We start from the raw sequence: 57,671 nt of genomic DNA on the forward strand, positions 1-57,671 counted from the left end.
TAGAATTCCAAAGAGCGCTCGCCGTTTGTCACTGTTAAGCCAATAGCTCTAATTCTTTGTACTTGTACATCGGTTTGATTAGACATATTCAACAGACTTTGTACTTATTCTGTACTAGCTTCGCAAAAATTCAATATGAGTCTTGTATAAATCAATCAATATAAAAAATATTATAAAATTTATCTCTAGCTTAAGAAAGACATGCAACTGACTTTATCCTTTAAAGATTTCATCCAATCATGAAATCGTGATGAAATTTTTATAGTTCTTTCGGTAGAGATATTTATTATACCAATGGCTAGAAGCGTTCATTCTTGCAAACCTCTAAAGTAATGCCAGAATCACCAAAATAGCTGTCAAAAATTAAACACATAAGCAAAATGTGTAATTGGTATAAAAATTTCAACGTAGGACAGCTTGCTTCAATTTGGATTCAATCATAAGTTTTCAATATCAGCTATCCTCAAACTTTGCAAATGAAAATACATAGCAAAAATTCTGAAAAAGTATTATGAGTTATTCCCCTTATCTGCTTAAAGGTCAAAAAGCACTTGTGACAGGTGGTAGTTCTGGAATTGGTGAAGCGATCGCTCGCTATTTGGCTGCATCAGGTGCAGCAGTTGCGATAAACTATCATTCTGAAGCTGAATCAGCCCAAAAAATTGTTGATGATATCAAAGCTGCTAACGGAGAAGCATTTGCTATTCAAGCCGATGTCAGCAAAGAAGACGAAGTAAAGGCAATGTTCAGCCAAACCCTTAAACAATTTGGCACTATTGATATTTTAGTAAGTAATGCAGGCATTCAAAAAGACTCAGCATTTATAGATATGACCCTCGATCAATGGAATGCAGTGATTGGGATAAATCTAACGGGACAATTCTTATGTGCTAGGGAGGCTGCAAAGGAATTTTTGCGGCGAGGTGTGAAGCCTGATATTTCATCTGCCGCAGGTAAGATTATTTGTATGAGTTCAGTGCATCAGGTAATTCCTTGGGCTGGTCATGTGAATTATGCTACGAGTAAGGGCGGTATTAATATGATGATGCAAAGTATTGCCCAAGAACTTGCTCCTCACAAAATTCGGGTTAATAGTATTGCTCCTGGTGCAATCAAAACTCCAATTAATAAATCAGCTTGGGATACTCCAGAAGCAGAGGCAAATTTACTAAAACTAATTCCAGCGAAACGTGTGGGAGATGTAGAAGACATCGCCAAAGCAGCAGTTTGGTTGGCTTCTGATGACTCTGATTATGTCAACGGTACAACACTATTTGTAGATGGTGGAATGACTTTGTATCCAGGGTTTACGGAGAATGGTTAAGATAATTCGTAATTCGTAATTCGTAATTCGTAATTAAGTTTTGCAAGTGGGATTTCAAAAGAGCCACAAAACTTTCTGCTTGTTGGAAGCGGGGGAATTAAAACCACAGAATTCGTGAATTGAGAATGCCTACAAAAGTTACTGTCAATTCGGGTTTGATAACCATTAACGATGGTTCATCTTTTTTAGTAACGGCTAGTGATGGTTCTATCGACGAGAATTTACCTCAAGGTTTTTTTGTTTGGGACACACGGCTAATTTCTTACTACGAAATTTCTCTCAATCGCTATCGACTTTCGCTGCTAGCTTCTAGTAATATCACTCATCACAATGCACTTTACCAATTTACTAATCCGCAACTTCCTACTATCAACGACTCTTTACCGTCTGGTAGTTTGCTTGTAACAGTTCGGCGCGACATTGCAGAAGGTATGCATGAAGATATTGATATAACCAACTATCACAGTAAAGCTGTTGAGTTTCAATTAATGCTAGCTGTACGCTCTGATTTTGCAGATATTTTTGATGTCAAATCACAGCAAATATTGACGCGAGGTGAGACGCAAACTAAATGGGAAAATGGTGTACTCACTACTGAATATCACAACGGCTCTTTCTTCCGAGGTATTATGATTGAGCCAGTTTGTGGTAATTCTGAGCCACGCTATGCTAATGGTCGTTTAATGTTTGATGTGGTCATTGCTCCTGGGAAAACATGGCACACTTGTGTCAATTTTACAGCTTTAGCAGATGGAAATATCTTCAAACCTCAAAATACCTGCGCTGTGTCTCACAATACGAAAGCTGGGAAGGTTAGAGATGAATTTCTGATGAATGCGACAAAGTTGCGCTCGTCTAATGCTGAAATTGCCGAATACTATCAGCAAGCGATCGCAGATATGGGAGCGCTACGCATTGAAGTGGATGATAATGGACATCAATTTTGGATGCCTGCTGCTGGTATTCCCTGGTTTGTTGCTGTTTTTGGACGTGACTCAATAATTGCTAGCTTGCAAGCGATCGCAGTTTATCATGAATTTGCTCGTGGCACGTTACTCAAACTGGCTCAACTCCAAGCAACTGAGTTGGATGATTGGCACGATGCCCAACCAGGCAAAATGCTCCACGAAATGCGGCGCGATGAGTTAACCACACTAAACCTACTTCCATATCATCCCTACTACGGAACAGTAGATACTACCATTCTGTGGATTGTTACTTTAGCTGAAGCCTATAACTGGAATGCTGATGTCAGTATGCTTGATGAGTGTCGAGCGCCACTTGAAAAGGCACTAAATTGGATTGACAAATACGGCGACTTTGACGGGGATGGCTTTGTTGAGTATTTAACTCGTTCGCCAAAAGGATTACGCAATCAAGGTTGGAAAGATTCGGGTGACGCAATAGTTTACCCCGATGGGCAGTTAGTTGAGCCGCCAATCGCTTTATGTGAAGTGCAAGGCTACGTTTATGATGCGTGGCTAAGGGCAGCTTTAATTTATGAAGTCTGGGGCGAAAAAGACCAAGCCAAAAAGCTGCGTCAAAAAGCCGAAGAACTTTATCACCGATTTAATGAACAATTCTGGATGGATTCAGTTGGCTTTTACTGTTTAGGATTAGACGATAAAAAGCAGCAAATTCAATCAATTACCTCAAATCCTGGTCATCTCCTCTGGTCTGGTATTGTCCCACAAGAACGAGCCAAAAAACTTGTTAACCGACTTTTTAAAGCAGATATGTGGTGTGGTTGGGGTGTGCGGACTCTTTCATCTGAAAATCAGGCATATAACCCAATTAGTTATCAACGAGGTAGTGTATGGCCTCATGATAACTCGATCATCGCGGCGGGATTAAAAAAGTATGGCTATCACCAAGAAGCTAACTGCATTGCTGAGGGTATCTTTGCTGCTGCTAGTTATTTTCAAGCTGGAAGAATGCCAGAATTGTTTGCGGGAATTGAACGCCAAGATGATAACTTTCCCGTACCTTATCCAGATGCCAATATTCCCCAAGCTTGGGCTGCTGGTTCAATTTTCTTACTCATTCGTACTATTTTAGGACTCAAAGCTGATGCCTCAAAACAACAGTTAAAAGTACAACCGAATCTACCAGATTTCTTACCTGATTTAGAACTCACAAATTTGTCCGTGGGAGACGCTACGGTGGGATTACGATTTTGGCGCGATGGCGAACAAACCCAATGGGAAGTTACGCATCTCGATGGTGAATTAGAAGTTTCTACTACTTAGAAATTAGTCTAAAACTATTCTGATAATTGATAAAAATGAATACTATAAACCCTTTCAGCGACCCCATAAATGGAATTTTTCTAGCACTCAGCATGACATTTTCTATGTTCTGGGAAATTCTTTGGGCGCTCATTCTTGGTTTTACACTATCAGGTATTGTTCAAGCAGTAATTTCTAAAGGGGAAATGAGCCGACTACTACCAGATGCGTCACCAAAATCGATTGCAGTAGCCTGTGGTTTAGGTGCAGCTTCATCGTCATGTTCTTATGCTTCTGTCGCCCTTGCCCGTTCCATCTTTCGCAAAGGTGGTAATTTTACAGCAGCGATCGCATTTCAATTTGCCTCAACTAATTTAGTCATTGAACTAGGCATTATCTTGGCAGTATTAATGGGGTGGCAATTTACCCTAGCTGAGTATGTCGGTGGGCTGTTGATGATTGCCATACTGGTATTTCTGTTTAAAGTATTCCTAAAACCCCAGATGGTGAAATCAGCTAAACAGCAAGCCAACCGGGGACTCTCTGGCAAAATGGAAGGACACGCCAATATGGATATGTCAGTAACAGAAGGTTCCATTTGGCAAAGAATTTTTTCTGATAAAGGATTTACATCCATTAGCCACTACTTTGTCATGGACTGGGTTTCGGTGTGGTTAGATATTGCGCTGGGATTAATAATTGCAGGTGCTTTGGCTGCTTGGGTTCCCAATGAATTTTGGCAAGTATTCTTTCTCACAGATCGCCCTATATGGTCGAAATTATGGGGGCCAATTATCGGGCCAATTGTAGCAATATTTTCTTTTGTTTGTTCTGTGGGGAATGTTCCTCTAGCGGCTGTGCTATGGAATGGTGGTATTAGTTTTGGAGGCGTAGTCGCATTTATTTTTGCTGACCTGATTATACTGCCAATTTTGAATATTTACCGCAAATATTACGGTTCAAAAATTAGCATATTTCTAGCGATCGCTTTTTATGCAGCGATGGTAAGTGCGGCATTAATAATTGAAATTCTGTTCCAAATTTTGGGGTTAATACCACAAGAACATAACGCCAAAGTAGTTGAGGCATCTATCCAATTTAACTACACTACAGTCTTGAATATTTTGTTTTTGGCTCTAGCAGCTTTATTGGTTGCGCGGTTCTTTAACACTGGCGGGCCGAATATGCTGAAAATGATGAATAGCGGCAGTGAGCAAGAACATAGCGAACACCATAACATGATGCATTATGCTTTGAGAAAGAGGAGAAAGAAATCTGTGAGAAACTTACCTATTTAGAAGCTAATATTTACAATCATGGCAACTGATTCATCTAAAAAAACAATCTTTGCGGCGATGGGGTCGAATTTAGCGATAGCTATAATAGCAGTAGTACTAGCGAGAGAAAGTAAAGGATTATTAGTTGGTGAAAGTGCTGCTCCTCAAACTATAGCCAATATCCGTTCTTTGTCAAAAACAGAACCAGGAGTGCAAGAAGTCATACGTGTACTCACAATGTAGCTTGCCCCAAAGGAAGTATTACTTAACTTAGAAATTCAATTTTCTAAAAATCTTACAGGTGAAGAAATAGCATCAACCGTGGATAATTTAGAAGTAAAAATTCGTCAAAAGCATCCTGAAATAAAACAAATTTTTATTGAAGCTAAATCATTAGTTGCCATTCGCAAGCCTTATCAATATCCTCAATGATTTTTTATCCAATACAGCATTTCAAAATAGCATTTAAAGCTTATCGGCACAATGAATTATGGTAAAGATTATTGGTCAAGGACAGGCTTTTGGCTCACCGGGTATCGATCCTCGATGGACTCATGCCAATAAAGATGGAGTCGGAACAGCTTACTCTACTTCCAGTCGTGTTTGGTTTACTGTCTGGAACGGTGTTGTTACTGAAATCTACCATCCTACAGTAGACAGACCCCAAGTTCGGGATTTACAGTACCTTATCTCTGATGGAAAAAGCTTTTTCCACGAAGAGAAACGCCATCTCGAATCAAAAGTGGAACCTATGTGGACTCGTCATACATTGCGAATTCAAGCTTTAGCATCTTTTCAGTTGCACTGGTCAGATGATAATTGGCAAACTTTTAAAGATACTCCTTCTACTTCCACAAAATTAGGATTGAGTTTTGTAGATATATCTGTTTCTGATAATCAGCAAAAGTCAATTAGTTTTACTTTTTTCTGGATTAACAGCAGCAAATGGGAACAACGCAATTACACGGTTGCAGTTTCATAATTTGTTGTAAAGAATTCCTGCTCGAAAATACATGAATTAGCAATGCCGTAACATAATCGCACAATCTAAGAGAGCCATTTTTATGCAGAATAACTCATCACATAAGCCAACAATTGAATATTGGCACGTCTGGACTGACCAAGACGGTATAAGTCACCAGTCCCGTTGTCAAATTGCAGACTTCATCGAGAAAGGCATAGCGCCGGATACTTCACCTCAGTGGCTTTCTCATTTGAAGCAGTCTGGTGCCACAATCACCTTTACTGTGCTACCCGTGGGATGGGTTGGCAACTGGCATGAGAACCCGAAACCCCAATGGGTTATCCCTCTGTCGGGACGCTGGTTTGTAGAGACTATGGATGGCCAGCGAGTCGAGATGGGCCCTGGTGAAATTTCATTTGGAGAAGACCAAGGAACGAAAGCGGACGCGCAAGGTCATAAGGGTCACTTATCTGGAACAGTAGGCGATGCGCCAGCTGTTCTGATAATGGTGCAACTCGAAGAGACTCCCACTATAGAGCAATCGTGTCGATTTAGGTAACTAGCAACTTGGGTTAGAAGCGATCGCTATTAACCATCATCCTGTTAAAAAGTTTGCTCTTGCTTCCAGTTTCTTTCCCTGACATTGGTATCTACAATTTTTTATCTCCTTCTAGAGGATGATAAGAAACTATAGCAATATCGATACCATAATTTCTAAGTGCGTATGTCGTGTAGCCCAAAATAAGCTCAATTGTCTGCTGAAGGTATCCATCAAAAAAATAATTTGGATACAAGATTTCTTGATCTATTGCATAAATATTTTCTCATGTTTTGTGGTATCTCAAAACACAAGCTACTCATTTTTGTCTGAAATGTAAACCTCATGAATTAGGAGTATTCACAATGAAAGCGGTTGTTTTTCACGGAATCGGAGATATTCGATTAGATAACGTACCAGAACCAAAAATTAAAGAACCAACCGATGCCATTATTCGGCTGACCTCTAGTGCAATTTGTGGCACAGATTTACACATGATTCGGGGAACATTCACAGGAATGAAACCCGGTACAATTCTGGGACATGAAGGCGTTGGTATTGTTGAAGAAATTGGTTCCAATGTGCGGAATTTGAAAGTGGGCGATCGCGTTGTCGTTCCCTCGACAATTGCCTGCGGCTACTGTTCTTACTGCCGCACAGGTTATCATGCCCAATGTGATAACGCCAATCCTCACGGACATAACGCCGGGACAGCTTTTTTCGGAGGCCCAGAAGCAGCAGGCCCCTTTGATGGATTGCAGGCGGAATATGCTCGAATTCCTTATGCCAATGCAGGGTTAGTAAAATTACCAAAAGAGGTTACAGACGACCAAGCAATTCTGTTGTCTGACATCTTCCCTACGGCATACTTTGGAGCCGATATTGCAGAGATCACACCAGGAGATACAGTTGCCATCTTCGGTTGTGGCCCCGTTGGGCAGTTTGCGATCGTTAGCGCCAGACTGTTCGGTGCAGGACGCATCATTGCAGTAGATACAATTCCCTCACGTTTAGAAATGGCGCGTGATTTGGGTGCAGAAATCATTGATTACAATGCCGAAGATCCAATTGAAGCAATCCGCGAACTAACCGGGGGAGTTGGTGTGGATAGAGCTATTGATGCAGTTGGCGTAGATGCGAATGCTCCTGACAGTGGCCCAGCAGCCGAAAAAGCACGACAAGAAGCACAACAATTCCAACAGCAGTTACAACAAATTGCCCCTAAAACCAATCCTCAAAACGGAAATTGGCATCCGGGTAATGCTCCGTCTCAAGTATTAGAGTGGGCAGTTCAAGCATTAGCCAAAGCTGGTACGCTCTCAATCATTGGAGTTTATCCACCAACTCACAATTTCTTCCCCATCGGCACGGCAATGAACAAAAATCTTACAATCAACATGGGTAATTGTAACCACCGCAAATATATTCCTACGTTGGTGGATTTGGTTCGTAATGGCACAGTAGACCCCACAAAAGTTTTAACCCAAGTCGAACCACTAATGTCAGTTATTGATGCATATAAGGCATTTGACCGACGACAACCAGGTTGGGTGAAGGTAGAATTAGTGCCAGGAGCAGCTTTAGCTAATGTTTAGAGTCTTTGCCAAGGTTGTATTGTGAACTAAAAACTTTTTGACATCAGCAAGTTACTCTACTTGCTGATAATTTTTGATTTTAATTATAGGAGGTTGTACAGCACGACTGAAATTTTTTATGGAAGAATCCTTGCCGATTACTATTTTGATAAGTGTAACGGTTGTGGCTGGTATTGCTGCTCAAGTTTTAGCTGGTTATTTTCACATTCCTAGTATCGTCTTGCTACTTCTGTTCGGGATTCTTCTAGGGCGAGATGGTTTTGATTTTTTAAATCCATCATTATTGGGTGTTGGTTTAGAAGTTCTGGTTTCGCTGTTAGTAGCGGTGATTTTATTCGAGGGTGGTTTAAATCTACAGTTAGGAGAGTTAAAAGAAGTTTCTACTAGCCTTCGCAATCTTGTCACTTTGGGAGTACTAATTACCTTAATAGGTGCTGCAATAGCTGCACACTGGCTAAGTGAATTTCCTTGGTCAATTGCTTTTCTTTATGCTTCTTTAGTAGTTGTGACAGGCCCAACAGTTATTAATCCGCTCCTCAAACAAATTGGTGTAGAAAAAGAAGTCTCAACACTTTTAGAAGGAGAGGGGGTTTTTATCGATCCAATTGGTGCAATTTTGGCTGTAATCGTACTTCATTTTGTGTTAAGTGGAAATGTGGAACCTCTCATTTTAATTAAGGGTCTAGTTTTACGTTTGGGTCTAGGCATAATTATTGGTGTAGGCGGAGGCTGGTTGCTATCCCAACTTCTCAAACAGGATCAATTCTTGTCCCAAGAGTTAAAAAATCTAGTTGTTTTAGCTAGTGTCTGGGGTTTATTTAGTTTGGCACAGGCGCTACGTGGTGAGTCTGGTCTAGTGGTTGCTGTAGTTATGGGGATAGTTTTAAGAGCTACTAACCTGCCTTCGGAGCTTTTATTGCGTGGATTTAATGAACAGTTGAGCATTTTAGCAAATTCGGTTTTGTTCATTCTATTAGCAGCAGACTTATCAATTGCAAGTATTTTCGCTTTGGGTTGGGGTAGTGTTCTGGCAGTTCTAGTGCTGATGCTGATAATACGTCCTATTAACATTTTAATATCTACCTGGAATCAAGATTTAAACTGGCAACAGCAGTTATTTTTATCTTGGGTTGCTCCCCGTGGAATTGTAGCTGCTTCTTTAGCTTCATTATTTGCAGTTTCACTTACAAAACAGGGTATTAATGGCGGTGATTCAATTAAAGCCTTGGTATTTTTAACAATAATGATGACAGTTTTGCTCCAGGGATTGACGGCTGGGTGGGTTGCTAGTTTACTCAATTTACGTTTAACCAGTCAAACTGAACAAGAGTGTTTGCAAGCAGCTAATGATATTAATACACAAGAAATTGGAAAAATAAGTAGGATTGATTCAGAGTTAGTTTAATCGTATTCACATTAGTTGATGACTTTCTATAGGTATAGCTTCCATTATCAATATTAGTTTAATCATGCCATCTAAAATTTGTAGTCAGCCTTATTTTTTAACTACCCATTTCTCTAACCCTAATTATCCACTTTTAGTATTTCTACCTGGAATGGATGAGACTGGAAAGGAATTGATGTATATTCAAACAGCAGGTTTAGAAGCTGCGTTTGATGTACGTTGCTTTGTAATTCCTCCTGATGAGCTAACAAGTTGGGATCAAATGACAGAAGAAGTAGTATCTTTAACCAAGATAGAACTAGAAAAAGTACCGCGTAGACACGAAGTGGCTTGTCGTGAGACATCGCCTGTTTATCTTTGTGGGGAATCATTCGGTGGTTGTTTGGCGCTCAAAATCTTAGAAAAATTTCCTCAACTATTTAGCAAGATTATTTTAATTAATTCTGCTTCTTCATTTCATCGAGTACCTTGGCTAAATTTAGGTTCACTTTTGTTTCCTTACACACCTCAATTCTTTTATAAGATTTCTTCACTTTTATCTTTGCCTTTTCTAGCTAATTTAAGTCGAATTTCGCCTGCTGCAAGCCTTGCTCTTTCAAAATCGACTAGTTCCGCACCACAAAAAACTGCTAATCAGCGATTATCCTTGATGAGAGAATTTGATGTTGATGAGAATAAATTATCTCAAATTACTCAACCTGTCTTACTAATTGCTAGTAGAGATGATCGACTTTTGCCTTCAGAAGCAGAGGCTAAACATTTAAATAATATTTTTCCTAATTCTCAAACAATAACTTTACCTCATAGTGGTCATGCCTGCTTAGTTGAAAGAGATATGAATCTCTATGAAATTTTATTATCTGCTAATTTTCTCGTTGCCTAATATAGTATTTCAAGTGATATATAATGACTCAAACTATAAATAAACAAACTGTTTGGCTGAAATTGGCTTTGAGAATTTTTAGTATAGGGTTGCTGCCTACATTAACTGCTTATCCCGCTTTAGGTGCAGAGAGGATAAGATTCAATTACGGTGTTTTAGAAAGGTCTATCCCAATTAGTTCACTCGAAACCTATGCTAAAACAGGCAAAGTGGACGATAATTTAGCTGCATATAGAAAGTATGTAGACAAAAAGCAACTAGCTCAACTGCGAAAAGTTTTACTAACTCCCATTCCCTTAAATCAAGTAGAAGTTTCGCAGTTTCTTTATACACCCATTGGCGAACGATTATTAGAAAAGTTAGGGAAAGTTATTCAGACAGAATCTAACTTGTCAGGATTTTATGCAATTCGTGCAGCACTGATTTTGTCAGCCGCAGATCAAAAAGAGTTTACGCTTTTAAATGTATTAAACAAGTTTCCGGCAAGTACAATTTCAATTAACTTGAATCAGAGTTTGGCAATTGCAGAGTCATTACAGAATTTAGTCAATCAAACTCAAAATGCAGTAGCATTTATTAACCAACAATCCCAACAAAAAGTAACTACAGCTTCTACACTTAAGACCGTTCCATTAATGGACTTGGGTAAAACCGGAAGTTTTAATTTCTCAAAACAAACAATTACACTTAATGACCTCTCACGTCAGAGGAGATTTCCTGCTGATATTTACCTACCAACTGCTCAAACTCCTCGTCCAATAATTGTAATTTCGCACGGACTTGGTTCCGACAGAACAAGTTTTGCGTATTTAGCCGAACATCTGGCTTCTTATGGTTTTGTGGTTGCTGTTCCAGAACATCCTGGCAGTAATTCACAACAAATACAAGCATTATTAGCAGGTATAGCAGATAGAGTTACTAATCCTAGAGAACTAATTGACAGACCTTTAGATATTAAATTTTTGCTAGATGAACTCACTCGTTTATCAAAGTCTAATTCAATATTTAGGGGACGTTTAAATTTGGAACAAGTTGGTGTAGTAGGGCAATCATTTGGTGGATATACAGCATTAGCATTGGCGGGTGCAAAGATTAATTTTGAGCAGCTGAAAGCTGACTGTCCAGCTTTGGAAAATACGTTAAATGTTTCGCTTCTACTTCAATGTTTGGCGGTCAATTTACCAAACGCTCAATACAACTTATCTGACCCCAGGATAAAAGCAGCAATTGCTATTGATCCAGTCGTTAGCAGTATTTTTGGTCAAGCTAGTCTCAGTCAAATCAAAATTCCGGTGATGATTGTATCTGGTAGCTCTGATACTGTTGCTCCGGCTTTAACAGAGCAAATTGAACCTTTTACTTGGCTAACAACTCAAAATAAATATTTAGCACTTATCAATGGCGGCACACACTTTTCTACTATTGCAGAATCACCAAATGCCACCGTACCTGTTCCTACACAGGTAATCGGTTCAAGTCCAGCCTTGGCACGTCGTTATGTTAAAGCTTTGAGTGTTCCATTTTTTGAAATGTATGTTGCCGAACAATCAAGTTACCTTCCTTATTTGAGTACAGATTACGTTAATACAATTAGTCAGCAACCACTACCGTTAAGTTTAATAAAATCTTTGACATCTGAACAACTACAAGAAGCGTTCAAATAAGGATTTTGGAGCTAAATAAACCTACATAATGATGAAAAAAACACTAAATATTATTAATCTGAAAAACAATTATCTGTTATAAACGACGATGCACGGGACGCACGGGTGTGCGTAAAGCTTGCCAGGTCAGCGCTCCTACCCTACCATCACCAACTATTCTTTACGATCGCTGAAAGGTAGCTACTGCTGTAGCAGTTCTAGGGCCATAGATACCATCAATAGCTCCGTTGTAAAATCCTAGCGATCGCAGTACAACTTGCACATCTCTCACAGGCTGTCCACGAGATCCAGGTTTAAGGAAGGGAGCTTTCACAGGAGAGTATTTTGAAAGCCTACCTGTAATTTGAGCATTATTACTTTGCGCCTTAGCAGCTGTAAAGGGTAACATTCCCAAAAACAATGCAGAGATCAAGCCTAATGGTAAAATTTTTGAGCGCATAAATCGAGTATTCATGAACTTATATTTCTCCGAAATTAAACAAATTAAACTTTTTTAGAAATGTCGGAAACGATCGCTCATTTTTAAGAAGGATGATATATAGTTTCAGCAACTAAAATAGGTCTGTTGCCGTACTCAGCCTCTAACTCTCTTTTTACATTTAGATCCCAGGTGAAATTATATTCTTTCTCGATTTCAGTAATGACAAAAGGACGAACTTCACCAGTTATCGATACTGTCTGACCTTGATTTATTGCTACTTTGGGCGGTGCTTTTAATAAAACTAGCAAATCTTGCCCACCAAACAATTGATTTTCATCTAGCGTTAGTAAAACCGAACTGCGGATATTTTCTACTTTCCCTGTGACTGTAACTTGACGGCGATAATATTGTTCGGGACGTTGTGTTATTTGACCAGGTTGAGGCGCTAGTACAATGTATCGAGCAATAATTGCAGGTTTATTGATGTAATCTTTGTAATATTCGTCCTGTATGTCGAGATTAAACTCTTGCTCAATTTTGGGAATTACTAAATTACGAACCTGACCAGTAACTTGCACTTTGATATTTTGATCGGATGGTAGATTAAAAGGCACACCTGAAGCATTAACAACTACAAGAGGTTCGCCACGAAAGAACCGTCCATCAATAACCGTGAATGAACTCGAACCAATTTTCTGAATTATTCTGCTTTTAACTGTTACAGAGTTCCCCATAAATTCGTCCGTGTTTTCCGCAATTTCAGATGTGTTAGTAATAGTTGCCTTTGCGTCAAAAAAGCTACAACTTCTCACTATCAGAGCGATCGCTACCAGGAAAACTAATACCCCTGCTTGACCTAACGCCTGTAAGAAATTTCCCCTTTGAGAATTGTCACTCATTATCCTTATTCTTATTTATCTTGAGGCTATTGATGAAAAATTTTCCTGATAGGCAATGCTGTAGAATACCTTATTGCGGAATTGCTGAAGGATATACGTCTGTTGCAACTAACACAGGTTTATTTCTGTATTCTGCTTCTAGCTGCTTTTGTAAGGTTAAATCCCATTTAAGGTCGTAATCCCGTTCTAATTCAGCTACAACAAACGGGCGCAACACACCTGTGACTGCAACTTTCTCACCTTCATTGACAGTTCCTTTCGGATTACTGGCGCGGATCACTAACAAGTCTTGTCCACCAAATAATTTGTCTTCATCAAGAGTGAATGAGTTCGCATTTCTAATGTTTTCCACTTCACCTGTCACTGCCAAATTTTTACCGTAGTATAGTTGAGGATTTGTGGTAATTTCACCTGGTTTAGGGGCAAGTGCAATTGATTGAGCAATAATTGCAGGTTGGGTTTCGTACTCTTTGTACAAGTTTGGATCTAAGCCCAAGTTGTAATCTCGATTAATATCTGCAATCACAAACTTACGAACTGGGCCTGTCGCTTGAATTGGTGTATTTGGGTCAGTAGGCAGAGTGAAAGTTTTTCCCGAAGCATTTACAACTAAAATTGGTTTAGCACTAAAAAATTGCTTATCGGCAATTGTGAAAGTTGACGGCCCCAATTTTCTGACGGGTGTACTTCTAATTGTTACAGTTTTACCGATTAATTCGTTTGTATTATCTGCGACTTCTTCTGTAGTCACATTGGTTTCTGGTACTCCGGCCTGTTGATCTAATTCATTGGTACAACTTCCAAGTAGCATTGCAGATATTGCTAGAGCAATTGTTCCTTTAGAACTCCATTTAGTTTGAATAAATTTAACCATTTCAAAATCTCCATTTGGGTTGACTAATTTAGGACTTACGCAAAAACCCTCTCAAACTCTCATTCCTCCGTGAACTCTGCGCCCTCTGTGGTTCGTTTTCCGTTACCCGTGCGTAAGTCCTATAATTATCAGGTTCAGATCGTGACTTATTATTTAAAAGCTTTTACATCAGTCCTAGTGATAATTTGTCAACTGAACCTGATATTATTGAACGACCACAAAAGTTTTGATTTGTTGTCATCAGCGTTTTAAGGCGTTCAAGGTTTCTGCGGTGAATTATATTAATTCAAAAAGACTTGGCCATCTTTTTGAATTCTCAATACGCCTTGATTGTCATCGAAATTAGTTGTTTCATCTAACGAGACTCCGAGTGTCCCTTCAGAAGTAGATGTGGGCATAACTTTTAGCAGTCCACCATCTTGACGTACCAAGGTAATACTGATAGGTGTTGGTAAGTTTCGTAAGACAAATTCTTGTCCACCTGCAAGATATCGAGGTTGGGTCTGACCAATTGCTTGATAAGAGATACCAGCGTTAGTGTTATTTTTCAATTTCACATTGACTGTACCTGCTGTTGGTGTAATAGTTGCGATCGCACTTTGCCGACTTTCTGGAGCAGGTGGTTGTATAACATTAACATTTGTGCGTCTTCCATTCATAGGATAGGCAGGAACCATAATACTCTGAGAACCAGTAGTTCGCTGTTGTCTTTCAAATCTTAAAGTTGCAGCATTCGGTGGACATCCTGCTGGAACCATAACTCGATCGCGGTGTGGTTCTTCGTAGAAAATTCTAGGGCAAGGATTAATTTGGGAAATTCGCGGTTGTGCTACTGCTGATTGACTCATTGCAGACAAACTGATTAGCAATGTTCCAAAAATTGTTCCTACCGATCCAACTTTTTTGAAAGAAGAATGATTGAACTTGTACATAAATACCTCCTGATAATTTTATATTTGCTTGTTGTTTTAAAATCCCAATAGTGACATCTAGTGCAAGATGAGAAATATTCTTAATTTAGAGAATTTTTAATTTTTTGTTGCAATAATTCAAATTTTTGATTATGTACTTTAGGGAAAGTTGAGCCGCTCAACCAAAAGAGGAGACATGAAAATAGACTGTATTTTGAGGTTAAATCTCAATGGTGGAAAAGTCGAGGAGAATTCTAATACATTTGGCAAATACTACTTTCGATATAGATTAGTACTTCCATAGCAATAGCTAACAAAATCAAATCAATATTGCGCTTACTACTCTTCTAACCAATAAAGTAGACCAAGAGAGGTAACTCCCCCAAAAAAGTGAGCGCCAATCATGTTGACGTTTGCTAACATTACAAAAATGTCTAGCGAACGAATTACATTTTCTGGCTGATAAATTGCGACACCTTGAGGTTGTGCTACTGCTTTACCCAAAATGATTGAAACCGTCACTTCCGAAGCGATAAAAGCTATTAATAACCCTACTAAACTTACGAGTAATCCAATTCGCAAATTTTGAATTACGTCTTCCTTTCTGGGATGGTTTTGAGAATTTGGTGTTTGTAAAAGTTTAGCCATTTTCCGATAACGGAAAGCCCAATAGACTCGAAAACACAGCAATAAAATACCAACAATAGCCAAAAATATCCCAAACCCTATACCTGCATTGCTTGTCTGAGTAGTAATGTTACGGCTAAAGTATGCTAACAATACAGCAATGCCAGAAATCCCACCAAGTACTAATTGTACCCAAAAACTAATTCGACTTACTAAACGCAATGTAGCAGCAAATTTTTGTTTGCTTGGTGGATGTGAAAGTGATTCTAAATTATTTATCATATACCCCCTAAGTAGATATTTTAAGTAAATAGATGAAATTAGAGTTTAATTTCATCTATATAATAAAACTCACTAAATTAATGTATTTAATTTTTGAAATAAATATTTAGTTGTTTTACTGAAAATAATTTATCTTAAATTCAGAACTACTATTTATTGATTTAGTTCTAAATTAGAGAGTAAAAGTGGAAAACTAGTGGAGGATATATGTTTTCGGAAAAAGCTACGACTTCAGAAAGAGACTACCAAAACTATAGATAGACCTTTTTTTAAAGCAAATCTATCCTAAAGTAGAGAGACTACAACAATCTTATCTCTGGCATCTAAATTACCACAAATAATTTAGGAATAGCTAAACTGGAAACACCAGATTTTGTAATATACTTTAGCTCAGGCTCAGGGCTGCTGCTACTTGAACAGCTAGTTTCTGAGGATTAAATGGTTTACTGATTATGCCTCTGACAGCTAGATTATTAAATAGGTTTTTGTCATTATTACGTCCTCTGGCTGTAAGTAAAATCACAGGTATGTGTTTAGTTATTTGATTAGCTTGTAGTTTTTGAAAAGTTGTCAAACCATCCATATCAGGCATCATTACGTCCAAAAGGATAGCATCGGGTTGAGATGACTGAGCTAAGATTAATCCTTGATTACCTGAAGTAGCAGTCAATACCTTCCAGCCTCCCATTATTTCTAGACAAGTCTGAATCAATTGACGGATGTCATCTTCATCATCAATAACTAAGATTTGCTTAGAGGTCATCGTTATTATCTTCCTGTTTTAAATTATTATTACTTAGTGCTTTAATTATTCCAATGTAATGAGGGGCATTGTTTAAAGCTACCATCCTCTTAAGATTAATTTTTAATGGTAAAACTTGAAAGTGGAAAACTAGAGTAGAAGTTTAATAAACAGATGGCATAATCAAAAATAATAGAAAATGTGGAGATTGACGCGATGGGCTTCGCCCCGCCTTGGGCGATGGTCTCCGACCGACCGGAGGTCATCGCAGCTAAAAGGCTATAGCATTGCATTCTTAACGGTTTTACTAGCTTTACTGCTGACACTGCTTCTATGGCAGCTACACAGGCTGAATTCTATTTACCCACTGTTTTTAGCTGCTGTCATGGTTAGCTCCTGGTATGGTGGCTTAAACCCAGGATTGTTGGCAACTTTTTTGTCTGCCATAGTCTGCGCCTACTTCCTTTTGCTCCCTTTTCATTCTCTAGCTGTTACTGGGTTCAGTGTAATAGGGTTGGTTCAGTTTGTGCTGGTAGCAGTGTTGATTACATTACTTAACACCGCACTGCGTGAGGCGCGATCGCAAGCTCAGAAAAACGCGCGAGCCGCCCAGCAAAATTACGAGTCTCTACGTCAAATTCAAGACACTCTGCGTCAAAGTGAAGAACGTTATCGATTGCTAATAGAAGGAGTAACTAATTACGCAATTTTTATGCTAGATCCAAACGGTAACTTTACTAGTTGGAACATTGGAGCCGAACGTATTTTAGGCTATCAAGAAGCAGAAATTATTGGTCAACCTTTTGAGCGAATTTTTTCACCAGAAGCAATTGAGCGTGGACAACCACAACAAGCATTAACAAAAGCCGTAACTGAGGGTTTTTCTAAGGAAAATCGTTTGCATCTCCGTAAAGATAGTACATTTTTCTGGGCGCATTGTGTAATCACACCTTTACGAGATGAAAATGGAAATCTGCGCGGCTTTTCTAAAATTATGCAAGATATTACTGAGCGCAAACAAGCCGAGGAAGAAAAAGAGCAACTGCTGCTACGAGAACAAGCCGCACGCGCTGTTAGCGAAGCGGCGCAAAGTGCAGCAGAAGCTGCAAACCGTTCCAAAGATGAATTTTTAGCAATAGTATCCCATGAATTACGTACCCCCATGACTGCAATTATCGGTTGGGCAGGGATGTTGCAAACGGGTGCGCTAGATGAAGCCAAAGTAACTCTTGCACTGGAGATAATTGAACGCAATGCTAATTTGCAAATGCAACTTATTGAAGACTTACTTGATATTTCGCGGATTGTTAGAGGAGAACTTTCACTCTCCATTGATTTAGTAGATTTAGTAGAAGTAATTACAGCCGCGATCGAGGTTGTACAATCATTGGCAGATGCTAAGAGTATTCAAATTGAAACTATACTTGATACTTCAATAGAAAAAATTTCGGGTGATTCAGATCGCTTGCAACAAGTTGTGTTAAATTTACTCACCAATGCAATTAAATTTACACCCAACGACGGACGAATTAAGGTGCAGTTGTCAAAGGAAGTGGGGAGTGAGGAAGAGTTTTCCCAACCCTCAATTCTTAACTATGTTCAAATTCAAGTCAGTGATACGGGTAAGGGTATCAGTGCTGACTTTCTACCTCATGTATTTGAGCGCTTTTGCCAAGCAGATAGTAGTCATACTCGCTCAGATAAAGGACTAGGTTTAGGGCTAGCGATCGCTCGTCATGTGGTAGAGCTGCATGGTGGCACAATCCAAGCCCAAAGCCAAGGAATAGGGCAAGGTGCAACATTTACAGTCAAATTACCCATTTTAGAAGAAAGCAGAGGAGAAAGTCTTTCCCCCTTATCTCCCCCATCTCCCTCATCCCCCAATCCACTTACCAACTTGCGAGTGCTGGTTGTAGATGACGAGGCGGATGTGCGGCAGTGGATTACCGCAGTACTCGAAGAGTCTGGAGCGACAGTTAGTACTTTTAGCTCTACAAGACAGGCACTTGAGGCACTAGAAGAATTACATCCAGATGTGTTAATCAGCGACATTGGGATGCCAGGCGAGGATGGCTACGCGCTGATGCGTAAAATCAGAGAAATTGAAGCAGAACGAGGCGGGCGGATTCCTGCTGTTGCACTGACGGGATATGCCAGGGTAGAAGATTACAAAGAGGCATTAGCAGCAGGGTTTCAGCTACATATTGCGAAACCAGTTAGAGCAGCTGAGTTAATTGCCGTTGTTGCCAGCCTGGGTAAAATGTCTGATAAAATCTGAGCAATTATTTAAATATAGCAAAATCAGAAATTGAGCGATTGTAGAGACGCGATTCATCGCGTCTTTACCCAAGGATGTATTGCAATCATTAATTGAATTGGTATTAGGTGGGGCGAATCTGTTGCTCAAACCTTGCCTTTGATAGATGTCATATAAAACTGAAAAGGGGATAACCTAAGTTATAGAAATTTGATTACAGCACTCAAGGTTGCTTCTACAAGCAAACATTTTCATGAGAATTCTGTTGGTTGAAGACGATGATTTGCTTGCTCAAGCTGTAGCAAGATATCTTACCAAACAAAATTATGTGGTTGATATTGCTGCTGATGGTGAAGCTGGTTGGGAATTAGTTAATGTCTGTAACTATGACCTGATTTTGTTAGATATTGTTCTGCCAAAGCTAGATGGCATAAGTCTTTGTCGGCAATTACGGCAGTCAGGTTATCAAATGCTGATTCTTCTTTTAACGGCAAAAGAGACTAAAACTGATAAAGTTATCGGTTTAGATGCCGGAGCAGATGATTATGTAGTCAAACCGTTTGATTTTCAAGAGTTATCAGCTCGGATTCGTGCTTTATTACGTCGGGGAAATACTTCTTTACCTCCAGTTTTAGAATGGGGAGCCTTGCGTCTCGATCCTAGTACTTGTGAAGTGACTTATGCGGACATTTCTCTAAATTTAACAGCAAAAGAATTTAGCCTTTTAGACCTTTTTTTACGCAACAACCAGCGCATCTTTAGCCGGAGTGCGATTGTAGATCAACTTTGGAGTGCTGAAAAAGATCCACCTGAAGAAAATACGATTAAATCTCATATCAAAAGTTTACGGCAAAAGCTAAAAGCAGCAGGTGCTAACTATGATTTTATAGAAACTATCTATGGAATGGGTTATCGTTTAAAAGCTCTAGATCGTGAGCAAAGTTGCCCGAAACCTGAGCCGGAAATAGATTTAAAGCAGCAGCAAATTCTACTAACAGCCATTTCTCAAGAGCGGGAAAATTTCACAGCTAAGGTTGGTTCGCGTATTGCAGTATTGAAACTAGCGGCTGATGCTTTAAGAAAAGGTACACTTGACGCTCAATTGCGGCAAAAAGCAGAGCAAGAAGCTCACAAACTAGCTGGCTCTTTGGGTAGCTTTGGCTTTCCCAAAGGTTCGTTATTAGCCAATGAGATAGAAGATTTATTTCAAACTAAAAAATTTATTAGCCAAGCTAAATGTTTTTATTTAGATAAGCTCTTGATGGAGTTGCAACGAGAGCTAGAAAAAAGCCCAGTTGAACAAACCCAAAATCTACTATTAGTAATTAGTAATGATCAACAAGTAGTTGAGGAATTGAGAAATGAGGCTGAGAACCAGGAACTACAAGTTAAGATTGCTACTAATATCGCCACCGCCAGAAGTATAATCATATCTTTAAATCCTGATGTGGTGCTACTCGATCTTGATATTGAGAAAGATAGTTTGAAGTTAATAACAGAATTATCCCAGCAAACACCACAAATACCTGTGTTAGTTTTTACAGAACGAAATAATTTTAGCGATGCCTGCGGCGGGCTTCGCCTACGCCTAGAGGTTGCACGATCTGGCGGACGTGGTTTTTTGCAAAAATCCATGCCTCCTAACGAAATTTTGGAGTCAGTGGCCCAAGTTTTACAGCAAACTCGTATTACTAAAGCGAGAATCATGATTGTAGACGATGACCCACAGACATTAATTGTTATACAACAATCTTTAGAAGCTTTAGGACTTACTCTAAAAATTCTTGAAGATCCACGCTACTTCTGGGATACTCTGACAGAATTTTCTCCAGATTTGTTAATTTTAGATGTGGAAATGCCTCATATTAATGGCATTGAACTTTGTCAGGTAGTACGTAACGATCCGTACTGGAAGTTTTTACCAGTACTGTTTCTGGTTGATAATTTATTAGGAGATATTGTTGAGCAAATCTTTGCGCTTGGTGCTAATGCTTGTCTAAGCAAAGCTGCTAAAAAATCACAGCTAATCACTTGTATATTGAATTTTGTAAAGCGAAGATAACTAGTTAGAAGCATGGCTTATTAAATAAGAAATAAGTTTATACCAAAGGTTATGAGGGGCGAATTGTGCGCTTCGGACAATTGATCGGGTTTCTCGCTCTTGTTATATCTCTTTATATTTTATGGCAAATTCGACAAATACTTTTGGTGGTATTTGCAGCAGTGGTTTTAGCTACAGTCCTAAATCAACTAGTGAGGTTTTTTCAAAGATTTCGCATTAAGCGAGGCATTGCAGTTGCCATATCAGTTATTCTCTTATTGGTCGTTTTAGTCGGTTTATTTACACTGATTGTGCCGCGTCTTATTGACCAATTACAACAATTTGGTAATATTATGCCTATAGGACTAGAACGATTGCGATCGTGGAACAAAGTCCGAATCATCTGTTGAAAGCAGTGAAAAATTAAGGTAAACATTATCTACTTTACAAACTTAAGGCCGGATGTTGTTTGGAGATGCCAGTGGTTCAGGTTTTACTGTAAATGCTAAGTTCTGTGCGTTGCGTAGCACTTGGATTTGTAAGTTATTATTTAAGCCATTCTTTTCAATAATTTGCTGAACTTCTTCAGACGTAGTAACGGGTTGATTGTTAATTTTGAGAATAACATCTCCTGGGCGCAATCCGATTCTGGCAGCAGGAGAATTAGGAATAACGCGAATAATAAGAATTCCTTGCTCTGCTACAATGCGGACGTTACTGTTTGGATAATCCTTGACTCTTTTCTTCACTTGGGGTGTTAATGTCACCATCTGAAGACCTAAGTAAGGATATTCAACTTTGCCTTGAGTAATTAATTGCTGGGCAATTCGTTGAGCTGTATCTATAGGAATGGCAAAGCCAATACCTTCAGCACCTTGGATAATTGCAGTGTTAACGCCTATCACTTGACCGCGAGCATTTAAGAGTGGCCCGCCTGAATTTCCGGGGTTAATTGCTGCGTCGGTTTGAATATAGCTGCTAGGTCTGGTGGAGAGATTTAAGGAACGGTTGATCGCACTTATAACACCTACTGTTACCGTTTGTTGTAAACCTAAAGGATTACCGATCGCAACTGCCCATTGTCCTGCTTTTAAAGTATCGGAATTTGCGATTTCTACTGCTGGTAAGTTATTACCAGGAATTTGCACAACTGCAACATCGCTCACCGTATCTTGTCCTAGCACTTTGCCCTCAACAGTACGACCGTCAGAAAATGATACCGTCACCGTATCTGCATTGTTAACAACGTGAGCATTGGTGAGAATCCGCCCATTGGGATCGATGATAAAACCAGAGCCTACACCGCGCACTACTCGTTCTTGAGGCTGTATTGGTACAGTGTCACCAAAAAAGCGCCGAAAAAATGGGTCATTTAATGTATCAGGTAACTGTGGTACTGCGCTTCTGATAGTTCGGGAAGTATTAATTTGAACTACAGCTGGTTCTACTTTTTCGACAACTTCAACCACAAAATTGTTGTCCTCAGCAGTTGGTGTTAGAGGGCGCGAACTTTGATTCTGTGTTTCCTTAACTGTCGGAGAAGTAACAATTGGAGGACGAACTTTTCCAGAAAAATCTGTTGAACAGCTACTCAAAAATCCTCCCGTTATGCCGATAAAAGGTAGCAGCAGATGAGTTGTTAGTTTGCGCGTCAAAAAATAATTTTTTGATGTATTCATCGTTATTTCAAGTGTTAAATATTATGTAATCTAAATGTATGTCTCAGTTTGCGAATGATTTGCCTCTGCATTACGACTTGTCCAGTTTCGCAACGCCCAAAGGCTAATTAAAGCTGCTAATCCAGCACCAAGAGTGTCCATAACTAAATCAATAATGGTGTCATCCAAGCTTTCAATTACTTGAGTGCTGAGAATTTTACCAGCAGACCATTCCGTGACTTCCCACAAAGCACCAATAGCAATTCCAAAACTAGTAATTGTCACTAAATACAAAAGTGTATGATTCCGAAATATATTCAACATTGAACCATAGACTAAAAAACTGAGTGCTAAGGTAATTGCAGAAGTCGTATAAGCATGAACAATTTCGTCATAGGGGCCTGGCATACCAAATAAATCCCATACCCAACCAGTAGCATTGAGCAATGCAGCCAACACAAACAAAAAATCAAATAAAGTGGGTAATTTATCATCTCGGATGACAAACACAAAGGATAGAACAAGGAAGACTGCAAGCCCCAAGGCATTTGACCACTTACCTTGAACTGCTGCGGCTATAACAAAAATTGTTAGTAGAGCCTGTCCTATCCATGCGATAATTCGATAACCTTTCCAATTCAGAATTTTCATAATTATTACCTCATAAATATTAATTTAAAACGCTATTCTTCTGATTAATCCCAATCCTTATTATTGTCATCATTATTTAAATTTTTAATGACCTGATAATAACTTTCTTCTACATCTTTGCGGTCTTGTTCTTGTGATAGTCCCTCACGGCTATCTTGTAAAATCATGTCAGCATGATGGCGCAGGCTTACTTGATATTTAGAATTTTTGGTGTAGGTGGCAATAGTAGCTATAGCTTCTAACAAACGAATAGTTACTCCTGCATCCGACTTTCCATACTGCCGAATTTGGTTAAAAGCACGATCGAGCAATCCTTGAAAATCGACTCCTTCGGCAATGAAGCGCAATTTTTTATTTTTATCGTAGCGATAGGGCGAAGGAAAATCTCTTTGAACCAAGTGGCACAGTCCTGCGCTAATTCGATCAATACAGCGAATTGCAGTAAATGGATCGTTTATTCCAGGGGAAATGGCACGCAGAGCAATTTCTACTAATTGATCGATTGGAAACTCTATATCCTGTTGTTCTGTACGTTCTTTGCCTAAAATAAAAGCATCATTGATTTGTTTGGTAAGTTTTTTATTTACTTTTTTTCCAGGAAAAACCAAGGCTAAATCGCTACCTTGAATTAGAAATTTTCCCGGTCTAACTTTAAGGCGTATTAGCAAATTATGTTTACAAGCAATTTCCATCAATTCCCCATTATCAATTGCTTGTAAATAGCCAGTGTCATTAGCTCGAATCGGTAAAGCTTCTTTCTCAAAGGACATGGGAATTTCTTCAATTCCAAGGCTATGTTCTGGTTCACCATGCCCAATTCTTTCTGGAAATAGTCGCTTAATTGCTGAATGTAAATCCTCACTAACATTTTCGATTACGTGAGATGCCTGAATTATGGTTGAAGCATGATGGATAAAATAAATTAATACACCAATGCTAATAATTGCGAGTAAAGTGCCGACTGTAACTGAGAGTTGTGGCACATACTGTTCGTATCCATCTCCTTCTCCATGAATTGTTCGCAGTACAAGCAAGCAGTAGATGAACGTACCAATAAATGTGCCTAGTACAACTTGATTACCTGTATCCTGCATAAAATTACGCAGAAGTCGCGGCCCGAAATTGGAAGCAGCCAACTGAAGCGCCACAATTGTAATTGAAAAGGCTGTAGCAGCAACGCTAATCATCGAACCTGCAACCGATCCTAACAGCGATCGCGCCCCATCTGCTCCACCTGTATAAATCCACCAATAATCAATGTCTACCTTACCTGTACGGTCAAGATTAAGCATTGTGAAAGCTAAAGCAGTAGCTACTACCGCCATAACCGCCGGTATGAACCAGTAACTTGAGTGGAGCTGATCCCACAGTTTGCTTATCTTGACATTTTTCATTGTTCGTTGCTTTGAGAATCTATTTTGCCGTTATTATCTTGTGAGGAGCGTGCTTGAGCAAGTAACCTGAGCGAATCGCTGATGCGACGGGGCTTCGGTACTTCACCTTTACCTGCGGGCCAACCTTCACGCTGACGAGAGCGGTTTCCATCTGTCTCTTCCGTCTGATCGTGGAACAGAATTTGTTGAGTTGGGAAGGGTAAATCAATGCCGTTTGCAACGAGCGTTTTCTTAATTGCAGTAATCACTTTATCCCGCGAAATAAGATTATCTGCGCGTCTTGGTGGATGAACCCACCAACGCACCCGGATGTTGACAGTGCTTTCGGCTAGTTCCATTGCTAGTACATCAGGAGCCGGATCTTTTAAGACTTCATTTACACTAAGCATTGCGTCTAGCATTAACTGCTTGGCACGGTCAATGTCGTCGTTGTAGCCAATGCCGACATCGTACTCTAATCGTCGATTATCAAAGGCAGTGTTTACAGTTACCGAATTAGTAAATAATTCTGAGTTTGGAATGACAATCCGCCGACCGTCATAAGTTCTGATTGTTGTTGCCCGTGTCTCAATATTTTCGACCGTTCCTTCAAAGCCTTTAAAAACAATTTGGTCATCAATTTGAAAAGGTTCAGTGAGCAGAATTAAAATTCCAGCTAAGAAATTTTGCAAAATATCGCGGAAAGCAAAACCAATTGCAACACCACTAATTCCTAAAAGTTGTATCAAATCACCAGCTTGAAATGTAGGAATCACAATGGAAAGGGCGATAAACAACCCAATCAAAATTGTTAATCCCTGCGCTAACCTTCCTAGTACTAGACCTAGATTTCGGGCAGAACGACGATTGCGAGTTAACCGCTTGACCACTACTTTAATTCTGCTAGCGATAAACAAAAAGATTATAAAGACAATTAACCCTAATACAATGTTCGGTAGCAAAGCTATGAACCCGTTAACCATACTTTGAACCTTGTCCCAAGCTGCGGAGATTTCTGCATTCATGAAGTTTCCTCATTAAGTAATTTTTGCTAACATCAACGCTCAGAATTTTGATGCAATAATTCTTGAATTTCCCCGCGCAATGCTGCGATTTCACCCTGAAGCATTTGAATCGATTTCGCTCCAGCTAACTCTGCTTCATCATCATCAGCATCACGGCCAATAAAAAACGTCGCCAGAGTCGCAGTAACATAACCAAACACGGCAAACGCATATAACGCTAAGAAAAAACAAAGCACCCGACCTTCGGGCGTTTTGGGCAAATAGTCAGAACCCATCGTTGTCATTAGCATTGCTGTCCACCATAAAGCAGTGCCGTAGTTGTGTAGCCCTGATTCCACTGGAACTTCGTTTTCAAAGGCATACATTCCTGCTGCTCCTATTAAAGTAACAATCATTGTTAATGCCACAACATAACCAAATCCTCTACGGCTAATACTTGCTGCTAAAACCCGCATTCCTCGGTTAGCACGAGTCATAACTCGCAACAACTGTAAACCTCGCACAGCCCGCGCTGTTCGTAGTACGCGGACGACTCGGATAATCCGAAAAGTACGCAATGCTGGCAACACTAAAGAAATAGCTGTTAGCCAGTTGCTTTTGATATAGTCAGGTTTGTGAGGAGCGATCGCTAGTTTAAGTAAAAAATCTAATATAAAAATAATCCAAATAGTGATGCTAAAGGCTTCCAGTAAAGAGTTTAATCCCCAGATGATCTCGATGATGAATAGTGCTAGCCATACAAAGCCCAGCACCAGCATTGGAATTTCTAGCCAATCTTCCAACTGCTGCAAGACTTCATTACGTTCTTTTTCTAGGGCTTGTTTTTCTGAAAGCTTTGATCTACTCATGAGATTAATTCGTAATTCGTAATTCGTAATTCGTAATTTTAGAGAATTGGCTTTATTGTTTACTTGCAGGGGTTTCTAGTACGTTGACATCAACTAGAGGTGTCACATTTAAGTCCTGTTTCAATAATTGGGTTTGAATTGATTGGGTGAGGCGTGAGCGTATTTCTTCACTAGACGCTGTAACTCCCGGTTGACGCTGCACATAAATAACAGATAGTAGGGTATCCTGTCCTTGAATATTGGATCGTGTAAAGCGGACATTCGACTCGACTAATTTTGCTAAACCAACTTGCTCTACAGTTTTCTGAACTTGGGCGTTGGCACGTTGGGCAAGGCTAGAGCGTTGTAAGTTGGGAGAATTAGAGAACTGCCAAGTTAGTAAACCTGCCAATGCGATGACAGTTATCACTAAGGAAATACCGAATACCCGTTTTTTACCACGCTGATAGCGAGTTCCTTGAGCAGATAGCCCGAATATTCGGAACAACAAAGCTGCTGAAAAGTTAATGCCGCATAGTTGCAAAAATAATAAGAACAGCCCCGAAATTGCCATGTCCCATCTGCCAACTGCACTAGCCATACCGACAATTCCCGCAGGTGGAGCTAAGGAAGCGGCGACTAACATTCCGGTTGCTGCCCCAGAGACTAAACTACTGCGATCTGATTGAACCAAGTTGAGCGCTCCTGCTGCTCCGGCTGCCAATGGCAAAATCACTGCCACTGCTGAAATCTGGCTATTGTCTAGCATTAAACTGGTGGGAATTTCTTGCTGTAATATCAGACTGAGTAGCCAAGTAGTGGCAATTGTGACTGCTAAAGCGGCAAAATATCGTAAAACACTCCGTCCTAAGAGTTTGCGATCGCCCCATGCAGTAGCGATCGCTGTATTCATGGCCGGGCCTGCAAACGGTGCAATCAGCATTGCCGCCACCAGCAAGTAAGCTGTATTCGTATACAAGCCAATCCAGACTACAAAGCCTGCCAGTGCTGCATAACCAAGAAAACCTCGCCAAGAGCCAACACTTTGCAAACCAGAAAGAAAAATCTCAATCGGACTGCGTTCTTCCACATCTACAACTTGTTGCGGCGCTTCTGATGCAGGGGGTTGCAGAGTCATCACACCAGTTGGTATTAGCGTGATTTGTACTTTGGGCAAGTCTTGCAACTTGTCCAGAACTTTGCCAACTTCTCGATTAGAAACGTGAACAATCACCACATCAATCGGTTCTTCAGCATTTCCTTCAAATCGAGCCAGATTTGTGCCGTTATGAGATTTGGCAATATCAATAACAGCTTTTCCATTTCCCCGTGGTACTTGGATAATGAGTTGACGCATTCTACCCTCCTACGGCTAACCATCTTGCGTTTTCAAACAATAACTCTACTATCCAAAGAAAGATTTTTTGAAAGATGTATCTCATATTCAATTAACACTTAATTTTTATCCGTAAAATGGTTACATAGTAAAATGACTGGTAGTCAAGGTAGCAAAAAAGTTATATAAGGAAAATTTCATTAATTTATCGTTTGAGACTTAGATTAAATCTAAATAGTGGAAAAGCCGTGGAGAACTCTGCTATATTTTTCTTCTCGAAAGCAAGCTTTAGATTTTATTACTTAGATTTATACCAGTCCTAAATCATTCGTGAAAATTATATCTCTCTTTCTTCTTTCTTTGCTTTGCGTCCAACTCTTACGAGAAGCTGCGCGTAGCTTGCTTCCCCAAAGGGGTATGCGGTTCGTTTCCTAATCTATATTTTTCACAACTCAAATAAGATTGCTATAAAATTATTCTATTAATATAAGCCCTTAATAAAACATTAACGTTGTTAATATTTTCATTGTTGCGTTATCTATACCTAAAGTAATAAGCATAGTCAGTCTTTAGTAGTATTTGAAGCTGCATGATAAATTTCTCCACTAAATTTCCACTATTTTTTAATAACTATTGAAGTATTAGAAATAATGAATAATTGAGAAAACAGGAGGCACGGATCGTGACACAGTTAACTAAATTAGTGTCAGCAGGTGTATCTTTACTAACTTTAAATTTAACAGTACTAGCAGTTGGAGCATTAGAAACATCTGCTCAATCTTCCCCTACAACTACCTTTAGTGATGTTCAACCTAATTACTGGGCACAGCCATTTATTCGAGGTTTGGCTGCAAGAAATATTGTAACTGGATATCCTGATGGTACATTTCGACCAGAACAACCAGTAGACCGAGATGAGTTTGCAGCAATTATTCGTAAAGCTTTTGATCAACCACCAACTCGCCAGATAGAAAGTGGTGCTGTATATAAAGATGTTCCTACTAACTATTGGGCTACTCGTCCCATCGAAGAAGCATATCAACAAGGATTTATGGCAGGTTATCCTGGTGGTTACTTTCGTCCCAATCAATCCGTTTCTAAGGTTGAGGCAATAGTTGCTTTAAACAAAGGTCTGAATCTAACTAGTGGTACATCAGCAGTTACTGTACCTACAGTTACGCAAAGAGTAGTTACTCAAAAAATCGCACAAAAACCTGTAAAAAGACGTATTTTAATGCCGCTTGCTGTTACTACTCTAATGCAGCCTTTATTCATATCAAAAGCCCAGGCTGTACCAGCTAATGCTGTGAATCTTAACCGTCCTGCGTCATTTATTATTACTAACACTTACGCAGATGCCAATAAGATTCCGCAATATGCAGTTGGAGATGTAGCAGCCGCAACTCAAGCAAATATAGTAGTCAACTATCCAAATCCTAAAGTTTTTAATCCAAGTAAACCTGCAACTAGAGGAGAGATTACGGCTTTAGTTTATCAAACTTTAGTTTCCCAAGGAAAGATAGAACCAGTTGCTATTAATTTACCTGTTAATCAGTATATTGTTCGTACTCCGATCAACAAATAAAAGGCTCAATAAGTGCGAATTTCTCCGAGATTTTTGCTGATTTCAGGTCTAACAACTTATTTGTAAGCCTCTACAATCTTATGCAAACGTTTACTTGTGGTTTAATTAAACCTAATTTTTTGAACCCATTAATTCCACAGTAATGATTTTTTAGACATTAATATCTTTCTTTAGAAAGAAGGAGTAAAAAATTATATTTTTACAATTGTAAATATAGATAAATGTAGGAGAAAAAAGAATATGGCTTTATATAAACTCGAAGACTTTGCTGGTAACTATAGTGATGCAGATTTTGATAGCTATGAAGTTAGGGATTTTGATGTCTATTCAGATATAAACGACGATAAAGTTGGGACTGTCAAACACATCTTGGTGGATGATTCGGGTCATTTCCGCTATTTAGTTGTTGACACAGGTTTTTGGTTCTTTGGTAGACAAGTATTGTTACCAATTGGGCGTTCCCGAATAAGCTATAGCGATAGACGTGTGTATGCTATTGGGTTGACGAAGGAGCAAGTAAAAAGTTTACCAGATTTTAATGATTTGGAACATGTTGATTACGATTATGAGGAACGGGTGCGTGGAGTTTATCGTACTCCAGTAAGACAAGCACCTTTAAGTACCTCAACACCTGTAGAGACATCGATACCTGTAGATGCTCCACCAGCCTCTAGCGATCGCGCAAGAATTACTCCCGATCGCAATACATATACGTATGAAGATGAACCAAATCTTTACGATATGAATCAGCAGGATCATCAAAACCTGAAACTATACGAAGAACGTTTAGTTGCCAATAAATCTCGTGTTAAGACAGGAGAAGTATCTGTTGGCAAACATGTTGAAACTGAGACGGCAAGGGTTGCTGTACCAGTTGAAAAAGAACGCGTAATTATTGAACGCACTACTCCAAACGAAGCTGGTAGAACTGTATCGTCTGCTGAGGCTAACTTCCGTGAAGGAGAAGTTACTCGGATGGATCTTTATGAAGAAACCCCTGATATTCAGAAGGAAGCGGTTTTGCGTGAGGAAGTGAAAATTAAGAAAGTAGTTGAACAGGATACAGTTGAAGCCGAAGGTACTGTTCGTCGTGAAGAATTAGACGTTAATACGAATGATGAGCGGTTGCATGAGAGAAAAAGCTAAATGGCTTTGAGATAACTGCTAATGAAATATCCCCGCATTTATAGAAGCTAAGTGCGGGGCAATTTTTTACATTCAAAGTCAATTTGGAATAGGTTGCGATCGCTATGTGGGTGCTGTTGTCCAACCATCCTAAAAGAATGGTTGCATCATCGCCTATGGTGGGGCGTAGCCCATTGCCTTCCAACTATTAGGAAATGGCAAAATATTAAAATAAATTAATCCTTCAAGAATACCCGTAGCACCAGGGTAGTGAGCTAAAAAGTGCCAAGGATAATGTGTCTTGTAATACCACCATAGAAGTTCCGTTTGGGCATTAGCAACGATAATCCCAGCTGATGGCTGTTGAAATAAACTGATGTCATTTCCAGAACCTCCACAGATAACGGTTGCATCTAATTGCGCTTGCAGCAATTCTTGCAGATATGCAGTTGCTTCACCTTTGTTACTGTTCTTGGGTATGATATCAACGTCCCGCCCATTGCTAAAAATCACCTCAGACTGCAATCCAGTAAAAGTTAACAAATCCTGCAAATCATGGATAACCTCAAGCGGCGCATCCATATCTAGGCAAAAGCTTAATTTATAGGGAGTTTGTTCGCTATCGGGTTGAGGTATCAGTGCCGGAAAGTAACTAGTAATTGTCCAAACTGCATCCCAATCCCAATCTTTTGAGATTTGATTTACCCAATCTTTTTCTAAAAGCACACCCTGTTGATAAATTTCAGTACCTACACTAGCGATTAAATAATCGGGTTTCAAAAGCCGTGCTTTTGCTATCACCCGGCGACTAGAAGCATAAGAGCGACCAGTAACATAGACTAAGTAAATCTTATTGCGTATAGCTTCTAGCCTTTGATTTAAAACAGCAATAGCTCGATTGTTACCAACCAAGGTATTATCTAATTCAATCACCAAAAGCAGTTTCATATTTGTTTGCTTTCACTAAAATAGTACAGTATTGATAAACCTCTTTCCCTCTGCTCTCGTTCGGCTCCTTCCGATTCTGCTCGGCACAAGTTACGGTAAGCCTGCTCTCAGGAACAACTGCGCTCTTAACGATCTCTCTTTAACCGGACACGATATCATTTAACTGGTTGCCCACTGCACAATGTCATTAGAAAAAGAGTCAATTAATTTTTCTAGAGCTTTAATTTCGTTGGATTTCAAAACTTTTGATTTCAATAAATTTTGGATTTGTCTTTCTAAATCTGGAGTTAACTTTTTAGTTTGAATAATTTCTTGAACAAATGTATCAAGTGTTAAAGATTGATAGAGTTCTTGGACTTGGGTAGCAACTCCCTGAGTGCTAAAACGAGACTGAACCCAATTTTGTGCAGCATTGCCATAGCTTTGTTTTAGAGTTGGGTTTTGTAATAGACTATGAATAGCGATCGCCAATGCTTTAAAATCACGAGGAGGAACTAAAAATCCGGTTTCACCATGCACCACCGTATGCTGCAATCCTCCCACATTACTCGCAATTACGGGTGTTCCAGCTGCCATTGCTTCAATCGCCACTAAACCAAAAGGTTCGTAGTAACTCGGTACAATGCAGATATCCCCTGCGGCATAGTAAACAGGTAACAGCGCTTGAGAAATTCGTCCAGTGAAAACTGTAACGGCTTCTAATCCCAGGTCGTTCACCAAAGTTTCAATGCGTTGTTGTTCTTTAAAGTCTGCTCCATCTTCACGACTACCACCAACTAGATAGAGTTGAAATGCTGAAGGCAAATTGGCGCAAGCTTTAACTAGGGTTTCAACTCCCTTGCGAGGGTCAAAACGTCCTACATACAAGATTATCTGAGAATCTGCATCAATTCCCAACTGTTGGCGAGCAACTTCTTTACTGACAGAACCAAAGTGTTTAGTATTAATTCCGCAGGGAATGACTTTAATACGACCATCTTGCGAAATTAACTGACGTAAATCTTCCGCTTCTTGAGGGCTAGTAGATATTACATAATCCGCTTGTTCTAAAATTGCCCTCTCTACACAATTACGAATTGCAGCAATCGGCGGCGGATTCTCTATATTGCGGTATTTAACTGCACCTATAGAGTGATAGGTATGAACTTGAGGTAGTCCCAATCGAGATTTAAGTTCTAATCCTACCCAAGCAGAAAGCCAATAGTTAGTATGAATCAAGGCATAGTTGCGCCCTGTTCGTTGTTGAAAATTCAGCCAAGCTTCTACAAATTCTGGTAAATATTCAAATAAATCGTTTCTAGTAATGAATTCTGCTGGCCCAGCATTTAAACGAATAGTGCGACACCCTGGTGCTAATTCCACAATTTCTTCTTGGTCGGGGTATTCGCGTCGGGTAAACATATCAACCTGACAGCCGCGTTTTGCTAATGCTAATCCCAATTCTCGCACATAGACATTTTGACCACCTGCCCCTTCTTTACCAATTTCAGCTGTCGGGTCGCCATGAACTGAAATTAGGGCATAAATGGGTTGAGAATTTGGTGTTTCTGTAGCAGAACTTTCTAGAGATTTAACTAAATTTAAAGCAGGAAGAGTATTCATAATCAAAATTAACTATGGTATGTGGTACAAAAATTCACAGCTAGGTAAGTTGGAAAAAAAATTATTTATTAAGTTACCTATCATCGAAAGAAACGTGTAAAAACCTTCTAGGAAACATAAACGAATGGCTTCTACTTGATTTTTGATTATTTGGAGAGCATTCTGGAAGAGAATCAATTAATAACCGTATTGCTTCATAAATTGATATTTGATGATATCCTGCATAAGCTCTAAGCTTGCGATACTCTTTATTGGTAATAACAATATTGGAAATATTTATTGAAAAATGGGTCATAAAAATTTCCTCAAAACTGAAATAAACTTACCAAAATGCTTTCGTTCCAAGATGTTACATTTTAGAAGTTGAAATATCGGTGAGAAATCGGTGAGAAATCGGTTATTAATAAAAAAATGCTATCTAAATCAATTTCTATTTAATTTAAAAATATCAAATATCTAAGCTAAAACACATCTAATTTGCAGATGGAAATTTTCTCAATATCTTGTGGGGTGGGCAACATTAGCGCCCTGATTATGCAACTTGAATGCTGATTAGCTTATGGTTGCGGTGTCGGAACGACCGTTGGAGGGTTAGTGGATCTTGGTATGACTAACAAATAAAAATATACAGAGCAACTAAATTTATTTATGGTTACTGAGCTTGTTGAAGTATGAGCCTGAAACTGATGAGCAAATTGTTAGCTCTGGATGGACAACCGCGATCGCTATCTATATCCTCAAGGCGATCGCTATTCCTGTGAATCGTGATTTTTAGGCGATCTCTCTTTTGCTCTTAATATATCGTATATTAGGTATTGGAGCCTAGATCAAATGTCTAGACTTTTAAACTTCATGTAATTACTACAAGAATTTAACCGTGATTACAAATGCTAGTAGCCTTACCCTTGGCGCTCTTCGTCAAACTTTTGGCTTGAGACTCGACTCTAGCGATCGCTTTTTTGATGAATGGTTAAATAATGCGCCGACTCTAACCGAAGCGGAACTACAAGGACTAGATCGCCTCACTCGAAACTATACCTATCTCAGTCAAGAAGAACCACCTCTCGAAGAAATTGTTAAGCTTATAGTTATATCACCATTGCTAGATTTAGCAGGTTTCTATCAGTTTCCTTTTTTGGTAAAAGCAGAAGTAAGTACCAATATCGAAGTTGCAGACGAAGCTAATGCTATTGCAGTTCAAGGCAGGATTGATATTTTGGTGATTCAAGATAGTTTTTGGATTTTGGTAATCGAGTCAAAGCCTGCAAGACTAGACGTTACGGCGGGAATTCCCCAAGCACTTACTTATTTGTTGAGCGCTCCCAACTTACAGTCAAGTTGTTATGCAATGGTTACAAACGGAAGAGAAGTATTGTTTTTGAAATGCGATCGCCACCAAAATGTCCCTCAATATACTAGATCCAATACTTATCGGTTACTTGAAAATACATCAGAACGTATCCAAGTTTTGCAGGGACTTAAACAAATTGGGGCTTATATTGGCGATTTGAGGAGTTAGGCGATCGCTATTCCTGTGAGTCGTGATTTTTAGGCGATCGCGGCACGAACATTATTTTACTCCAAGATATTTATCTGCGTTCCCAACAATCTATTGTCTGAGTAGAAGAAGTTGCACTAGGGAACGCACCCTAAAAGATCAGCGATCGCACTGAGATTGATTTCTCATCGTATACGCTATTGTGAAAATCAATTGTCTGAGTTGACTTTAATCTTGAAATTTGATACCCTCATAGCTACCCTATGTGTATATTGATTAGCCTCAACCACTCACTTCAGAGTGGGTGAAACTAATTTTGAAGAGATAAATCTCTTGTCTTCTAGACTGACTCATTTATTTGAGCGTTAACTATTTACTAACTATTTATGCACTAGGGTTTTTTCTTTTATGAATTCTCCTGATAAAGCACTATCCAATCGTATTTGGTGGACAAGAAAGGCTCGTATTGAAGCTGAACAAAGACTACTTTGGACTTCTTTTCACGCTGATTTGATTTTGTTTTATTACTCAGCTTTTTCTGTAGGAACTTCCGTTTACTACTTTAAGTTTGCACCTAAAAGTGAATATATTAATTTTGTATGGATTCTTTTTTCGATTTTAATCTTTTGTATTCAATGTTTTTCAAGTGGATTTCAGCTTAATCGCAGGGCTGGACTACTCAAAGAATGTTACGAAGCATTGGGGAATCTTGAGCAAAAATGTAATAAGGCAAGTGAAAGTGAATTGATTCAGATTAGAGAAGATTTTACCCTTCTTCTGCGCTCTTGTGAAAATCATGAATCATTAGATTACTATCGTGCTATTTTTAATGAAAAATGGATATCTGGGGGAAAAATAGATAAAGACTTAACGATTGGAATGTACTGTTTAATATTGATATCTTTTTTATCACGAACGTTATTACTTGCTATTCTGTATTTATTACCTTTTTCTTTATTTTTATTAAGTGGTGATGCAAAATAGATTGCCAATTAGACAAGCCTGAAAAGATTTGTTTTCCTATATATTATAGATAATTTTTTTAAGGAACTTACTATATATCTTTTAATAAGATAGGGGTTTAAAATAATGCCTTCCGAAATAGAATTTAGAAATTATTTTTCAGAAAAGTCACTTCATAAAGTTTATGATGAGCATATACAATTCTCGGCTTCGTCTGGTATTGACAATATCAATCAAAAGTCTTTCAAGAAAATTGCCGATCAACAAATATTAATAGCATCAAAAAAAATACTTAATGGCAGTTATAATTTTAGTAACTATAGGCTAAAACTCGTTAGCAAAGGACGAGGTAAATTTCCTAGAGAAATATCTATTCCAACAATTCGTGATCGTATTGTTTTACGGGCGTTGTGCGATTTACTTTCTCAAACTTTTCGTGGGGATTTAAGCTTAGAACTGCCTCAAAATATCATTAAAAAAATAAAAGCAGAGAAGACAAAATATAATGCCTTTGTCAAACTAGATATTCGTGATTTTTATCCAACTATCTCACACGATCATCTTCTCTCAAGATTAAGATATAAAATACGTCATAAGAAAACACTAGAACTTATTAATAAAGCAATTCAAACCTATACTGTTGTAAGCAAATCTGAAAACAATGATAAGATTTCTTTAGGCGTTCCTCAAGGATTGTCAATTTCAAATATACTGGCTGCCATTTATCTTCAAAAAATTGACAAGGAAATTTGCAAGAACAAGAATTTTCAGTATTTTAGATATGTCGATGATATATTAATCCTTTGTGAATCTCAAGATTCTAACCAATTAGCTAACAAGCTAATTGTTGATTTTTCTAAAATAGATTTAAAAATTCATGATCCTGAAAATGGTAGCGGGAAGTCAATAATTGGATCATTTAAAAATGACGGTTTTAATTATTTAGGTTACTCTTTTAAAAATCTTGGAAATTATTCGGTCAGTGTCAGGGAGGAATCAATTGCCAAAATAAAAAATTCTTTAGCGTCAATATTTACAAGTTACAAGTATTCTAAAAATAAGAATCAAGATTTTTTAGAATGGCGTTTAAATCTTCGTATTACGGGATGTATTTTAGAAAATAAATGTAAAGGTTGGTTATTCTTTTTTGCAGAAATAGATGATAAGAGTCTTCTTCACGAACTCGACGCTTATGTTAAACATCTTCAAGAAAGATTTGACGTTGATCTTTCACCTAAAAAATTTATGCGAACTTTTCATGAAATTCAATATCATAAATATCGAACTAACTATATACCAAATTTTGATAAATATACTTTAAAAAATAAGCAAGAAGTCTTAGAAAATGTTTTCCATCAAAACGTTAATAAACTAAGTACAGGTGATATTGAATACAGATTTAAAAAATATGTAACCAGAGAATCTCGTGAATTATTAGAGGATATTTTGAATTTTAGTTGATATTTTCTCGTTTGGAGAACTCAATGGTATAAAAGGGTTTAACGCTCAAGTAAACCTCTAAATTGTTGATTCTTTTATTTGTGATCGCTATTTCTCTGAGTCGTGATTTTTAGGCGATCGCATCAACAATCAATCTCCTAAAGGCGATCGCTATTATTGTGAGTCATGATTTTTAGGCGATCGCGTAACATAGAATTATAACTGACTTCAAAACAGCAAATTATATGCTAGAAGCAAATATACGCGACAACCAAGAGCTTTCTCAGCTAATCCAACAAGCCAATTCTAAGCCAGAAGCGATCGCCTTAGTCCAAGAAGGGCAACCAAAAGCAGTAGTTATCTCAGTTGCTCCCGACTTAATGAATTCTCGACATTTAAAAAGCTGGTTTACTAATTGCTTTTAGATAAAAATTAAAATTCCCCAAACCAATAATTAAATTGATTTGGAGAACTAATAGTGTTCTAGTGTAAAAGAAGAGGTTAACTTCAGTAATGTAATTGTAATTTAACAATCAGTTGTAAAGATAAGAGGTAAATATCGGGTAGAAATCGGGTATTTTCCTAAAGCTGCTTTAAGCGATAGCCCAATCCATGAACTGTCTCAATAAAATCATCAGCAGCACCTACGTCTTTAAGTTTATACCGTAAACTCTTAATGTGAGACTTAACAGTTTCTTCGCTCGGAGGATCATCAAGTGACCAGATGCGCTCAATAATTCCGGCTCGACTTAGCACCCGCCGACCGCTAGAAACCATTAGTTCTAAAAGAGCAAATTCTTTAGGTGTTAGATGTAAAGGCTGGTCAGCATAAGTGACTTCATAAGTGCTGGAATTTAAACGCAGATTACCCCAACCAAAGTCTGAAGAAGATGTTGCGGCACTATTGCGGCGCAACAGGGCGCGAACACGAGCCATTAACTCTGGCATTTCAAAAGGTTTAACCATATAATCATCTGCTCCAGCATCCAACCCGGTAATTTTGTCACCAAGGGTATCGCGTGCTGTTAACATGAGTACAGGTATTGCAATGTTACGCGATAAGGTATGCCTTGATGTAGGCGATCGCAAGCGTTGACAAAAACTTACACCATCTAACTTAGGTAAAGTAATATCTAGTACCACCAAATCATATTCCAACACTTTGATGCAATCCCATGCTTCCTCTCCATCTTGGGCTATATCTACCACATATTGACGGTCAGTCAGGGCTTCCATCAGCATCTCTGCTAACTGGACATCATCTTCAACTACCAAAATCCGCATTGTCAGAATATTTGTAAATTAAAAAACTAGAATAGATTCCAATACTTAACTTTAATACTTTCAATTTGATTTCGGACGAGGAAAATTAGAAGGTGGCTGGAAGTTTTCTACTGGTACATCTTTGAGTGCCTTCTGCATAAAATCACGCCAAATAGGAGCAACCATACCTCCGCCTGTCGCGTGGCTAGATAATTGTCGGTTGTTGTCCCTCCCTACCCAAATGGCAGTTGTTAACTGCGGTACCGTACCAATAAACCAAATATCTTTCTCTGAGGATGTTGTACCTGTTTTTCCTGCAACTGGACGACCTATATCTGCACCTCTACCAGTTCCTTCTTTAACTACCGTTTGCATCACGTCTAAAATTGCTGCTGATGCCCAAGGGTCAAGAACTCGCTGAGGTTTAGGCTTTAACAAAATGTGTGCGAGGATCAATTGCCACTAGAGCCATTTGGTTATTATTTAATCCCTGACGTTCAAGGGTTCGATGCCACTTCTTAATAGTTTTTTCTGCCATCATTTGGAAGCTAGTATCAACTGTGGTTTGTACATGCATTCCGCCTTTCAGCAATGTTTCACGCCCAAACTTTTTAATTAATTCCTGAGCTACTGTGTTGGTAACGTAGGGCAAAGCGCTACCTTGAAATGACCTAATTTCACCAAGTTTAATTTTTTGTTTGAGGGCATCATTATACTCTTGTTGGCTAATCCAATTCAGTTCTAACATTCGCACCAATACTTCTTTTTGTTTTTGTTTTGCCAACTTCATGCTGACAAACGGGCTAAATTCTTCTGGAGCTTGAATCAAACCGGACATCATTGCTGATTCGCCCAAAGTCAAATTTTGTGCTGATTTTTTAAAGTAAGTGCGTGCTGCTGTCTGAACACCATAGTTATTATGACCCCAGTAAACTTGATTGAGGTACATTTCTAATATTTCATCTTTACTAAGAACTTGCTCTAAGCGAATTGCTAATACTGCTTCTGCTATTTTTCGGGTAAAAGCACGTTTTTGAGATAAGAAAATATTTTTTACCAACTGCATGGTGATTGTAGAACCACCCTCTCGCACTTCCCCAGATGCCAGATTGACTAATGCAGCACGTCCAATACCACCGGGATTAATACCATGATGCTCGTAGAAACGGCTATCTTCGCTAGCTAATACTGCTCGTTTCAAATTGGGAGAAATTTGATTCAAAGGCACTACTTGGCGATTAGCTTCCCCATGTATACGTGTTAAAAGCTTGCCTTTAATATCATAGATATAAGTTGTTTCTGAAGGTACAAAGTTTTGTAGTTGTCTAACATCTGGCAGATTACGGAAACTAATGGCTAAACCAACTAACCCTCCAGCTAATATAGAACTTGATAGCATCGTAATTGATAGGAGTGTGCCGCCAGTTACTTGACCGACTTTTTTCAAAAACTCAGAATTAGGTAAAGTTTGAACTTGTGATTGTTTCTCTTCAAAAGTTTTAAAGGATGACACGGCAATTTAATTTCCTAACTTATTAAATCTTGGTTTTACCTATATAAATATAAAGAAAATAAAATTTCTTCAAATAAACATTTAAATTTATTTGAAGAAAATTTAGTGTGATGCATAATTGCATAAGGAGTTATTTTAAATAGCATTTTAACAAATAGCTGTGGAGATAAAGGGCAAAAATCGGGTAAAAATCGGTTAGTAAGAAAAATAATTTTGAACTAAGCTTTTATTGGAAAAATCTTTACTTTGATGTAAGGTCTTGGGTAAGATATGGACTCTGAACCATTAATTGATTTTTTCTATGAAATGGTCGCTGGAAAGGAAATGGATAACCTCTGGCTTTGGCTTGAGCTTATTATTAATGGGTGCAGCTAGTATGATTTCTTACCAAAACGCTACTCAGTTAATTACAAGTAGCAATCAAGTGAAGGACACACATGAGGTAATGAAAAATGTTATTGACATCTTTGCTACACTAACCGATGCAGAAGCAGGACGCAGAGGTTATATCCTATATAGAGAGCAATCAGAACTCAAACGTTACTATCAGGCAATGCAAAGCCTGGATGCCAAAGTTAAAAAATTGCAGCAACAACTTGCTGATGACTCTTATCAACAGCAGCAAATAAGGAAGCTAAAATTCCTCATTGCTCAAAGAGTTCAATTATCTAAACAGTCAATTAACCTCAAAGAATTAGGTAAATCAAGCTTTGCTATTCAAGCACCTCTACTTACTCAAAGTAACCAAAACCGCAATCAAATCCGCGAAACGCTTACCCAAATGCAAGCTAGGGAGGAACAGTTACTACAAATCTCGGTGAGACATTCTCAAGAGAATATCCGCAACCGGATGTTGATTGAATTCCTCGGTACTTTCTTGAGTTTTGCCATTTTATTAGGCGTTTATGCTTTGCTTTATCAACAATTAGTGAAGCGCCAAGAAGCAGAAGCGATTCAACAGACTTTAGCTCAAGAAAAAGAACTTAGTGAATTGAAGTTACGCTTTTTTTCAATGGTATCCCATGAATTTCGTACACCATTAAGTATTATATTGGGGTCGGCTCAACTATTGGCTCAAAGTAATCAGCAGTGGACGGAAGAGAAGAAACTTAAAAATCTGTATCGCATTCAATCTTCAGCTAGGTCAATGAACCAGTTACTAACCGATATTTTAACTTTGACTAGGGCAGAAGCTGGGAAATTAGAATTTCATCCAGAACTGATAGATTTGGAAGCATTTTGCATTAATTTGATAGAAGACCTCCAATTTTCTAATCAACAACAGCATACTATTAAATTCATCAGTCAAGGTAACTGTACCCATGCCAAATTAGACGAAAATATACTTTATTCCGTTCTGAGTAACTTACTCTCAAATGCAATTAAATATTCCCCTCCAGAGGGAAGTATTTTCTTAATTCTTAGTTGTGAATCATCCGCAATATTTTTCCAAGTTAAAGATAATGGGATAGGAATTCCTGGCGAATTTAAAGAACATTTATTTGAGCCTTTTCATCGTGCTAATAATGTAGGTAAGATTGTTGGCAGTGGACTAGGACTTGCTGTGGTTAAAAAGTGTTTAGAAATACATCATGGAGAAATTTATGTAGATAGCGAAGTAGGAGGCGGAACAAGTTTTACGATAAAATTTCCCCAACAAGGAACAGTAATAGTCAAGAGCAAGTTAAGCAGTCATGATTAAACTTAAACCTTCTTGGTGATAAGGTTTTCATCCTTACTATTTAACAAATTAATTTCGAGAGGAAGATGTCACAAATATATCTGTTAATACAAAATATTATTATAAATAACTCACGATAATTGAGAATAAACAATGCCACATGTATTACTTGTAGATGATGAAGCGGCTCTTTGCGACAGTCTCACCTATACACTACAAAAAGAAGGTTACACGGTGACTACAGCCGCCGATGGACATAGTGCAATCAAACAGTTTCACAAGCAAGTACCAGATATAATTTTGCTTGATTTGATGTTACCAGTAGTTGACGGTATGGAAGTTTGCTGGCGGATTCGGGCATTTTCCAATGTACCTATCGTCATGCTCACAGCTAAAGATGAGGATATTGATAAAATTTGGGGGTTAGAAGCAGGTGCAGATGATTATATTACTAAGCCGTTTAACACCCGCGAACTACTAGCACGTATCAAAGCAGTATTGCGTCGTCGTTCCGGGGAGCAGCCTTCATGAGAGGCTGGATACCTGGGATTAAGTTAAATACAATTTATGCCAAGCTGTTAGGTAGATACCTGATGCTAACAGCTTTTGGAACGTCACTGATGGCAGGTTATATCCTTTGGTCGTTCCATGATTATTTTATGCGATCGCGACAAGTAGATTTGGATAACTGGACGAGTGCGTTAAGCGAAAGTGTAGCAGATGCACTAGAAGAAAAAGATATTAAACAGGTAAATTTACTGGTGCAACGGTATGGCGCACCACAAACTATAACCCTACGTGTTTTTAATCAACAAGGCAGTTTATTAGCCACTTCTGACCCAAAGTTAGATAGTCAAGTTAAAGATTGGTATCAAGTTCCGGGAATACGGGAAGCTCTACAAAACCGTGTGAAGCAAGGAATTGCCAAAGGCGTTTTATCAAACAGCGATCGCCTCTACATTACCAGACCTATTGAGCGTAACGGTCAATTGTTGGGCATAATCCGAATGTCTATGACTTTGGAGCAGCTTCAGCGACAGTTTGCTACGGTAATTTGGAGTATTTTGGGAACGCTAGCAATAACAATTCTACTATGTGCATTAATTAGCAGTCGGTTTGCTCGCAGTCTTTCAAAACCAATTGAGATTATGCAGAATTTTGCTATTCGCTTGGGTGGCGGTCATTTTGGTGATAAGCTAACAATCCATGAGAACAATGAGTTAGATCAATTGGCAGCAGAACTCAACCGGATGAGTGAGCGGTTAGCTTCCTTGGACAAAGAGCGACGGGTGTTTTTAGCCAATGTCTCCCATGAACTGCGTACCCCTATAAGTAACGTTCAGGTGACAGTAGACGCACTCAAAGCCGGAGCATCTGAAGAACCAGAATTACGCGATCGCTTTTTTCAAACTATCGAAAGCGAAATCAAACGTTTATCACGATTGATTCATGACTTGCTCGATTTAGGACGTTTGGAAGCAGGAGTTACTGAACTAGAAAAGCAAGCTATTTCGCTGGATGGATTGATTAACCGTGCTGTTAATGCATTAGAACCGCGAATGCGAACTCTGAGAATTTCTACACAGGTGAACGTGGGAAATCTAATAATTCAGGGCGATCCAGAGCGACTATTACAAGCGATCCTCAATTTGTTGGATAATGCGATTAAGCACTCACCAGCCAATTCTCAAGTATTTATTTCTGCATACAGCCAAGGCAAACAAGCTATTATTCAAATTCAAGACCAGGGAGAAGGCATAAAAGACGGTGATTTACCCAGAATATTTGAGCAATTTTATACAACAGACCCCGCACGCAAAGGTAGTGGCAATGGTCTGGGGTTAGCAATTTCTAAGCGGATTATTGAAGCTCATCAAGGTAGTATTATCGCCAGCAGCACATCAAATCAAGGGGCAACTTTTACTATACATTTGCCGATAATTCGTAATTCGTAATTCGTAATTCGTAATTTGTCGGGAGCATCTCAATGAGTGTAAAAACACTTTTGCCCTAGCGAATGGAATTCGCGGCTATACAGACAAAACCCACCTCCGTGGGTTTCAAATCCTTTGAGTCCGCGTAGGCGGACTTCGTTTGTGTAGCCGCGATTTCTAATCGCATGGTATATTTGCAAAGGTGAGATGCTCCCTTATTCGTAATTCGTAATACTCTATGGGTAGGGTTGCGCCTATGTAATTAAGTTTTGACCATGATAACTGTGCAATTGCTCTTGCGAGAAATATTCTCGGCAATATTTCCTTGAATCGCTTGTTGTAGTAGACTTTCACGGCTAGCTCCCAGAACAATCACATCACTGTTATCTTGTTCGGCGCACTTCAGGACAGCATCAGAAACAGAATTGGCACGAACTGGAGTAGCCATCACTTTACCGCTAACTCGGCGTTGCAGAAAGCGAACAGATTTATCTAATAATGTTGTATCAGGAATGGAGTTAGTCGGCTGGAAAACCTGACATAGCTTGATTTGAGGTGATGTACTTAAAGAAGCAAGAGCTGGTAATAACTTAATTGCTTGGCTGGAGTTAGGGCCGCCTGCCATTGGCAACAACCAACGGTCAAAGGATCTTTTATCATCTAATTTAGCCAAGATAACATCACAACCTGCCTGTCGAATTATGGTATCCACCACTCGGCTAAAAACTCTACCTGGAGTTGATGTACTGCCTTTCCATCCCATCAGCACCAAGTCAATGTGTCGTTCTTTGACAGTCTCCAAAATTGCTCCAGCAACATTATGGGCAACTCGGATCTGGGTATGAACGGGAATCCGCGAATTCTCTCCTAAAAGTATTGCCCGTTGCAAAAGTTGAAGACTTTTGCTGATTTGTACTGGTGTTTCCGATGGGATGCGGCTAGACGGAACGATAATCACTTGTAGGCATTCTATTTCGTAATTGCGATCTTTGGCGATCGCAACTGCCATTTCTAATAAAGTTTCGGCTGTCTGAGGATGTGAAAGTGGTACTAACAACCTTCCTTTGCCTGTAGCTGGAGCGCGAGTTTGGTAAACCACATAAGAAGGTGCTGATTTACGTTCTATTTGTTCGCTATTACCACTAAGTTGCTCTGCTTCTACACGGATAATATCACTACGAGTAATAATTCCTATGAGCTTCCGATTTTCTGTAACGGGTAAGCAGCTGAGATGATAACGATTGAGTATATGCAGTACATGAGCTAGTGTAGCTGTGGGATTTACTGTCACTGGCTCTGGTGTCATAATCTCGCCGATTGTTGTATCTCCACTTAACTGTTGCGAAGCAATATTAACTAAATCTTTCTGAGTGACAATACCAACAACTTTACCATTCTCTAAAACCGGGAAGTTGCGATGGTGAGAGTGGGAAAATGCCTGTACTGCTTCATCAGTACTCATTTGGCTAGAGAGGGTTTCCACACGCCGTTGCATCACATCTACAGCACTGAGTTGCGCTAGAAGTCCCTCCGTGCTAGGCTCCTTGGTAATGTGAATCCCTTTCCACTCTAGTAGAAGATCGTAGAGCGATCGATGGTCAATTTTTTCTGCTACTAAATAGGCAACCACAGACGCAATCATTAGCGGTAGCACCAGATTGAAATCTGTTGTCATCTCAAATACAATGACGACTGCTGTAATTGGTACTTTGGAGACAGCGCTAAAAAAGGCAGCCATGCCGACATGAGCATAGACTGTTGCAGCACTCATTCCCAGTAAACTGTGTTCGACAGCACCAACTAAGTAACCAAGGGCAGCCCCTAATGCCAAAGTGGGAACTAGTAAACCCCCTGGCGCTCCAGAGCCGTAGGTAAAAATAATTAGGATAAACTGAACTAAAAGAGCGATCGCGGCAAATGACCAATTAGTATTACCCGCAAGCAAAATTTCTCTCAGCCCAGCATGATCCCGAAAGGCAGCAGGTAATAAAGCGATCGCCAAACCACTCACTAACCCAGCAATTCCAATTCGCCAGGGTAAACTCAACCTTACCAGGCGGCGGTTAATTGCTAGACTCTCAAGAATACCTTTATTAAATAGAATGCCTAGAAGTCCCGCCAGCAATCCCAAAATTAAGTAGAAAGGGATTTCCTGAGCGAAGAAAGTTGTATCGGGAAGACCTAAATTTAGATGATTCAGATCCAGGTTGTGACTACCATAGAGTCGAGAGATGACTGAAGCGATGAAAGAAGCCAAAATCGCAGTACCAAGAGTGATACCTGACACATCTTGCAGTAATTCTTCCACTACAAAAAGCACACCTGCGATCGGTGCATTAAAAGCCGCAGCTAAACCAGCCCCGGCTCCGGCGGCGATTAGTTGGCGACGATGCTCTGGTGAAGTCGGTGCCCAATTACTCAGTTGATTTGCCAAAGCTGCCCCAATTTGGACAGTTGGCCCTTCTCGTCCCAAAGGCATTCCCGAACCTAACACTAATGTCGCGCTGATCAACTTCACCAAAGCAATCCGCAGATTTAACGGCATTGGTACGCGAGCCAATACCGCTTTGACTTCAGACATCCCACTACCTGATGCTTCAGGTGCAAAGCGCTCTACTAGCCAACCGGCTAAAAGTCCCCCTACTAGTCCAATACCTGGTAATACTAAGTAGGCAGGCCAATGGTAAGAAATACGCACTCGCAATGCGCCTGCCCAATCCACTGCCTGTCCTAACAGAACTGCCGCTAACCCAGAAACTAGACCAATCAGGCAAGCTTCCACGAAAGCCAAGCGCCTGGGTTGAACCAACTGACGGGAAAGCCTCAACCAGAGAATTTTACCCCTGGCTAACATATTTTTAGCAATCACTTGTCATAAATGAAGGTATATAAATGTCTGAAATGTCTTACCGTTCACCCTATTCTATAGAGTTTCATAAGAAAATGAAATCAGAATGAAATTTTTCTATGTCTAAAGATAGATATGTGCAGTGTTAGTACATTAATTGTAATTTTTTATACTTAAAATACCGCTTAATACAGCCAACTCTAATCATCTGCGTTTGTTTCTTTCATATCTTCATAAAGTCAAATCAATTGAAGAAGAATTAGGAGTCAGAATCAAGACGCTTGATGTTAAAGCGAATGGCATCTTAAGCTTTTGTTTAGGGACTTCCAAGAAATAAATTATCCAATCTTGTGGGGTGGGCATCTTGCCCGCCTTTGGTTACTGGGCGGGCGAGACGCCCACCCCACAATAAATAGTTGGAGATTTTTTTATTTGGAAGTCCCTTACAAATCAGCTCTTAGCTTACTCAAAACTTGCTGCTGCATTTACAGCAGTTGCGATCGCATTTTTAACAGCAACATCTCTTTGTTCTAAAATGATATTTTCACTATCAGTCCGCGAAGCAACTACACCGCAAATAGCAGCAGCAGCAAAATTATACACTCCTGCCATTTTGAATAGTGTGCCGCATTCCATCTCGTAATTCAAGATATTTAAGCGCCGATATTCTTCTGTAATGCCATGCAGCGATCGCATTAAATTTGGATTGGCGGAATCAGTGCGTTCTTGTCCTTCGTAAAAAGTATCAACTGATGCCGTAATTCCGATGTAATGTTCAACGTTTAATTCTCGTGCTGCTTTAACTAAAGCGACTGTCAGAAAAGGATCGGCTGCGGCTGGATACTCCACAGGTGCTATATCATTCGCTGCACCTTGGCGACACAATGCTGCACTGCTAATAACAACACTACCGACTGGTATATAAGATTGAATGGAACCGCAAGTTCCAATGCGAATAATTTGTTTGATTCCTACTTGTACCAACTCATTGACAACAATACTTAATGAAGGCGCACCCATACCACTTGTAGCTGATAAGATGCTGCGGCCATTCGGTAAGTATCCTACGTAGCTATTGAGTCCGCGATTTTCTGACAACACGCATACATCTTGTAAATAAGTTTGGGCAATTAGGTGCGATCGCTCTGGATCGCCAGATAATAGAGCCATCTTAGGAGGCGATGAACCTAAATCATCTTGCCCAAAGCCAATGTGATAGAAACGTTTATTTGCCATTCAATGCTACTCACACACTTATTGCTGGCTCCTACAACTAAGGAGCCGAAAATTGCTCTCAATAGGTTGGGCGATCGCTAAATTATTAGGACTTATGCAATTAACTTGTCATGCATGAACCAACAAGTATTGACCGTTACCAAGAATTTCACCATCACAACCGTCAAAATACACAATGCACAAGAGCAAATAAAGTCTCCACATCCGGCAGAACTTGCCATAGTTCATACCATAATTTAAATCTTTGACTTTAGCTTGATGTTGGTCAAAATTTATCAACCAATTTATCAGAGTCTTTGAGTAGTTAGCACCATTTAAATACCATTGATTAATAGTTTTCAGGTCTGTATTAATCTTTGGGATGACATCATAACTCCACACCCGCATGTTTGGAAAAACATATTTGTCGATAAAAGGATGGGTTATATTATAAGGTAATCTGCTTGTGATTATGTGAATTAACACCTTGCCATCATCTTTGAGGAGAGAAGCCAGTTTTTGAAATGATTTCGTTAAATTCCCTACATGTTCAAACAGGCCAATCGCCATAATTTTATCAAACTTATTCTCAAAATCAATATCATTAAAGTCCTTTTCATATAGAGTGAATCTATCTGAACTGAGGTAACTGGTAGGGTCTTGCATTTTTTTCCGCATATATTCGCATTGCCCGTGGCTCAAATTAAGAGCCGTTACTTTCACATGCGGAAACCGGGAAAGAATGTAATTTGATGCAGAACCCCAACCGCATCCCAAATCTAAGATTTCGTCTCCGTCTTCGATACCTGCTTTTGCGATCAAATCATCGAGCATCTGCATTTGAGCTTGCTCAAGGTTAGATGCTCCTTTTTCCCATAAAGCCATTGTGTATTTGGGATATAAAAGTTCTGTCTCTTTTAACATCAGACTGAACATTTCTTCGGGTAGGTTGTATTGAACCTTCATTAGTTCGTGTGACCCTTCTGCAAGGCGATCGCTTTCTTGCAACAGCCATTCATAGGGAACTAAAAGAGAAGGAAAATATTTGTAGCTGATTTGCATGGAGAGATTTAAAAGGGATTTCAGCAGAGTATCGGGGATTTTTAGCCCATTGATATAAGCCTCTGCTCCTGCCATTACGATTGCATTGAATGCAGCGATCGCTGTGCGGTTAGCTTGGTAAGAAATTCGGGTTTTGCTATTCACATCTACTAAAAGAATATGTCTTTGGATCTTGTCTGTAATACTGGAAGTTATGTATACATTACCTTGGATTTTTAGTTATATTAAATTTATGACAAAACTAAATACTCGTCTTTTATAATTTCGACCTGCAATAAATTCAAAACTCCTATAAAATCAAGGATTTATCACTCACTGATGCTACTTAAAATGGTAAAAGACAAGAAATAAAATTGAGAGTTAGAAAACCAATTCATGTATTAAAAATTAATACTTATTTATGAAGTTTAATAAGAAGATAAAGCTCCCTTAATAATAGTGTTTCCCTTTGGGTTGCAAAAATATTTGATAAATTGCATTTAAATTTTTAACACCATAGGGAACACCATATTTTGCCTAGTAATGAACTCAGACTATTATCCAAAGTCCTGCTTTACCTAAAATCTCCTCCTTCCCATATCTGAAGTTGTCTTTCAGCCGCAACTATGCAATTGAGATGCTTGGGTGGATAGAGAAAATGATCGTAAGCTAATGCCATCTGTCTAGCAGCTTCAGTATATGGCACTCGTCCTATTCCCGTACCTAATCCAGGACAGGCAATGGTGTTAATTTTTTGCCTAGCGTGTTGATTATGGTGTCGAACTGCTAACAGCATCGCCCACATCGCTATATAAGGAATATCTGTCCCAGCAATAATCATGGGAACTCGCATAGTGGGTGTATGAGCCAAAAAAGGATGTTTGTGATGGCCTGTTTCCACAATCATTGATGTTCCCACAGGCTGTTCGCCCAAATAATCCTCAAGAATGCGCTGCTGGACTCTTGCCATTAAGGAATGACCGAAAAAACGGATAATTGCCGCATCTATGCCACCATCCATCATTCCGAAAGAGTTAGCAGGGCTAACCATACAATCAAAATCTGGCAACCACTCGAAATAGTTATTCACTATTTCTACATTGGGTAAGTAATTAAAATGCTGTTCAAAGGCTGCACACAACAAAGAGTCGGGAGCTACCAATATCAATTTCAAGCTTTCATTTCCTCCGCTTGAATACCTATTTTAAACGTCAGCTAGGGCAAATATCAACTGTTTGTCTAATACCAATTTTGTATGAAGGTACGCTAAATCAGATTGAAGTACAAGAAATAAGAAAGAGAAACGAACCGCAAAGGACGCAAAGGACACAAAGAAAGAAAGAAGTTAAAAGGGTTTGGCGTAGCCTTACAAAGAAATGGTATAACTTTTCGCATCATCTCGAAAGGCCCACGAAAAACCTAACCCCCTAACCTCCTTCCCGATGCGGGAAGGGGATCGCAAGGAGTAAAACGTGCCATCCTGTTTACAGGTGATAATAACCAAGCAGCCCAAGCAGTTTATCGAGGAATTGGCTTTTTGCCTACTGGCGAGAAGTATGGATTAGTCTTGTTTGAAGAGACTCAGGCTTGAGAAATATTGAGTTAAACGCAGATATGTCCGATAAATTTATACTACCGCGTTCTGCAAGGTGTTGAGTTACTCAAAAATAATTGAATCATAATAGAACTGAGAGTTTCATCATCAGGATTGCTTTATGATGTATCAAACTGACCCGCCGCGATCGCCAAAAGATGTATTGCCAACCATGTACGATCTTCCCAGTGAAGACCCAGAGGAGCCTGGTTTGCCCGATCAGTTTCATTTATTGCAACCTCGTCTTTTAGACGAAACCTTTCGTCCACCAAATTATCCTAGCGACGAGATATTCGTTGCTAGCGATCTGAATCTTTATTATGACCCGCGCTATCCACTGTGGTATAAGCGACCAGATTGGTTTGCCGTTTTAGGTGTTTCCCATCTCTACGAACAAAAAGATTTACGTTTAAGTTATGTCGTTTGGCAAGAGGGAGTTCATCCTTTTATTGTAGTTGAGTTGCTGTCTCCAGGTACTGAAAAGGAAGACTTAGGGCAGACATTGCGGGATATAAAACAACCACCAGGAAAATGGGAAGTGTATGAGCAGATTCTACGTGTTCCTTATTATGTAGTATTTGATCGGTACAAATATAAATTAAGGATGTTTAAATTAGATGGCGGTCGTTATGCTGAGATAACACTGTCAGAGTCACGCTTCTGGATACCAGAACTAGAATTAGGCTTGGGTGTTTGGCAGGGACGCTATCAAGATGTAGAACAGCCTTGGTTACGGTGGTATGATTGGACAGGCTGCTGGGTATTGACTTCTACAGAACAAGAAAGTCAACGAGCTGAACAAGAAAGTCAACGAGCTGAACAAGAAAGACAACGTGCCGAACGGTTGATTGCACAATTGCGATCGCTAGGTGTTGAACCCGATTTAGATTAGCTTTTTGCCTGCCTTATAGCCCTGCAAACCACTCATAACCTTGATCCTCCCAATAGCCTTTAGTAGGTAACAAATTGCTGACGAATGTGATTTGAGTTACCCACTTGCTTTGCTTGTAGCCTAGTTTAATTGGGGATGCTAGGCGCATCGGCGCACCATTATCAACTGATAAGGGTTGTCCATTCTTTTGATAAGCCATGAGAGTTTGGGGATGTATAGCAGAAGCAAGATCCCAGCTTTCATAGTAGCCATCAGCAGATTTGAAGTAGACATAGCGAACGTTTGACTTCGGCTGTACCAGCGCTACTAAATCTCGTAATCGCACGCCTCCCCATTGAACGATCGCAGCCCAGCCTTCAACACAGACATGGCGAATTACCATTGAAGTCAAGGGCAGTTGTTGAATATCTGCCATGCTCAATTGCATTGCATTATTGACCTCACCATCAATTATTAAGCGAAACTGTGCCGGATCGATTTGCGGGGTAAAGTCAAAGGTATTAACCAGCAATTTATCTGCTTCTATGGCACTGACAGGAAATTCAGGTATAGGTTTTTGAGTTAGCAAAAGTGCTTCAAGACTTTGGTTTAGTGGCTCAGATATTTGCCGCAGATTATCTGAGAACAAATTTGTTCCACAGCCACCAAGAAGAAAGCCTACCCCTGAAAGTCCAGATACTTGCAGTAACCGACGACGGGATAGAGTACGTTTGGGAAGAATCAGACTCATAAAACCTCTACAGAAACATAGATTTCACTAAACGGACGCTTCCTACCTTCAGGGCAAGTAAGGAATGAGCAATTGTAAACAGTATGACAGTAGGAACAGTGATAAAGTGAACAGTGCGTAGAGTCTGCCAACTACCAAACAGCCCAGAAAGCCAATACAGTTGCGCAGGTTTGTACATCGCCAGACCACTCAAAATTGCCAGCAGTAGCACTGGAATGATAGCAGTATAAACTAGCCGATGCCATGCGTAATTTTTGCGCTTGGGATTCTGGCTGACTTGTAACGCTTTTAAGTCACCACCATCGGCAAAACGACGCTGCCAACGACGAGTTATAAATATATAAACTCCATACCAAAGTAAGTTTAGCGAAAATAGCCACATAGCAGCAAAATGCCAGTGTCTAGCACCTCCCAGCCAACCTCCTAGTAATAGAAAATCAGGAAAACGCCAACCTGCACGCCCTCCAAATACCGGATTAGCATTATAGATTTGCAGTCCACTAGCGATCATCAAAATAAGACTGATGATATTAATCCAGTGAAAGGTCTTGGATAGAAAAGTCTGACTTGGTGTTGAGCGAACTTTACGTTTAGATGAGGTCATACCAATTTTGGATTTTGGATTTTTAGATTGTTCCCAGTTAGACTTTCGGATTGGGTCTTGAATCCAAAATCGTGCGACTAAGCGATCGCCGTACCCCGCAGGAGTTGCAAACTACGCGTAGCGTTCCGCAGGAAAGTCTAAAATTGGCACGTTTCACAAAGATTGAGTGGGAAAAAACGGAGCCAGCCAAAGTTGTATCTGGACATCCCAACCCAGAAGAATAGCAATTGCTGTAGCCACGATCGCTACCCCACCAATCCGTTGCAAAGCTGCACTATGGGAGCGGATATTGAGAATTCTTTGGCTGAATACTCGCCCACCGTAAGCGATCGCTAAAAGAGGCAAACCTGCTCCGATTCCATAAGCCACTAGTAGCCAAAATGCACTTATGACTTGATGATTAACTGCTGCTAATACTAAAATTCCGCCCAAAACTGGCCCAGCACAGGGAGTCCACAAAAGCCCCAACTGAGTCCCTAGCCAAAACTCTCCCATGAGTCCCATTCGTACAGGTTTCTTAGCCCACTTGCCAACTGGAATATAACTAAATATTCGGTAACTCCAGGTGGGGAAAATTGCCAGTAATCCTAAAAATAAAAGGAGTGCGATCGCTCCGTTGCGTAATAAATTAACCAAGCCTGTAAACCAGCTTGCTGTTATACCTAGTAAACTACCTGCTAGTGCAAAACCAGTGATTAATCCCCCTAAAAGTGCGATTGGGCCATAAGTATGGGATTGGAGCGATCGCCCCAATAACACAGGCAAAATCGGTAAAACACAGGGTGAAAGCACATTCAAAACTCCCCCCAATAAAGCCAGACTGATTGATAAAGTAGAAGTCGTCATCATTCCTTCTACCCCAATAGCTGGCGGATAGTTTGCTCTATTTTTTCGTATGCACCTTCACCAATATGGTCATATTGCAACAAACCCTGACGGTCAGCTAAAAATAGATGGGGCCAATATTGATTTTCGTAAGCGTTCCAAGTTTTATATTCGTTATCAACCGGAACCGGATAGATAATTTGGTGTTGTTGTAACGCCTTTTTAATGTTGTTTGCGTCTCGCTCAAAAGCAAACTCTGGTGTGTGGATGCCAATCACCTTGAGTCCCTGAGACTTATACTGTCGATGCCATCTAGTAATGTAAGGCAGTGTACGCTGGCAGTTAATACAAGCAAAAGTCCAAAACTGTATCAGAACAACATTGCCTTTGAGGTCAGCTATTGACAAAGGTGTAGAATTAAGCCACTGACTTATCCCTTGAAACTCTGGTAAACTCTTGCCTGCCGGAGGTTTCACTGCAATATTTTCCGAGTCTTGTGTATTCTTACTATTTGTAGGAGAGATAAAAGGGGCATTCACTTTTCTAAAGTTGGAAAATGTTGTGGCTGCACTGATTCCAACAACCCCTAACCCAAGATAAAAAAGTAACTGACGCCGACGGAGTAGATTGTGATTCATCAGAATTTCTCTTGTTGAGGTCAAAGCACCAAAGTATAGGGATTGGAGTTAGGATTTTCCTGGTTAACCCCTAGTACCCAGTACAAGAAAAGTGAGATGCAAAGCTAGTTGTGGCTAAGGCTTGGTGGAAGCAGGCGATTGCTTCATCGCATCACCAGCTTTATCTTTGCTCATCGCATCGCCGGCTTTATCTTTACCCATTGCATCTTTGCCCATTGCATCGCCGGCTTTATCTTTACCCATCGCATCTTTGCCCATTGCACCACCGGCTTTGTCTTTACCCATTGCATCTTTGCCCATTGCACCACCGGCTTTGTCTTTACCCATCGCATCTTTGCCCATTGCATCGCCGGCTTTATCTTTACCCATCGCATCTTTGCCCATTGCATCACCAGCTTTGTCTTTGCTCATAGCAGGAGAGGCTTCAGGAGCAATTTGATTGTTGCTTGCAGGGCTGCTAGAGCAAGCAGTGAGACTGGTAGTTAAAATCAAACCAGCAATTAAAGAAAGTGTTTTCCAGTTCATATTCTTCTTTCGTCCTTTGGATATTTCTTTTTGTATCGATCGATTCAGAGGAAACTAAGCTACAAGCAGATTCATAAAGGCTATTGGTATAAAGAAGATGCCTTCTTGTTGAAGACTCCATTAGATTCTTGCTACTGCGTAGCTTGCCGCCGTAGACATCGCATCTACATTGCAATCAAATAAAGCCTTCGACTCTAACACTACTGATATTTGAGTTATCCCGAACATCCAAAGTATCTCTGTTAGGACTGAAGCCTATCTGAAATGAAGCCATAATTTTCATAAATTTATCCCTTGAGAAAATTTAGTTAATTCTCAGCATTTTCTCAGGTATTTATGGTAATCAAAGCCACGGACTAATTTAAGCATTCTCCCAACTAAACCTCATGAATACTGCAAATTAAATATTTGACTAATTTAACGGTTAAAGCAAAGGTAAAAGTCGATACTTTGCATTTATCTGTCTTGCGATCGTGAACCTAAAGATTGTAAGTTAGTTACATACATAAAATCCCCACGCATTTCTTTTCTACTGATATCAGTTTCTACTTTATTAATGTAGACTACGGATATTTAGTCTGTCTTAACCTTGGTATCAAGTTAAGAAAAATGGATGGCTGTCAAGAGTGGGCAAATCAATGGTAAAAATCAACACAGGGGTGTTGAAAAAGTCATGAGAAAACTACAGAAAAAGCAAGGGAATCCAGATTGTCGCCATTGAGTCAGCGTAACGTCCCCAGCCAGTGAAGAGATCAAATCAATCACGCCTGTTAGAACTAGTCAGCCCAGGTACAGTCTAAATAAATGAATAATTAAGGGTTTGACTATTGTATAATCTGGCTTGCAAGTCAACCCTACTTTGCTCCTCAATATAAGAATTGAAGGCGGTTGAGCCATGCTGGAAATTCCTGAATATAAAATTTGGGCAAAAATCCATGAAAGTGCTAATTCACGGGTCTATAGAGGAATACGGGAACGGGATCGTTTGCCTTTAATCTTCAAGATTTTGAAGAAAGACTACCCTACACCAGAGGAAATCACACGCTATAAGCTGGAATACGAAATCACCCGCAGCTTATCATTGGAAGGTGTTATCCAGGCTTACGACTTGCAGCAATATCAAAGCACTTTTGCGATCGTTCTGGAGGATTTTGGAGGCGAATCCTTAACAAAAATTATCGCGACAAGAAGGTTTTCCTTAATCGAGTTTCTGAAGTTAGCTGTTCGGATTGCTGAAATTTTAAGTGAAATTCATAGTGCAAATATTATTCATAAAGATATTAATCCATCGAATATTGTTTTAAATCTAGAAACACAACAACTTAAATTTATTGATTTTGGGATTTCAACTGCCCGATCGCGGGAGACATTAACTCTCAAAAATCCAACCGTATTAGAGGGAACATTAGCTTACATCTCTCCAGAGCAAACAGGCAGGATGAACCGTTCTCTGGACTACCGAACTGATTTTTATTCATTAGGTGCTACCTTCTATCAACTATTGACCCATCGGCTGCCCTTTGAATCTAGTGATGCCCTGGAGTTGATTCATTACCATCTGGCTTTGGAACCCGTTCCACCCCATGTTATCGCTCCAGAAATTCCGGCGAGCGTTTCCGAAATTATCTTGAAACTTTTAGCTAAAACAGCAGAGGATCGATATCAAAGTGCTTGGGGAATTAAAACTGATTTAGAACAGTGTCTAATTCAGCTAGAAAATACAGGACGAATTGAGCCTTTTGTGTTAGCGCAACAGGATATTTCTGATAAGTTTTATATCCCGGAAAAACTCTATGGTAGAGAAAGGGAGATTGAGACATTATTAGCAGCGATCGCCAGAGTAGCACGTAAGAAAGACGAACTGTCTGCTTCTCAAGTTGAACTGATGCTGATAGCAGGATATTCCGGTATTGGCAAGTCAGTATTGGTGCAGGAAATTTATAAACCGATTACGCAACAACGGGGCTACTTTATTTCTGGCAAATTTGACCAGTATCAGCGAGATATTCCTTACTTTGCGATCGCTCAAGCCTTTGAATCACTCATCAAACAATTATTGACTGAAGAGGATATACAACTGTGTCTGTGGCGAGACAACCTCTTAGCTGCCCTTGGCTCAAACAGTCGCGTCATTACCAAAGTAATTCCCACATTGGAATTAATTGTCGGCAATCAACCAGACGTACCTATTCTACCGCCAACTGAATCTCAAAATCGCTTTAACCAAGTCTTCCAAAATTTCATTCGCGTCTTTACCCAGTCAGAACATCCACTCGTCATCTTTTTAGACGATCTTCAGTGGGCAGATAATGCCTCGGTGAAGCTGATTCAACTACTGGCTACCTCCACTGAGAAACAATCGTTGTTGTTAATGGGGGCATATCGAGATAACGAGGTGAATACAGCTCATCCCCTGATCCAGATGATAGAGGAAATTCGCCAAGCTGGAGCAGTAGTGAACCAACTTTCTCTGGCAGCATTAAGTTTACCTGATATCAATCAGCTGATTGCCGATACATTGCACTGCCAACCAGAGGATTCCCTACCCTTAGCAGAACTGGTGCAACAAAAAACTGGTGGCAATCCCTTTTTCATTAATGAATTTTTGAAATCTCTCTACACTGAAGGGCTAATAGAATTCGATCGCCAAACAAAGAAATGGCAATGGTCGATAGAACTAATTAAGAATCGGGGAATTACCGATAACATTGTGGAGTTGATGGCAGGTAAGATTCAGAAGCTCAATGAAAAGACGCAGCAAGTGTTGCAGCTATCTGCCTGCATTGGCAACCAATTTAATCTCGAAACCTTAACATTTGCCGCCCAATTATCCCAACGGCAAGCCGCCCAAGCTTTGGGAGTAGCGATCGCTCAAGGGTTGATTTTGCCCATGAGTAATGCCCACAAATCCGTTGTCTTGGATGTGCCACTCCCTAGCAACCCTGTCATTGAATATAAATTTGCTCACGATCGCATTCAGCAAGCAGCTTATTCTCTGATCCCCGAATCAGAACGGCGAAATGTTCATCTGCAAATCGGCAAACGACTTCTCCAGCAAGCTTCTGCCCAACAGCGAGAGCAAAATATCTTTGACATCACCAATCAACTCAATTTAGGTAAAGAGCTAATTAAAATCCAGGCAGAACGCGATGAACTGGCTCAACTAAATTTGATGGCAGGAGAAAAAGCGAAAGCTTCTACAGCATATAACTCTGCTTTAAAATACTTCCAAATCGGTTTAGATTTGTTGGCAGATAATTGCTGGCAAACTCAATATGAATTGCCTCTAGCACTGTATAGTTTGGCAGCAGAAACAGCTTACCTCAATGGCGAACTGGAGTTAATGGAACAATTGGTAAGCTGCGTGCTAGAAAATACCAAATCGCTGGCAGCCAAAATTAAAGT

Annotated in this window: 47 protein-coding genes and 3 pseudogenes (2 of these 50 cut by a window edge); 24 read left to right on the forward strand and 26 right to left on the reverse strand. The window is 39.6% G+C overall.

Annotation, left to right across the window (positions count from 1 at the left end; translation table 11 throughout):
- Positions 1-86, reverse strand: the 5' end (the start) of a protein-coding gene (locus tag ACM0OX_RS05990; protein WP_414513874.1) for a VOC family protein. It extends 877 nt beyond the left edge of the window; 86 of the gene's 963 nt are visible here — the first part of the coding sequence; it begins with the start codon at positions 84-86; its stop codon lies beyond the left edge, outside the window.
- Between the two features lie 425 nt (positions 87-511).
- On the opposite strand from ACM0OX_RS05990, the gene ACM0OX_RS05995 reads away from it, so the two are divergent.
- The 10 genes and pseudogenes from ACM0OX_RS05995 to ACM0OX_RS06040 all read left to right on the forward strand — a co-directional run bounded on the left by ACM0OX_RS05995 (position 512) and on the right by ACM0OX_RS06040 (position 11,878).
- Complete coding sequence (locus ACM0OX_RS05995; protein WP_414513876.1) at positions 512-1,324, forward strand: SDR family oxidoreductase; 813 nt, start codon at positions 512-514, stop codon at positions 1,322-1,324.
- A 125-nt stretch (positions 1,325-1,449) separates the two neighbouring features.
- Positions 1,450-3,573 carry a glycogen debranching N-terminal domain-containing protein gene (locus ACM0OX_RS06000; protein ID WP_414513877.1) on the forward strand — a complete coding sequence of 708 codons (2,124 nt, stop codon included), beginning with the start codon at positions 1,450-1,452 and terminating at the stop codon, positions 3,571-3,573.
- Positions 3,574-3,608: 35 nt separating this feature from the next.
- Positions 3,609-4,850, forward strand: a complete 1,242-nt coding sequence (locus tag ACM0OX_RS06005) for a permease (protein WP_414513879.1) — start codon at positions 3,609-3,611, stop codon at positions 4,848-4,850.
- An 18-nt stretch (positions 4,851-4,868) separates the two neighbouring features.
- Positions 4,869-5,072, forward strand: a complete 204-nt coding sequence (locus ACM0OX_RS06010; protein ID WP_414513881.1) for a hypothetical protein — start codon at positions 4,869-4,871, stop codon at positions 5,070-5,072.
- Positions 5,073-5,319: 247 nt separating this feature from the next.
- Positions 5,320-5,811, forward strand: a complete 492-nt coding sequence (locus ACM0OX_RS06015) for a hypothetical protein (RefSeq protein WP_414513883.1) — start codon at positions 5,320-5,322, stop codon at positions 5,809-5,811.
- Between the two features lie 82 nt (positions 5,812-5,893).
- Complete coding sequence (locus ACM0OX_RS06020) at positions 5,894-6,352, forward strand: cupin domain-containing protein (RefSeq protein WP_414513885.1); 459 nt, start codon at positions 5,894-5,896, stop codon at positions 6,350-6,352.
- 344 nt (positions 6,353-6,696) lie between these two features.
- Positions 6,697-7,926 carry a zinc-dependent alcohol dehydrogenase gene (locus tag ACM0OX_RS06025; protein WP_414513886.1) on the forward strand — a complete coding sequence of 410 codons (1,230 nt, stop codon included), beginning with the start codon at positions 6,697-6,699 and terminating at the stop codon, positions 7,924-7,926.
- 118 nt (positions 7,927-8,044) lie between these two features.
- Positions 8,045-9,229, forward strand: a pseudogene (locus ACM0OX_RS06030) (cation:proton antiporter); the annotation flags it as partial.
- Positions 9,230-9,395: 166 nt separating this feature from the next.
- Positions 9,396-10,214, forward strand: coding sequence for an alpha/beta fold hydrolase (locus ACM0OX_RS06035; RefSeq protein ID WP_414513888.1), 819 nt, complete (start codon positions 9,396-9,398; stop codon positions 10,212-10,214).
- A gap of 23 nt (positions 10,215-10,237) precedes the next feature.
- The gene (locus ACM0OX_RS06040; RefSeq protein WP_414513890.1) at positions 10,238-11,878 is read left to right on the forward strand and encodes an alpha/beta hydrolase; all 1,641 of its coding nucleotides are present in this window, start codon (positions 10,238-10,240) and stop codon (positions 11,876-11,878) included.
- Positions 11,879-12,038: 160 nt separating this feature from the next.
- Here ACM0OX_RS06040 and ACM0OX_RS06045 read toward each other — a convergent pair whose 3' ends face one another.
- The 6 genes from ACM0OX_RS06045 to ACM0OX_RS06070 all read right to left on the reverse strand — a co-directional run bounded on the left by ACM0OX_RS06045 (position 12,039) and on the right by ACM0OX_RS06070 (position 16,655).
- Positions 12,039-12,332 (reverse strand): peptidoglycan-binding domain-containing protein, encoded by a 294-nt coding sequence (locus ACM0OX_RS06045; protein WP_414513892.1) that lies wholly within the window; start codon positions 12,330-12,332, stop codon positions 12,039-12,041.
- Between the two features lie 68 nt (positions 12,333-12,400).
- A complete protein-coding gene (locus tag ACM0OX_RS06050; RefSeq protein WP_414513894.1) occupies positions 12,401-13,198 on the reverse strand; it encodes a hypothetical protein in 798 nt (265 codons plus the stop codon).
- Positions 13,199-13,268: 70 nt separating this feature from the next.
- Positions 13,269-14,072: a hypothetical protein gene (locus tag ACM0OX_RS06055; RefSeq protein WP_414513896.1), complete on the reverse strand. Its 804-nt coding sequence runs from the start codon at positions 14,070-14,072 to the stop codon at positions 13,269-13,271.
- Positions 14,073-14,353: 281 nt separating this feature from the next.
- A complete protein-coding gene (locus ACM0OX_RS06060; RefSeq protein ID WP_414513897.1) occupies positions 14,354-15,004 on the reverse strand; it encodes a hypothetical protein in 651 nt (216 codons plus the stop codon).
- Positions 15,005-15,322: 318 nt separating this feature from the next.
- Positions 15,323-15,892 (reverse strand): DUF3611 family protein, encoded by a 570-nt coding sequence (locus ACM0OX_RS06065; protein WP_414513899.1) that lies wholly within the window; start codon positions 15,890-15,892, stop codon positions 15,323-15,325.
- Between the two features lie 385 nt (positions 15,893-16,277).
- Positions 16,278-16,655, reverse strand: a complete 378-nt coding sequence (locus tag ACM0OX_RS06070; protein ID WP_414513900.1) for a response regulator — start codon at positions 16,653-16,655, stop codon at positions 16,278-16,280.
- Between the two features lie 178 nt (positions 16,656-16,833).
- Here ACM0OX_RS06070 and ACM0OX_RS06075 point away from each other — a divergent pair, with 178 nt between their 5' ends.
- The 3 genes and pseudogenes from ACM0OX_RS06075 to ACM0OX_RS06085 form a co-directional block, all read left to right on the forward strand.
- Positions 16,834-18,912 (forward strand): ATP-binding protein, encoded by a 2,079-nt coding sequence (locus ACM0OX_RS06075; RefSeq protein ID WP_414513902.1) that lies wholly within the window; start codon positions 16,834-16,836, stop codon positions 18,910-18,912.
- Between the two features lie 232 nt (positions 18,913-19,144).
- Complete coding sequence (locus ACM0OX_RS06080; protein WP_414513904.1) at positions 19,145-20,953, forward strand: response regulator; 1,809 nt, start codon at positions 19,145-19,147, stop codon at positions 20,951-20,953.
- 65 nt (positions 20,954-21,018) lie between these two features.
- Positions 21,019-21,321: pseudogene (locus ACM0OX_RS06085) on the forward strand (AI-2E family transporter); the annotation flags it as partial.
- A gap of 63 nt (positions 21,322-21,384) precedes the next feature.
- On the opposite strand, the gene ACM0OX_RS06090 reads toward ACM0OX_RS06085, so the two are convergent.
- Genes ACM0OX_RS06090 through ACM0OX_RS06115 form a run of 6 tightly spaced genes read right to left on the reverse strand, consistent with a single transcriptional unit; the run spans position 21,385 to position 27,823 of the window.
- Complete coding sequence (locus tag ACM0OX_RS06090; RefSeq protein ID WP_414513906.1) at positions 21,385-22,611, reverse strand: HhoA/HhoB/HtrA family serine endopeptidase; 1,227 nt, start codon at positions 22,609-22,611, stop codon at positions 21,385-21,387.
- 30 nt (positions 22,612-22,641) lie between these two features.
- Positions 22,642-23,241 carry a hypothetical protein gene (locus ACM0OX_RS06095; protein ID WP_414513908.1) on the reverse strand — a complete coding sequence of 200 codons (600 nt, stop codon included), beginning with the start codon at positions 23,239-23,241 and terminating at the stop codon, positions 22,642-22,644.
- Positions 23,242-23,285: 44 nt separating this feature from the next.
- The gene (locus tag ACM0OX_RS06100; RefSeq protein ID WP_414513910.1) at positions 23,286-24,635 is read right to left on the reverse strand and encodes a DUF2254 domain-containing protein; all 1,350 of its coding nucleotides are present in this window, start codon (positions 24,633-24,635) and stop codon (positions 23,286-23,288) included.
- Positions 24,632-25,639: a mechanosensitive ion channel family protein gene (locus ACM0OX_RS06105; RefSeq protein ID WP_414513911.1), complete on the reverse strand. Its 1,008-nt coding sequence runs from the start codon at positions 25,637-25,639 to the stop codon at positions 24,632-24,634. The genes ACM0OX_RS06100 and ACM0OX_RS06105 overlap by 4 nt, the downstream gene beginning before the upstream one ends.
- 32 nt (positions 25,640-25,671) lie before the next feature.
- Positions 25,672-26,487 carry an ion transporter gene (locus tag ACM0OX_RS06110; protein ID WP_414513913.1) on the reverse strand — a complete coding sequence of 272 codons (816 nt, stop codon included), beginning with the start codon at positions 26,485-26,487 and terminating at the stop codon, positions 25,672-25,674.
- Between the two features lie 52 nt (positions 26,488-26,539).
- Positions 26,540-27,823 (reverse strand): TIGR00341 family protein, encoded by a 1,284-nt coding sequence (locus ACM0OX_RS06115; RefSeq protein ID WP_414513915.1) that lies wholly within the window; start codon positions 27,821-27,823, stop codon positions 26,540-26,542.
- A 661-nt stretch (positions 27,824-28,484) separates the two neighbouring features.
- Here ACM0OX_RS06115 and ACM0OX_RS06120 point away from each other — a divergent pair.
- Both ACM0OX_RS06120 and ACM0OX_RS06125 read left to right on the forward strand, forming a co-directional pair.
- On the forward strand, positions 28,485-29,387 hold the full coding sequence (locus tag ACM0OX_RS06120) for an S-layer homology domain-containing protein (RefSeq protein WP_414513916.1): 903 nt from the start codon (positions 28,485-28,487) through the stop codon (positions 29,385-29,387).
- Between the two features lie 240 nt (positions 29,388-29,627).
- Positions 29,628-30,533, forward strand: coding sequence for a DUF2382 domain-containing protein (locus ACM0OX_RS06125; RefSeq protein WP_414513918.1), 906 nt, complete (start codon positions 29,628-29,630; stop codon positions 30,531-30,533).
- Positions 30,534-30,686: 153 nt separating this feature from the next.
- Here ACM0OX_RS06125 and ACM0OX_RS06130 read toward each other — a convergent pair whose 3' ends face one another.
- Positions 30,687-31,460 (reverse strand): sucrose-phosphate phosphatase, encoded by a 774-nt coding sequence (locus ACM0OX_RS06130; RefSeq protein ID WP_414513920.1) that lies wholly within the window; start codon positions 31,458-31,460, stop codon positions 30,687-30,689.
- A 159-nt stretch (positions 31,461-31,619) separates the two neighbouring features.
- Positions 31,620-33,062 (reverse strand): glycosyltransferase, encoded by a 1,443-nt coding sequence (locus ACM0OX_RS06135; protein ID WP_414513922.1) that lies wholly within the window; start codon positions 33,060-33,062, stop codon positions 31,620-31,622.
- A gap of 877 nt (positions 33,063-33,939) precedes the next feature.
- Between ACM0OX_RS06135 and ACM0OX_RS06140 the strand changes: the two genes are divergently transcribed.
- The 4 genes from ACM0OX_RS06140 to ACM0OX_RS06155 all read left to right on the forward strand — a co-directional run bounded on the left by ACM0OX_RS06140 (position 33,940) and on the right by ACM0OX_RS06155 (position 37,388).
- A complete protein-coding gene (locus ACM0OX_RS06140) occupies positions 33,940-34,581 on the forward strand; it encodes a restriction endonuclease subunit R (protein ID WP_335152609.1) in 642 nt (213 codons plus the stop codon).
- 387 nt (positions 34,582-34,968) lie between these two features.
- On the forward strand, positions 34,969-35,544 hold the full coding sequence (locus tag ACM0OX_RS06145; RefSeq protein ID WP_414513925.1) for an SLATT domain-containing protein: 576 nt from the start codon (positions 34,969-34,971) through the stop codon (positions 35,542-35,544).
- A gap of 105 nt (positions 35,545-35,649) precedes the next feature.
- Positions 35,650-36,984, forward strand: a complete 1,335-nt coding sequence (locus tag ACM0OX_RS06150) for a reverse transcriptase domain-containing protein (RefSeq protein WP_414513927.1) — start codon at positions 35,650-35,652, stop codon at positions 36,982-36,984.
- 224 nt (positions 36,985-37,208) lie between these two features.
- Positions 37,209-37,388 (forward strand): hypothetical protein, encoded by a 180-nt coding sequence (locus ACM0OX_RS06155; protein WP_414513929.1) that lies wholly within the window; start codon positions 37,209-37,211, stop codon positions 37,386-37,388.
- A gap of 157 nt (positions 37,389-37,545) precedes the next feature.
- On the opposite strand, the gene ACM0OX_RS06160 is transcribed toward ACM0OX_RS06155, so the two are convergent.
- On the reverse strand, positions 37,546-38,247 hold the full coding sequence (locus ACM0OX_RS06160) for a response regulator transcription factor (protein ID WP_114084996.1): 702 nt from the start codon (positions 38,245-38,247) through the stop codon (positions 37,546-37,548).
- A gap of 60 nt (positions 38,248-38,307) precedes the next feature.
- Positions 38,308-39,739: pseudogene (locus tag ACM0OX_RS06165) on the reverse strand (transglycosylase domain-containing protein).
- A gap of 301 nt (positions 39,740-40,040) precedes the next feature.
- On the opposite strand from ACM0OX_RS06165, the gene ACM0OX_RS06170 reads away from it, so the two are divergent.
- The 3 genes from ACM0OX_RS06170 (at position 40,041) to ACM0OX_RS06180 (ending at position 43,375) form a co-directional block, all read left to right on the forward strand.
- Positions 40,041-41,441: an ATP-binding protein gene (locus ACM0OX_RS06170; protein ID WP_414513931.1), complete on the forward strand. Its 1,401-nt coding sequence runs from the start codon at positions 40,041-40,043 to the stop codon at positions 41,439-41,441.
- Positions 41,442-41,573: 132 nt separating this feature from the next.
- Positions 41,574-41,951: a response regulator transcription factor gene (locus tag ACM0OX_RS06175; protein WP_094351982.1), complete on the forward strand. Its 378-nt coding sequence runs from the start codon at positions 41,574-41,576 to the stop codon at positions 41,949-41,951.
- Entirely contained in the window at positions 41,948-43,375 is a 1,428-nt protein-coding gene (locus ACM0OX_RS06180; protein ID WP_414513932.1) for a sensor histidine kinase, read from the forward strand. Before ACM0OX_RS06175 ends, ACM0OX_RS06180 begins: the two co-directional genes overlap by 4 nt.
- A 241-nt stretch (positions 43,376-43,616) precedes the next feature.
- Here ACM0OX_RS06180 and ACM0OX_RS06185 read toward each other — a convergent pair whose 3' ends face one another.
- The 4 genes from ACM0OX_RS06185 to ACM0OX_RS06200 form a co-directional block, all read right to left on the reverse strand.
- A complete protein-coding gene (locus tag ACM0OX_RS06185) occupies positions 43,617-46,208 on the reverse strand; it encodes a chloride channel protein (RefSeq protein ID WP_414513960.1) in 2,592 nt (863 codons plus the stop codon).
- Positions 46,209-46,664: 456 nt separating this feature from the next.
- Positions 46,665-47,438, reverse strand: coding sequence for a nucleoside phosphorylase (locus ACM0OX_RS06190; RefSeq protein ID WP_414513934.1), 774 nt, complete (start codon positions 47,436-47,438; stop codon positions 46,665-46,667).
- Positions 47,439-47,546: 108 nt separating this feature from the next.
- Positions 47,547-48,623 (reverse strand): class I SAM-dependent methyltransferase, encoded by a 1,077-nt coding sequence (locus ACM0OX_RS06195; protein ID WP_414513936.1) that lies wholly within the window; start codon positions 48,621-48,623, stop codon positions 47,547-47,549.
- A gap of 409 nt (positions 48,624-49,032) precedes the next feature.
- Positions 49,033-49,632: a macro domain-containing protein gene (locus ACM0OX_RS06200; RefSeq protein ID WP_414513938.1), complete on the reverse strand. Its 600-nt coding sequence runs from the start codon at positions 49,630-49,632 to the stop codon at positions 49,033-49,035.
- Between the two features lie 544 nt (positions 49,633-50,176).
- Between ACM0OX_RS06200 and ACM0OX_RS06205 the strand changes: the two genes are divergently transcribed.
- Positions 50,177-50,944 (forward strand): Uma2 family endonuclease, encoded by a 768-nt coding sequence (locus tag ACM0OX_RS06205; RefSeq protein ID WP_414513962.1) that lies wholly within the window; start codon positions 50,177-50,179, stop codon positions 50,942-50,944.
- A gap of 13 nt (positions 50,945-50,957) precedes the next feature.
- On the opposite strand, the gene ACM0OX_RS06210 is transcribed toward ACM0OX_RS06205, so the two are convergent.
- From ACM0OX_RS06210 to ACM0OX_RS06230, 5 genes are all read right to left on the reverse strand, one after another.
- Positions 50,958-51,674 carry a molybdopterin-dependent oxidoreductase gene (locus ACM0OX_RS06210; protein WP_414513940.1) on the reverse strand — a complete coding sequence of 239 codons (717 nt, stop codon included), beginning with the start codon at positions 51,672-51,674 and terminating at the stop codon, positions 50,958-50,960.
- Positions 51,675-51,681: 7 nt separating this feature from the next.
- Entirely contained in the window at positions 51,682-52,278 is a 597-nt protein-coding gene (locus ACM0OX_RS06215) for a cytochrome b/b6 domain-containing protein (RefSeq protein ID WP_334843279.1), read from the reverse strand.
- 153 nt (positions 52,279-52,431) lie between these two features.
- Positions 52,432-53,127 (reverse strand): cytochrome c biogenesis CcdA family protein, encoded by a 696-nt coding sequence (locus ACM0OX_RS06220; RefSeq protein ID WP_414513942.1) that lies wholly within the window; start codon positions 53,125-53,127, stop codon positions 52,432-52,434.
- Positions 53,128-53,132: 5 nt separating this feature from the next.
- On the reverse strand, positions 53,133-53,741 hold the full coding sequence (locus ACM0OX_RS06225) for a thioredoxin family protein (protein ID WP_414513943.1): 609 nt from the start codon (positions 53,739-53,741) through the stop codon (positions 53,133-53,135).
- Positions 53,742-53,855: 114 nt separating this feature from the next.
- The gene (locus tag ACM0OX_RS06230) at positions 53,856-54,266 is read right to left on the reverse strand and encodes a hypothetical protein (RefSeq protein ID WP_414513945.1); all 411 of its coding nucleotides are present in this window, start codon (positions 54,264-54,266) and stop codon (positions 53,856-53,858) included.
- An 895-nt stretch (positions 54,267-55,161) separates the two neighbouring features.
- On the opposite strand from ACM0OX_RS06230, the gene ACM0OX_RS06235 reads away from it, so the two are divergent.
- Positions 55,162-57,671 carry the beginning of an AAA family ATPase gene (locus ACM0OX_RS06235; protein WP_414513946.1) on the forward strand. It continues 3,148 nt past the right edge of the window, so 2,510 of the gene's 5,658 nt are visible here — the first part of the coding sequence; its start codon is at positions 55,162-55,164; its stop codon lies off the right edge, out of view.

This window comes from Nostoc sp. PCC 9305 (genome assembly GCF_963920915.1).
Taxonomy (GTDB): domain Bacteria; phylum Cyanobacteriota; class Cyanobacteriia; order Cyanobacteriales; family Nostocaceae; genus Nostoc.

Bases quoted from the DNA above. Each gene is read 5' to 3' on its own strand.
- ACM0OX_RS05995 (WP_414513876.1), top strand. From the start codon at position 512: ATGAGTTATTCCCCTTATCTGCTTAAAGGTCAAAAAGCACTTGTGACA.
- ACM0OX_RS06000 (WP_414513877.1), top strand. From the start codon at position 1,450: ATGCCTACAAAAGTTACTGTCAATTCGGGTTTGATAACCATTAACGAT.
- ACM0OX_RS06005 (WP_414513879.1), top strand. From the start codon at position 3,609: ATGAATACTATAAACCCTTTCAGCGACCCCATAAATGGAATTTTTCTA.
- ACM0OX_RS06010 (WP_414513881.1), top strand. From the start codon at position 4,869: ATGGCAACTGATTCATCTAAAAAAACAATCTTTGCGGCGATGGGGTCG.
- ACM0OX_RS06015 (WP_414513883.1), top strand. From the start codon at position 5,320: ATGGTAAAGATTATTGGTCAAGGACAGGCTTTTGGCTCACCGGGTATC.
- ACM0OX_RS06020 (WP_414513885.1), top strand. From the start codon at position 5,894: ATGCAGAATAACTCATCACATAAGCCAACAATTGAATATTGGCACGTC.
- ACM0OX_RS06025 (WP_414513886.1), top strand. From the start codon at position 6,697: ATGAAAGCGGTTGTTTTTCACGGAATCGGAGATATTCGATTAGATAAC.
- ACM0OX_RS06035 (WP_414513888.1), top strand. From the start codon at position 9,396: ATGCCATCTAAAATTTGTAGTCAGCCTTATTTTTTAACTACCCATTTC.
- ACM0OX_RS06040 (WP_414513890.1), top strand. From the start codon at position 10,238: ATGACTCAAACTATAAATAAACAAACTGTTTGGCTGAAATTGGCTTTG.
- ACM0OX_RS06045 (WP_414513892.1), bottom strand. From the start codon at position 12,332: ATGAATACTCGATTTATGCGCTCAAAAATTTTACCATTAGGCTTGATC.
- ACM0OX_RS06050 (WP_414513894.1), bottom strand. From the start codon at position 13,198: ATGAGTGACAATTCTCAAAGGGGAAATTTCTTACAGGCGTTAGGTCAA.
- ACM0OX_RS06055 (WP_414513896.1), bottom strand. From the start codon at position 14,072: ATGGTTAAATTTATTCAAACTAAATGGAGTTCTAAAGGAACAATTGCT.
- ACM0OX_RS06060 (WP_414513897.1), bottom strand. From the start codon at position 15,004: ATGTACAAGTTCAATCATTCTTCTTTCAAAAAAGTTGGATCGGTAGGA.
- ACM0OX_RS06065 (WP_414513899.1), bottom strand. From the start codon at position 15,892: ATGATAAATAATTTAGAATCACTTTCACATCCACCAAGCAAACAAAAA.
- ACM0OX_RS06070 (WP_414513900.1), bottom strand. From the start codon at position 16,655: ATGACCTCTAAGCAAATCTTAGTTATTGATGATGAAGATGACATCCGT.
- ACM0OX_RS06075 (WP_414513902.1), top strand. From the start codon at position 16,834: ATGTGGAGATTGACGCGATGGGCTTCGCCCCGCCTTGGGCGATGGTCT.
- ACM0OX_RS06080 (WP_414513904.1), top strand. From the start codon at position 19,145: ATGAGAATTCTGTTGGTTGAAGACGATGATTTGCTTGCTCAAGCTGTA.
- ACM0OX_RS06090 (WP_414513906.1), bottom strand. From the start codon at position 22,611: ATGAATACATCAAAAAATTATTTTTTGACGCGCAAACTAACAACTCAT.
- ACM0OX_RS06095 (WP_414513908.1), bottom strand. From the start codon at position 23,241: ATGAAAATTCTGAATTGGAAAGGTTATCGAATTATCGCATGGATAGGA.
- ACM0OX_RS06100 (WP_414513910.1), bottom strand. From the start codon at position 24,635: ATGAAAAATGTCAAGATAAGCAAACTGTGGGATCAGCTCCACTCAAGT.
- ACM0OX_RS06105 (WP_414513911.1), bottom strand. From the start codon at position 25,639: ATGAATGCAGAAATCTCCGCAGCTTGGGACAAGGTTCAAAGTATGGTT.
- ACM0OX_RS06110 (WP_414513913.1), bottom strand. From the start codon at position 26,487: ATGAGTAGATCAAAGCTTTCAGAAAAACAAGCCCTAGAAAAAGAACGT.
- ACM0OX_RS06115 (WP_414513915.1), bottom strand. From the start codon at position 27,823: ATGCGTCAACTCATTATCCAAGTACCACGGGGAAATGGAAAAGCTGTT.
- ACM0OX_RS06125 (WP_414513918.1), top strand. From the start codon at position 29,628: ATGGCTTTATATAAACTCGAAGACTTTGCTGGTAACTATAGTGATGCA.
- ACM0OX_RS06130 (WP_414513920.1), bottom strand. From the start codon at position 31,460: ATGAAACTGCTTTTGGTGATTGAATTAGATAATACCTTGGTTGGTAAC.
- ACM0OX_RS06135 (WP_414513922.1), bottom strand. From the start codon at position 33,062: ATGAATACTCTTCCTGCTTTAAATTTAGTTAAATCTCTAGAAAGTTCT.
- ACM0OX_RS06145 (WP_414513925.1), top strand. From the start codon at position 34,969: ATGAATTCTCCTGATAAAGCACTATCCAATCGTATTTGGTGGACAAGA.
- ACM0OX_RS06150 (WP_414513927.1), top strand. From the start codon at position 35,650: ATGCCTTCCGAAATAGAATTTAGAAATTATTTTTCAGAAAAGTCACTT.
- ACM0OX_RS06155 (WP_414513929.1), top strand. From the start codon at position 37,209: ATGCTAGAAGCAAATATACGCGACAACCAAGAGCTTTCTCAGCTAATC.
- ACM0OX_RS06160 (WP_114084996.1), bottom strand. From the start codon at position 38,247: ATGCGGATTTTGGTAGTTGAAGATGATGTCCAGTTAGCAGAGATGCTG.
- ACM0OX_RS06170 (WP_414513931.1), top strand. From the start codon at position 40,041: ATGAAATGGTCGCTGGAAAGGAAATGGATAACCTCTGGCTTTGGCTTG.
- ACM0OX_RS06175 (WP_094351982.1), top strand. From the start codon at position 41,574: ATGCCACATGTATTACTTGTAGATGATGAAGCGGCTCTTTGCGACAGT.
- ACM0OX_RS06180 (WP_414513932.1), top strand. From the start codon at position 41,948: ATGAGAGGCTGGATACCTGGGATTAAGTTAAATACAATTTATGCCAAG.
- ACM0OX_RS06185 (WP_414513960.1), bottom strand. From the start codon at position 46,208: ATGTTAGCCAGGGGTAAAATTCTCTGGTTGAGGCTTTCCCGTCAGTTG.
- ACM0OX_RS06190 (WP_414513934.1), bottom strand. From the start codon at position 47,438: ATGGCAAATAAACGTTTCTATCACATTGGCTTTGGGCAAGATGATTTA.
- ACM0OX_RS06205 (WP_414513962.1), top strand. From the start codon at position 50,177: ATGTATCAAACTGACCCGCCGCGATCGCCAAAAGATGTATTGCCAACC.
- ACM0OX_RS06210 (WP_414513940.1), bottom strand. From the start codon at position 51,674: ATGAGTCTGATTCTTCCCAAACGTACTCTATCCCGTCGTCGGTTACTG.
- ACM0OX_RS06215 (WP_334843279.1), bottom strand. From the start codon at position 52,278: ATGACCTCATCTAAACGTAAAGTTCGCTCAACACCAAGTCAGACTTTT.
- ACM0OX_RS06220 (WP_414513942.1), bottom strand. From the start codon at position 53,127: ATGATGACGACTTCTACTTTATCAATCAGTCTGGCTTTATTGGGGGGA.
- ACM0OX_RS06225 (WP_414513943.1), bottom strand. From the start codon at position 53,741: ATGAATCACAATCTACTCCGTCGGCGTCAGTTACTTTTTTATCTTGGG.
- ACM0OX_RS06230 (WP_414513945.1), bottom strand. From the start codon at position 54,266: ATGAACTGGAAAACACTTTCTTTAATTGCTGGTTTGATTTTAACTACC.